47 protein-coding genes and 1 pseudogene (1 of these 48 only partly in view) are annotated in these 55535 nt (G+C 62.6%); 23 read left to right on the plus strand and 25 right to left on the minus strand.

Annotation, left to right across the window (positions count from 1 at the left end; all coding sequences use genetic code 11):
- The 4 genes in view from BN1121_RS01330 to BN1121_RS01345 are tightly spaced (at most 16 nt apart) and all read left to right on the plus strand, a layout consistent with a single transcriptional unit that may run on beyond the window.
- On the plus strand, positions 1–702 hold the 3' portion of the coding sequence (locus tag BN1121_RS01330) for a 2-hydroxycarboxylate transporter family protein (RefSeq protein ID WP_005346225.1). Its footprint begins 591 nt before the window's first position; only the last 702 of its 1293 coding nucleotides appear in the window; its start codon lies beyond the left edge, outside the window; its stop codon occupies positions 700–702.
- 10 nt (positions 703–712) lie between these two features.
- Complete coding sequence (gene maeA, locus BN1121_RS01335; RefSeq protein WP_005346219.1) at positions 713–2263, plus strand: oxaloacetate-decarboxylating malate dehydrogenase; 1551 nt, start codon at positions 713–715, stop codon at positions 2261–2263.
- Positions 2264–2279: 16 nt separating this feature from the next.
- On the plus strand, positions 2280–3845 hold the full coding sequence (locus tag BN1121_RS01340) for an ATP-binding protein (RefSeq protein ID WP_005346217.1): 1566 nt from the start codon (positions 2280–2282) through the stop codon (positions 3843–3845).
- Positions 3846–3848: 3 nt separating this feature from the next.
- On the plus strand, positions 3849–4535 hold the full coding sequence (locus BN1121_RS01345) for a response regulator (RefSeq protein WP_005346213.1): 687 nt from the start codon (positions 3849–3851) through the stop codon (positions 4533–4535).
- Between the two features lie 28 nt (positions 4536–4563).
- On the opposite strand, the gene BN1121_RS01350 is transcribed toward BN1121_RS01345, so the two are convergent.
- Positions 4564–5448, minus strand: a complete 885-nt coding sequence (locus tag BN1121_RS01350) for a DMT family transporter (RefSeq protein WP_005346211.1) — start codon at positions 5446–5448, stop codon at positions 4564–4566.
- A 95-nt stretch (positions 5449–5543) separates the two neighbouring features.
- On the opposite strand from BN1121_RS01350, the gene BN1121_RS01355 reads away from it, so the two are divergent.
- A complete protein-coding gene (locus tag BN1121_RS01355) occupies positions 5544–6335 on the plus strand; it encodes an AraC family transcriptional regulator (RefSeq protein WP_043597005.1) in 792 nt (263 codons plus the stop codon).
- Between the two features lie 51 nt (positions 6336–6386).
- On the opposite strand, the gene BN1121_RS01360 is transcribed toward BN1121_RS01355, so the two are convergent.
- Complete coding sequence (locus BN1121_RS01360; RefSeq protein WP_051067507.1) at positions 6387–7316, minus strand: LysR family transcriptional regulator; 930 nt, start codon at positions 7314–7316, stop codon at positions 6387–6389.
- A gap of 117 nt (positions 7317–7433) precedes the next feature.
- Between BN1121_RS01360 and BN1121_RS01365 the strand changes: the two genes are divergently transcribed.
- Complete coding sequence (locus BN1121_RS01365) at positions 7434–8507, plus strand: efflux RND transporter periplasmic adaptor subunit (protein WP_005346202.1); 1074 nt, start codon at positions 7434–7436, stop codon at positions 8505–8507.
- 3 nt (positions 8508–8510) lie between these two features.
- Positions 8511–11588, plus strand: coding sequence for an efflux RND transporter permease subunit (locus tag BN1121_RS01370; protein WP_043597008.1), 3078 nt, complete (start codon positions 8511–8513; stop codon positions 11586–11588).
- A 164-nt stretch (positions 11589–11752) separates the two neighbouring features.
- On the opposite strand, the gene exaC is transcribed toward BN1121_RS01370, so the two are convergent.
- Positions 11753–13270, minus strand: a complete 1518-nt coding sequence (exaC, locus tag BN1121_RS01375; protein WP_005346199.1) for an acetaldehyde dehydrogenase ExaC — start codon at positions 13268–13270, stop codon at positions 11753–11755.
- A 236-nt stretch (positions 13271–13506) separates the two neighbouring features.
- On the opposite strand from exaC, the pseudogene BN1121_RS01380 reads away from it, so the two are divergent.
- The 4 genes and pseudogenes from BN1121_RS01380 (at position 13507) to ruvC (ending at position 18130) form a co-directional block, all read left to right on the plus strand.
- A pseudogene (locus BN1121_RS01380) lies at positions 13507–15117 on the plus strand (sigma-54-dependent Fis family transcriptional regulator).
- Positions 15118–15215: 98 nt separating this feature from the next.
- Positions 15216–16391 carry an acyl-CoA dehydrogenase gene (locus tag BN1121_RS01385; RefSeq protein ID WP_005346195.1) on the plus strand — a complete coding sequence of 392 codons (1176 nt, stop codon included), beginning with the start codon at positions 15216–15218 and terminating at the stop codon, positions 16389–16391.
- Positions 16391–17545, plus strand: coding sequence for a CaiB/BaiF CoA transferase family protein (locus BN1121_RS01390; RefSeq protein WP_005346193.1), 1155 nt, complete (start codon positions 16391–16393; stop codon positions 17543–17545). Before BN1121_RS01385 ends, BN1121_RS01390 begins: the two co-directional genes overlap by 1 nt.
- A gap of 63 nt (positions 17546–17608) precedes the next feature.
- Complete coding sequence (gene ruvC / locus BN1121_RS01395; RefSeq protein WP_043156983.1) at positions 17609–18130, plus strand: crossover junction endodeoxyribonuclease RuvC; 522 nt, start codon at positions 17609–17611, stop codon at positions 18128–18130.
- Between the two features lie 62 nt (positions 18131–18192).
- Here ruvC and BN1121_RS01400 read toward each other — a convergent pair whose 3' ends face one another.
- Together BN1121_RS01400 and BN1121_RS01405 are read right to left on the minus strand one after the other, a co-directional pair.
- Positions 18193–18888 carry a lytic transglycosylase domain-containing protein gene (locus tag BN1121_RS01400; protein ID WP_005346189.1) on the minus strand — a complete coding sequence of 232 codons (696 nt, stop codon included), beginning with the start codon at positions 18886–18888 and terminating at the stop codon, positions 18193–18195.
- Positions 18889–18966: 78 nt separating this feature from the next.
- Positions 18967–20382: an SLC13 family permease gene (locus BN1121_RS01405; RefSeq protein WP_005346187.1), complete on the minus strand. Its 1416-nt coding sequence runs from the start codon at positions 20380–20382 to the stop codon at positions 18967–18969.
- 211 nt (positions 20383–20593) lie between these two features.
- Here BN1121_RS01405 and BN1121_RS01410 point away from each other — a divergent pair, with 211 nt between their 5' ends.
- The 3 genes from BN1121_RS01410 to BN1121_RS01420 all read left to right on the plus strand — a co-directional run bounded on the left by BN1121_RS01410 (position 20594) and on the right by BN1121_RS01420 (position 24904).
- Positions 20594–21970 carry an aspartate aminotransferase family protein gene (locus tag BN1121_RS01410; protein WP_005346185.1) on the plus strand — a complete coding sequence of 459 codons (1377 nt, stop codon included), beginning with the start codon at positions 20594–20596 and terminating at the stop codon, positions 21968–21970.
- On the plus strand, positions 21963–23327 hold the full coding sequence (locus tag BN1121_RS01415; RefSeq protein WP_005346176.1) for a glutamine synthetase family protein: 1365 nt from the start codon (positions 21963–21965) through the stop codon (positions 23325–23327). The genes BN1121_RS01410 and BN1121_RS01415 overlap by 8 nt, the downstream gene beginning before the upstream one ends.
- Before the next feature lie 119 nt (positions 23328–23446).
- Positions 23447–24904, plus strand: coding sequence for a methyl-accepting chemotaxis protein (locus BN1121_RS01420; RefSeq protein ID WP_005346174.1), 1458 nt, complete (start codon positions 23447–23449; stop codon positions 24902–24904).
- Positions 24905–24943: 39 nt separating this feature from the next.
- On the opposite strand, the gene BN1121_RS01425 is transcribed toward BN1121_RS01420, so the two are convergent.
- The 3 genes from BN1121_RS01425 to bamJ form a co-directional block, all read right to left on the minus strand.
- Positions 24944–26077 carry a M23 family metallopeptidase gene (locus tag BN1121_RS01425; protein WP_005346172.1) on the minus strand — a complete coding sequence of 378 codons (1134 nt, stop codon included), beginning with the start codon at positions 26075–26077 and terminating at the stop codon, positions 24944–24946.
- 124 nt (positions 26078–26201) lie between these two features.
- The gene (locus BN1121_RS01430; protein WP_005346169.1) at positions 26202–27599 is read right to left on the minus strand and encodes an alpha-amylase family protein; all 1398 of its coding nucleotides are present in this window, start codon (positions 27597–27599) and stop codon (positions 26202–26204) included.
- A 187-nt stretch (positions 27600–27786) separates the two neighbouring features.
- On the minus strand, positions 27787–28254 hold the full coding sequence (gene bamJ, locus BN1121_RS01435) for a BamJ family beta-barrel-assembly machinery protein (protein ID WP_005346168.1): 468 nt from the start codon (positions 28252–28254) through the stop codon (positions 27787–27789).
- A gap of 208 nt (positions 28255–28462) precedes the next feature.
- Here bamJ and BN1121_RS01440 point away from each other — a divergent pair, with 208 nt between their 5' ends.
- Entirely contained in the window at positions 28463–28888 is a 426-nt protein-coding gene (locus tag BN1121_RS01440) for an Hsp20/alpha crystallin family protein (protein WP_005346165.1), read from the plus strand.
- Positions 28889–29029: 141 nt separating this feature from the next.
- Here the strand turns inward: BN1121_RS01440 and BN1121_RS01445 are convergent, their stop codons facing one another.
- Positions 29030–29278: a DUF3297 family protein gene (locus BN1121_RS01445; protein ID WP_005346163.1), complete on the minus strand. Its 249-nt coding sequence runs from the start codon at positions 29276–29278 to the stop codon at positions 29030–29032.
- A gap of 683 nt (positions 29279–29961) precedes the next feature.
- Between BN1121_RS01445 and BN1121_RS01450 the strand changes: the two genes are divergently transcribed.
- Complete coding sequence (locus tag BN1121_RS01450) at positions 29962–31002, plus strand: IS481-like element ISAs19 family transposase (protein WP_005346161.1); 1041 nt, start codon at positions 29962–29964, stop codon at positions 31000–31002.
- An 85-nt stretch (positions 31003–31087) separates the two neighbouring features.
- On the opposite strand, the gene BN1121_RS19095 is transcribed toward BN1121_RS01450, so the two are convergent.
- Positions 31088–32080: a restriction endonuclease subunit S gene (locus BN1121_RS19095; RefSeq protein ID WP_005346159.1), complete on the minus strand. Its 993-nt coding sequence runs from the start codon at positions 32078–32080 to the stop codon at positions 31088–31090.
- Positions 32070–33968 (minus strand): HsdM family class I SAM-dependent methyltransferase, encoded by a 1899-nt coding sequence (locus BN1121_RS01455; RefSeq protein ID WP_005346157.1) that lies wholly within the window; start codon positions 33966–33968, stop codon positions 32070–32072. Before BN1121_RS01455 ends, BN1121_RS19095 begins: the two co-directional genes overlap by 11 nt.
- 1066 nt (positions 33969–35034) lie before the next feature.
- Here BN1121_RS01455 and BN1121_RS01465 point away from each other — a divergent pair.
- Positions 35035–35790: a substrate-binding periplasmic protein gene (locus tag BN1121_RS01465; RefSeq protein ID WP_005346153.1), complete on the plus strand. Its 756-nt coding sequence runs from the start codon at positions 35035–35037 to the stop codon at positions 35788–35790.
- Between the two features lie 144 nt (positions 35791–35934).
- Here BN1121_RS01465 and BN1121_RS01470 read toward each other — a convergent pair whose 3' ends face one another.
- The 10 genes from BN1121_RS01470 to aroF all read right to left on the minus strand — a co-directional run bounded on the left by BN1121_RS01470 (position 35935) and on the right by aroF (position 46380).
- Positions 35935–36354, minus strand: a complete 420-nt coding sequence (locus BN1121_RS01470) for an energy transducer TonB (RefSeq protein ID WP_005346150.1) — start codon at positions 36352–36354, stop codon at positions 35935–35937.
- A gap of 36 nt (positions 36355–36390) precedes the next feature.
- Positions 36391–36783 carry a cell envelope integrity protein TolA gene (tolA, locus tag BN1121_RS01475; RefSeq protein ID WP_005346148.1) on the minus strand — a complete coding sequence of 131 codons (393 nt, stop codon included), beginning with the start codon at positions 36781–36783 and terminating at the stop codon, positions 36391–36393.
- Between the two features lie 538 nt (positions 36784–37321).
- Positions 37322–38257: a DUF1266 domain-containing protein gene (locus BN1121_RS01480; RefSeq protein ID WP_043597012.1), complete on the minus strand. Its 936-nt coding sequence runs from the start codon at positions 38255–38257 to the stop codon at positions 37322–37324.
- A 427-nt stretch (positions 38258–38684) separates the two neighbouring features.
- Positions 38685–39491, minus strand: coding sequence for a tryptophan synthase subunit alpha (trpA, locus tag BN1121_RS01485; protein ID WP_005346143.1), 807 nt, complete (start codon positions 39489–39491; stop codon positions 38685–38687).
- Positions 39491–40681 carry a tryptophan synthase subunit beta gene (gene trpB / locus BN1121_RS01490; RefSeq protein WP_005346139.1) on the minus strand — a complete coding sequence of 397 codons (1191 nt, stop codon included), beginning with the start codon at positions 40679–40681 and terminating at the stop codon, positions 39491–39493. The genes trpA and trpB overlap by 1 nt, the downstream gene beginning before the upstream one ends.
- 14 nt (positions 40682–40695) lie before the next feature.
- Entirely contained in the window at positions 40696–42108 is a 1413-nt protein-coding gene (gene trpCF / locus BN1121_RS01495; RefSeq protein WP_005346136.1) for a bifunctional indole-3-glycerol-phosphate synthase TrpC/phosphoribosylanthranilate isomerase TrpF, read from the minus strand.
- 8 nt (positions 42109–42116) lie between these two features.
- Positions 42117–43127, minus strand: a complete 1011-nt coding sequence (trpD, locus tag BN1121_RS01500) for an anthranilate phosphoribosyltransferase (protein WP_005346131.1) — start codon at positions 43125–43127, stop codon at positions 42117–42119.
- Between the two features lie 14 nt (positions 43128–43141).
- Positions 43142–43738, minus strand: coding sequence for an aminodeoxychorismate/anthranilate synthase component II (locus BN1121_RS01505; RefSeq protein WP_005346128.1), 597 nt, complete (start codon positions 43736–43738; stop codon positions 43142–43144).
- Positions 43731–45350 (minus strand): anthranilate synthase component 1, encoded by a 1620-nt coding sequence (locus tag BN1121_RS01510; RefSeq protein WP_005346124.1) that lies wholly within the window; start codon positions 45348–45350, stop codon positions 43731–43733. The genes BN1121_RS01505 and BN1121_RS01510 overlap by 8 nt, the downstream gene beginning before the upstream one ends.
- Positions 45351–45366: 16 nt before the next feature.
- Positions 45367–46380, minus strand: a complete 1014-nt coding sequence (aroF, locus tag BN1121_RS01515) for a 3-deoxy-7-phosphoheptulonate synthase (RefSeq protein ID WP_005346121.1) — start codon at positions 46378–46380, stop codon at positions 45367–45369.
- 342 nt (positions 46381–46722) lie between these two features.
- Here aroF and rnm point away from each other — a divergent pair, with 342 nt between their 5' ends.
- The 5 genes from rnm to rluB all read left to right on the plus strand — a co-directional run bounded on the left by rnm (position 46723) and on the right by rluB (position 50647).
- The gene (rnm, locus tag BN1121_RS01520; RefSeq protein WP_005346114.1) at positions 46723–47622 is read left to right on the plus strand and encodes an RNase RNM; all 900 of its coding nucleotides are present in this window, start codon (positions 46723–46725) and stop codon (positions 47620–47622) included.
- A 108-nt stretch (positions 47623–47730) separates the two neighbouring features.
- On the plus strand, positions 47731–48351 hold the full coding sequence (locus tag BN1121_RS01525; RefSeq protein WP_005346112.1) for an L-threonylcarbamoyladenylate synthase: 621 nt from the start codon (positions 47731–47733) through the stop codon (positions 48349–48351).
- The gene (locus tag BN1121_RS01530) at positions 48351–49178 is read left to right on the plus strand and encodes a segregation and condensation protein A (RefSeq protein ID WP_005346110.1); all 828 of its coding nucleotides are present in this window, start codon (positions 48351–48353) and stop codon (positions 49176–49178) included. Before BN1121_RS01525 ends, BN1121_RS01530 begins: the two co-directional genes overlap by 1 nt.
- A complete protein-coding gene (gene scpB / locus BN1121_RS01535; protein WP_005346109.1) occupies positions 49153–49737 on the plus strand; it encodes an SMC-Scp complex subunit ScpB in 585 nt (194 codons plus the stop codon). The genes BN1121_RS01530 and scpB overlap by 26 nt, the downstream gene beginning before the upstream one ends.
- Positions 49730–50647: a 23S rRNA pseudouridine(2605) synthase RluB gene (gene rluB / locus BN1121_RS01540; RefSeq protein ID WP_005346107.1), complete on the plus strand. Its 918-nt coding sequence runs from the start codon at positions 49730–49732 to the stop codon at positions 50645–50647. Before scpB ends, rluB begins: the two co-directional genes overlap by 8 nt.
- Positions 50648–51340: 693 nt before the next feature.
- On the opposite strand, the gene BN1121_RS01545 is transcribed toward rluB, so the two are convergent.
- The 4 genes from BN1121_RS01545 to BN1121_RS20235 form a co-directional block, all read right to left on the minus strand.
- A complete protein-coding gene (locus BN1121_RS01545) occupies positions 51341–52621 on the minus strand; it encodes a hypothetical protein (protein ID WP_005346106.1) in 1281 nt (426 codons plus the stop codon).
- 110 nt (positions 52622–52731) lie between these two features.
- The gene (locus BN1121_RS01550) at positions 52732–53622 is read right to left on the minus strand and encodes a TIR domain-containing protein (RefSeq protein ID WP_005346104.1); all 891 of its coding nucleotides are present in this window, start codon (positions 53620–53622) and stop codon (positions 52732–52734) included.
- A gap of 94 nt (positions 53623–53716) precedes the next feature.
- A complete protein-coding gene (locus BN1121_RS01555) occupies positions 53717–54064 on the minus strand; it encodes a hypothetical protein (protein WP_005346102.1) in 348 nt (115 codons plus the stop codon).
- A 138-nt stretch (positions 54065–54202) separates the two neighbouring features.
- Positions 54203–54334, minus strand: coding sequence for a hypothetical protein (locus BN1121_RS20235; RefSeq protein ID WP_268744110.1), 132 nt, complete (start codon positions 54332–54334; stop codon positions 54203–54205).
- Positions 54335–54560: 226 nt separating this feature from the next.
- Here BN1121_RS20235 and BN1121_RS01560 point away from each other — a divergent pair, with 226 nt between their 5' ends.
- Complete coding sequence (locus BN1121_RS01560) at positions 54561–55478, plus strand: IS5 family transposase (RefSeq protein WP_043597016.1); 918 nt, start codon at positions 54561–54563, stop codon at positions 55476–55478.
- The last annotated feature ends 57 nt before the right edge of the window (positions 55479–55535 follow it).

Below are 55535 nucleotides of genomic sequence, written 5' to 3' on the forward strand. Positions count from 1 at the left end.
GCCGAGCTGCTCTCGCGCATGGTGCCTGCGGTGGTGATCGCCAACACCCTGGCGATCCTGGTCGGTAGCCTGCTGGCGCGTATCGGCCGCCGCTATCCCTCTCTCACCGGCAACGGTCGCCTGATGATCCGCGAAGAGACCGCCACCGCCGAGGAGGTGACCCGCACTCCGACCCTGGAGAGCCTCGGCATCGGCCTCTTCATCAGCTCGAGCATGTTTGTGCTCGGCTCCCTGCTCGGCAAGTTCATCCCCATGCACCCCTTCGCCCTGATGATTCTGGCGGTGGCGACCATCAAGGTGAGCGGCCTGCTGCCGCGTCGCTACGAGGAGGCCGCCGCCGACTGGTATCAGTTTGTTGTCACCAACCTGACTCCCTCCCTGCTGGTGGGGATTGGCGTCGCCTACACCAGCATCCCCGAGCTCATCGGTGCCTTCTCCGCCCAGTACTTCGTGCTGGTGCTGGTCACCGTGCTGGGGGGCGCCCTGGGGGCGGCTATCGTGGGCCGGATGATCGGCTTCTACCCCATAGAGGCCGCCATCACCGGCGGCCTGTGCATGGCCAACATGGGCGGTACCGGCGACGTGGCCGTGCTGTCGGCGGCCCAGCGCATGAACCTGATGCCGTTTGCCCAGATCTCCTCGCGGCTCGGCGGCGCCTTCATGCTGATCCTGGCCACCCTGCTCATCTCCCTGTTCGTGTAAGGAGTCCATCATGAACGACACCCTGATGGGCACCAGCCTGCCCTATGCCGAACGCCGCCGTCTCGGCCTGATGGGGCGCATGCCCCATAAAGAGGAGTCGCTGGCCCAGCAGCGCCGCCGTATTCATCGACTGGTACAGGCCATGCAAAGCCCGTTCGATCAGCATCTGCTGCTGCGTCAGCTGCAGGAGGACAACCCTGTGCTCTTCTACGATCTGGTGCGCCACCACCTGCCGGAGCTCTTGCCCATCATCTACACCCCGGTGGTGGGAGAGGCGTGCCAGCGCCACAGCGATCTCTACCTGCGTAGCCACGGCCTCTACCTCTCGTGGCACGACAGGGACGATCTCGACGCCATCTTCGACTCGGTGGAGCAGGAGGTGGATGTCATCGTCATCTCCGACGGAGAGCGGGTGCTTGGCCTCGGCGATCTCGGCATCGGCGGCATGGGGATCTGCATCGGCAAGCTGGCCCTCTACAGCGCCGCCGGCGGCATAGATCCGGCCCGTACCCTGCCCCTGTGTGTCGACGTGGGCACCAACAACCCCGAGCTGCTGGAGGATGACTCCTACCTCGGCTGGCAGGCGCCGCGCATCGACGGGGAAGCTTACTACCACTTCATGGACAAGGTGGTGGCCGCCATTCGCCGCCGCTGGCCCCAGGTGGTGTTGCAGTTCGAAGACTTTGCCGGCAAGCATGCCGCCAACCTGTTGGCGCGCTACCGCGATGAGCTGTGCATGTTCAACGACGACATCCAGGGCACGGCGGCCGTCACCTCGGCCTGTGTGCTGGCTGGCCTGCGTCAGGCGGGACGGGCCCTGGCCGATACGCCTGTGCTGATCGTCGGCGCCGGCGCCGCCGGCTGCGGCATCGCCGCCATGTTGGCGCAGCTGGCCGGTGGCAGTGACACCATCTGGCTGTTCGATCAGGAGGGGGTGGTGAGCCGCGATCGGGCGGATCTCACGCCGGGCCAGCGCCCCTTCGCCCGACCCGCAGAAGAGGCCAGTGGCGATCTGGCGGCGGTGATCCAGCGTCTGCGCCCCGGCGTGCTCATCGGGGTGAGCGGTCAGGGCGGACTCTTCACCCGTGCGGTGCTCGAGACGATGGGGGAGGTGAACGAGCGACCGGTGATCCTGCCTCTCTCCAACCCGACCCGCAGCGCCGAGGCGACCCCGCAGCAGGTGTGGGAGGCGAGCGGAGAGCGCGCCCTGATCGCCACCGGTAGCCCGTTTGCCCCGGTGCCGGTGGGAGAGAGCCTGCGCAGCGTCTCCCAGTGCAACAACGTCTACGTCTTCCCCGGCATTGGCCTCGGTGCCACCGCGGTGAAGGCGCGGCGCATCAGCGACGGCATGTTGCTGGCCGCGGTGGAGGCGGTCGGCGCCTATCCACTGGAGGCGGGTCGGCTGCTGCCTCCCATCGAGCAGGTGGGCGAGGTAGCTCGCGCCGTGGCGCGCGCCGTGGCCCTGGCGGCCCGTGCCGAGGGGCTGGCCGAGTTTGACGGGGATCCGGCTCCCGTCATTGACCGGGCCTGGTGGCGCCCCCATTATTGGGCACTTCGCTGACATGCAAGGGCATCCCATGAAACTGCGCCACCAGGTCCTGCTCCTCTCCCTGTCGGTCTCTCTGCTGCTGCTCCTGGTGCTGGGGACCCTGCTGGCCCTCTTCATCCGTCATCTGGTCGAGAATAACCTGGAGGAGAAGGGAAGCGAGCTGGCCCGCATTCTGGCCGGTGACGAGCGGGTGGTGGTGGCCCTGCAACGGGGGCACGACGCCACCCTGCGCGACTACATAGAGGGGCTCAGCGCCCGCACCGACGCGGCCTACATGGTGGTGACCGATCGCCACGCCATTCGCCTGAGCCATCCCAACCCGGCGCTGGTGGGGGGGCGTTTTCGCGGGGAGGATATCTGGTATGCCCTGCACGGTCGCCAGAGCTACTGCTCGCGGGACGTAGGCACCCTGGGGCCGGCCATTCGCTGCTTCTCCCCCGTGCTTGGTGCCGACGGTCGCCCTATCGGCACCGTGGTGGTCGGTTATCTGATGCAGCGGGTGGAGGCTGTCTATATGGAGCGCCTCTCCCTGGTGGTGGGGGCCATCCTCTCCCTGCTGGGGGCCGGCTTCTTGTTGGCGCTCGGGATCCAGCGACGCCTGAAGCGCACCCTGTTGGACCTGGAGCCCGAGACCATAGCGCGGCGCTTCGTGGAGCAGGAGTTGGTGCTCGAGAGCATTCAGGAGGGGATCATCGCCATCGACCGAGAGGGGCGGGTGAGCATGCTCAACAGTGCCGCCTTCTATCAGCTGCGCCTGCCTGGGCCGGGGCGCCAGTCTCTGGTGGGGCAGTCGCTGGCTCCCCTGGTGCCCTATCTGGCGACCAGCCTGACCCGGGCGGAAGGGGAGATCCAGTTCCAGGTGCACGGGGAGAGCTTCGTCGGCCGGCTGCAACAGATAGGCCACGGTGGTGCCCGCCTGCTTATCTTCAGCCGCCCCGAGGCGGCCGGCAGCCTTGCCTCCCAGGTGACCCACCTGCGCCAGTATGCGGAGCTGCTGCGCATGCAGACTCACGAGTTTGCCAACAAGCTGAGCAGCCTCTCCGGGCTCTTGCAACTGGGGCACGTGAGTCAGGCGGTGGAGCTTATCCAGCGTGAAAATGACGAGTGCCAGGTGCTGCTCGGAGATCTGCTGCGCGCCGTGCAGGACAAGCCGGTGGCAGGCCTTATCCTCGGCAAGTTCAGCCGGGCCCGGGAGCTGGGGGTGCGCCTCGAGCTCGATCCCGACTCCCATCTGGAGGAGTACCCGGTCTCGGTGTCGGCGGATCTCATCACCCTCATCGGCAATCTGCTCGACAACGGTATTCGCGCCGCTCGGGCCAACCGGGAGCGGGTCGCACCCAGAGTGCTGCTCTCGCTCGACGATCAGGGGCGGCGTCTGGTGATCGAGGTCGAAGACAGCGGCGCCGGAGTCGACGAGGCGCTCGCCGATCACCTGTTCGAATACGGGGTGAGCCGTCAGAGCGGCGATCACGGGGTGGGGCTGTTTCTGGTCAAGGAGACGGCCGAGCGTCATGGGGGTGTGATAGAATGGCGGCGCACCGCTGCCCGAACCACACTGTTCGGCATTTATCTCGACAAAGAACAACTAGTGTAAGACATGGAGTCAATAACCAGCCTCATCATCGAAGATGATCCGCGCATCGCCGCCATCCTGGCCGATCTCGTCGCCAATCGCCCCGGTTTTAGCCTGCTTGGCAGGGCCGAGACCCTGACCGAGGCAGAGCAGATGCTCAACGCCACGCCGATCCAACTGCTGCTGGTGGATGTCTCCCTGCCCGATGGCTCGGGTCTGGAGTGGGTCGCCAACCTGCGTGCCCGGGGCATCGACAGCCAGGTGATCATGGTTACCGCCGCCAGCGACGTGGCCAGCATCCAGCGAGCCCTCAACCTGGGGGTGCAGGATTACATCATCAAGCCCCTGCGCCTGTCGCGCATCCAGCAGAGCCTGGCCGAGGTGCAGGCGCTGTGCCGTCGGCTGGCCGAGCGCCGCCACCTGGATCAGGGGGATCTCGACCGTCTGCTCGGCAAGGGGCGCCCGCGGGAGAGCCGCGACACCCCCAAGGGGATCGACGCCATCACCTTGCGTCAGGTGCTCGACCTGTTGGCCGGTGAGCCGGAGAACACCTTCACCACGGATACCGTCTCCCTGCGCCTCTCCTTAAGTCGCACCACGGCGCGCCGCTACCTGGAGTATCTGGAGTCGGAAGATCGGCTGGAGGTGGAGCTCAACTATGGTCAGCGTGGCCGCCCCGAGCGACGTTATCGCTGGCGCAAGGATCTGTAAGCAAACGGGAGCCATCGGCTCCCGTTTTTCATGCGGCGGCGGCGAGCCTGGCCCGGCGCGGCCGGTACTGGCTCAAGGCCACGCCGCTCAAGATGAGTCCCCCGCCCAGCAGATGGAAGCCGTGTACCGGCTCACCCAGGCTCAGGGTGGCCATGAGGGCCGTGCACAGGGGCATCAGGTTCATGAAGATGGCGGTACGCTCCGGACCCAGGCTGGCGAGGCCGCGCATCCAGCAGTAGGCGGCAAACAGGGAGGAGGCGATGCCGGCAAACAGCACCAGGCCCATGGCGTCCGGTGTGATGGCCAGGGAGTCTGCGCTGGCCGCCACAGGGACCAGCAGCAGCACCGCCAGCAGCACCTGAAGGTAGAGGTTGAGCCAGGGGCCGAAGGGGGGCTGCCAGCGGCGCAGCAAGAGACCATAGAGGGCATAACTGGTGGTGCCGAGCAGCATGAGCCCGTCCCCCGGGTTGATGCCGGCGTGCAGCAGCGCCAGAGGTTGTCCCTGACCGAGCAGCCAGAGCACCCCGAACAGGGAGACGAGCACGCCCACCACGGCCTGGCGGCTGGGACGGGTGCCGAAGAAGAGGGCACCGAGCACCACGGTCAGCAGGGGGATGAGAGAGCCGATCACTCCCATGTTGGTCGCCGAGGTTTGATGCGCGGCATAGTAGGCGAGGCATTGATAGAGCACCATGCCGAGCGCTGCCAACACCAGCAGCTTGCCGAGCCAGGGGCGCAGCTCACCACGCCGGCGCCACAAGAGCGACAGACAGAAGGGGGAGAGCGCCAGGGCGGCGACCACCCAGCGATAAAACGAGATGGCGGCCGGGTCGATAAGGCCGGCCGCCGCCTTGGAGGCGACGGTATTGGCCGCCCAGATGAGGACGGCGAGCAGGGGGAAGAGTTGCGGCATGATGGCTCCTTGGTGGAATAGAAGCAGTCTAGCCTTGTCTTTTATGAGATAAGTAGCGTAAATGAGACATCTGATAACCGGTTTGGGACAATCTCATGGGTACCCTCACCCTGGCCGAGCAGGATCGCCTGCTGGCCGCCCCCCACCCCCTCTACTTTCGCTATAGCCAGATCCAGGGGGGCAACGCCTGCGCCGAGCATGCCCACCCCTGGGGCCAGCTCAGCCTCATCAGCCTCGGCATCATGGTGGTGGAGGTGGCTGGGGAGCGGCTGGTGGCCCCGCCCGATTACCTCATCTGGGTGCCGGCGGATGTGCCTCACTCCGCCTATAACGAGCAGACCCTGGACTACACCTCCATCTACGTGAGCCACGAGCTGGCCGCGCGCCTTCCGGGGGAGCCGGTGCTGCTTGCCCTCACCCCATTGCTGCGCGCCCTGCTCGACGACTTCACCCAGCGCCGAGTCGGCCACACCCGGGAGGAGTGGGACAGGTGTCAGGCCGAGCTCTTCATCGAGAAGCTGGCGCGCACCCGCTGTCAGCCGAGCTACTTGCCCCAGAGCCGCGATCGCCTGCTTGCGCCTCTGCTGGCGGCCCTGCAGGCGGCGCCGGAGGACAACCGCACCCTGGCCGAGTGGGCCACGTCGTTGCATACCACGGAGCGCACCCTGGCACGGCGCTGCCAGAAGGAGCTCGGCATGAGCCTCGGGCAGTGGCGCACCCGGCTGCGCATGGTCAAGGCCCTGGCCTGGCTGCGTGGCGACATGCCGGTGCAGGAGATCGCCTGGCGCCTCGGTTACACCTCCACCTCGGCCTTTATCGCCATGTTCCAGCGCGAGCAGGGCTGCGCCCCCCAGCGCTACCGCCAGCAGTTGGGCGGTGGCGCCTGAGCCTGCCCCGCCGCAGATAGCAGAGTCAGAACCGGTGGCAGAGTGCACCGATCACATGGGGAGATATTTTTGCAGGGTACGGCTGTACACCCCCTTGCCTTTGGCCATCTCGTCGACCAAAAAATCGATCAATTTGCGCCTGGCGAGCGGCATGTAATGGCGGGAGGGATAGATAAGCCAGCAGCGTCCCAGAGTGGGAGCGACCTGTGCCAGCAGTCTCACCAGCAATCCCTGCTCGACCAGAGGGTCACACATTTCGGCCGGCATACAGACGACGCCCTGACCCAGTAAGGCCGCTTCCATCATCAGTGAGGGGTGATTAAGGATAAGGTTGCCCTGCAGACGCAGATTGCCGGATATGGCCCGTGGCAGGGGATCAAACAGTTTCCCGTCCTGCATTCGCAGGCGGATCACGTTGTGCTGTTGCAACTCTTCCAGCTTGGTGAGGGGAGCCGAGTGCGCTAGGTAATCGGGACTGGCGTAGAAGCAGAGTCGGGTATCCAGCACGGGGCGGGCGATGAGAGTAGAGTCTTCGTGCATCTCGCCCAGGGCAAAGGCCAAATCCAAGTGGTGACGCGCCATATCCAAGCGCTCCGGATGGGTGAGGATCTCGATGCTGACACCCGGATGGCGTGCCATGAACTCGAAGATGAGCTCCCCCACGGCCAGCAGGTGCGGGATCGGCAGGAGGTGAATGCGCAGGTGCCCGGCTATCTCGGTGGCGGGCTGGCTCACCTCCTGAATCGTGCTCTCCAGTTCTTCTATGATGGGCAGCGTGCGTTCATAGAAGCGTTCACCTGCCTGGGTCAGGCTCATGAGGCGGCTCTGGCGGTGGAACAGTTTCACGTTGAGCTCATCTTCCAGGTTCTTCAGGCGCCGGCTCACGCTGGACTTGGGCTGGTTCAGCATGTCGGCCGTGGTCACCAGCCCCCCATTCTTGACGATGAGGTGAAAGAGTTTCAGGTCGTCTGTACGCATCATTTAGTTCTGAAAAATGGAACCCATGGTTTCATTTTATCCTGTTTATCGAGACTTTGGCCAAGGCTACATTACGCCCCCTCTGATTGATGTAGTGAGGGTGTGGTGTTGAGACTGACGATGAGAGCGCTCGGCGTGCTGCTGGCGATGGTGACCCTAAGCGGTTGTGGCGAGGCGCAAAGCTCGGTGGCGGCGCAGGCCGTGGTCAGGCCGGTTAAATTGATGGAAGTGCAGGATGAACGGAGTGGAGGCTGGCGGCGATTCCCGGCAACCGTCGTCGCCAGCGAACAGGCTGAACTGGCATTTCGTATCAATGGCCAGCTGGTAGAGCTGAATCTGGTGGAAGGGCAGCCGATTCGGCAGGGCCAGTTATTGGCGCGCCTCGATGACAGAGATGCTCGCAACACTCTTCTCAATCGCGAAGCGGACTATGAGCTGGCCGATGCCGATTTTCGCCGCAAGGCGGCGCTGCTCGAGCGCAAGTTGATCTCTCAGGCCGATTACGACCGTGCCAAGGCCACCCGCAAATCGGCCCTGGCGGCCCTCAACAGCGCCCGGGATTTGCTCTCCTATACCCGTCTCGAAGCCCCCTTCAGCGGTATCGTCGCCAAGATAGAGCTGGAGAACCACCAGATGGTGCGGGCCAACGAAACCGTGATGGGGGTGCAGCGCAACGATGCCATCGACATCCGCATCCAGGCCCCGGAATCCCTGGTGGTCTCCTTCTCTGGTGCCTCGGCGCCACTCAAGCAGAGCACGCCGCTGGTGCGTTTTGCCGCCGACCCCGATCGGACCTACCCGGTGCACTACAAGGAGCACGCGACCAAGGTGACCTCGGGTACCCAGTCCTATGAGGTGGTGTTTACCCTGCCACGTCCGGCCGCCCTCAACCTGCTGCCGGGGATGAGCGCCGAGCTGCAGCTGCAGCTGCCGGGAGCCGAGGCGATGGATGCGGTGGTGTTGCCCCCCGCGGCGATCGACAGAAGCGATAAGAACGGTCAGGTTCGGGTGTGGCGTTTCGATGAACAAAGTGGTCGCGTCTCTTCTGTACCTGTCACTCTGGGGCAGGTGCGTAGCGACGGGATTGAGGTGCTCGGTGCACTCAGCCGTGGCGAACGAGTGGTGGTGGCTGGCAGCCAGCAGCTGAAAGAGGGCATGGTGGTGAAGCCATTGCGTTGGGAGCGTGGGGTCTAAGCCATGAACATAGCGCACTTCTCTATTCGCCATCGGGTCATCAGCTGGATGTTTTCCCTGTTGTTGCTGGTCGGTGGCAGCCTCTCCTTCCTCGGGCTGGGTCAGCTGGAGTTTCCCGAATTCACCATCAAGTCGGCGCTGGTGATCACTCCCTATCCGGGCGCCTCTCCGCAGCAGGTGGAGGAGGAAGTCACCCTGCCGCTGGAGGAGGCCATCCAGCAACTGGCCTACGTCGACCACATCACTTCGATCAATGGGGCCGGGGTCTCGCAAATCGAGGTGGAGATCAAGGAGCAGTACGACAAGCACGATCTGCCCCAGATCTGGGACGAGCTGCGCCGCAAGGTCAATGACCATGCCGGATCTCTGCCGCCGGGCAGTGGCAAGCCGCTGGTGGTCGATGACTTTGGCGATGTCTTCGGGATCCTGCTCAACGTCACCGGCGCCGGCTATGAGTACCGCGAGCTGGAGAAGTACACCGATCTGCTGCGGCGCGAGCTGGTGCTGCTGCCGGGGGTGAAGAAAGTTTCCGTGGTGGGAGCCCCGCAGGAGCAGGTGGTAGTCGAGGTTTCCCAGGCCAAATTGGCTGCGCTGGGCCTGGATCAGGCCTACCTGCATAACCTTATTCGCAGCCAGAACGTGGTCTCTAACGCCGGCCGGGTCTGGGTCGACGGGCAGCGTATCCGCATTCATCCCACCGGGGAATTCGGCGATCTGCAGGAGATGGAGCACCTGCTAATCAGTCCGCCGGGCAGCGATCATCTGGTCTATCTGGGCGACATAGCGCGCATCTACAAGACCGATGAGGAGAGCCCGCGCCAGCTCTATCACAGCAATGGCATGCCGGCCCTCTCGCTCGGGATTGCCTTTTCCTCCGGGGTCAATGTAGTCGAGGTGAGTCAGGCCATTGAGGCCAAACTGGCGACCATGGAGGCCGCTCGCCCCATCGGCATGGAGATCAACACCGTCTACAACCAGGGCAAGGTGGTTGAGACCTCGGTGCAGGGTTTTCTCATCAACCTGGCCGAGTCGATCGCCATCGTGATCGGCGTCCTGCTGGTCTTCATGGGCCTGCGCTCCGGCCTGTTGATGGGCGCTATCCTGCTGCTGACCATACTCGGCACCTTCATCGTGATGAAGGTGCTGGATATCCAGTTGCAGCTCATCTCGCTCGGGGCCCTCATCATCGCCCTGGGGATGCTGGTGGACAATGCGATTGTGGTGACCGAGGGGATCCTCATTGGCATTCAGCGTGGCCAGACCCGGTTCGAAGCGGCTGGACAGGTGGTCAAGCAGACCCAGTGGCCGTTGCTCGGCGCCACCGTGATCGCCATCATCGCCTTCGCCCCCATCGGTCTTTCCGATAACGAGGTGGGGGAGTTTTGCGGCGATCTCTTCAAGGTGCTGCTCATCTCCCTGTTCTTCAGTTGGATAACGGCCCTGACCCTGACCCCCTTCTTCTGCTCCCTGCTGTTTAAAGATGGCCAGGGGGGCACCGAAGAGACGCAGCCCTATCAGGGAATCTTCTTCACCCTCTATAAGGGAACCCTGACGCTGGCCATGCATTTTCGCAAGATGACGTTGGCGTTGGTGGTATTCGCCCTGGCCCTCTCCATCCTGGGCTTTGGGCAGGTGAAGAATGTCTTCTTCCCTGCCTCCAGCACGCCGATCTTCTTCGTCGATGTCTGGCTACCGGAGGGGAGCGACATCCGCGCCACCGAGGCGCTGATGGGGCGCATCGAACAGGGCCTGCTAGATATGCAAGCCCGTGAAAAGATGGGGCTGGTCAACGTGACCACCGTCATGGGGCAGGGGATCCAGCGCTTCGTGCTGCCCTATACCCCGGAGAAGAGCTACCTCGCCTACGCGCAGCTGGTGCTTGAGATGAGCGACCGGGAGAGCCTGGATCGCGCCATAGGCAACATCGGCAGCTACCTCAGGGAGGCATACCCCGAGGCCGAGTTCAGGGTCAAGCACATGGAGAATGGCCCGGCACCGGCGGCCAAGCTGGAGGCCCGCCTCTATGGTGAGGATCCGGCCGAACTGCGCCGCCTGGCCGAAGAGGTCAAGCAGGCGATGCGCAGTGAGCCTGCGGTGGACAACATCCGCCACACCTGGCGCAACCCGTCGCCGATGATCCGCCCCCAGCTGGCCAGCGCCACGTTGCGCGAGACTGGCATCAGCAAGAGCGATATCGATGAGGCGTTGCTCATCAACTTCAACGGCAAGCAGGTCGGTACCTATCGCGAGGGCAGCTCGCTGCTCCCCATCGTGGCCAGAGCGCCGGACGAGGAGCGACTCGACGCCGACAGCCTGCTCAAGTTGCAGGTGTGGAGCCGTGAGCACGAGACCTTCGTTCCCATGGGGCAGTTGGTCTCCCGACTCGATACCGAGTGGGAAGATCCCCTGATCCTGCGCCGCGATCGCATGCGGATGCTGGCGGTGCTGGCAGATCCGGCGCTCGGTTCGGGGGAGACCGCCGATTCTGTGCTGCGCAAGGTGCGCCCCAAGGTAGAGGCGATCGCCCTGCCGGCGGGTTACCGGCTCGAGTGGGGGGGGGATTACGAGACTTCCCGCGATGCACAGCAGAGTATCTTCAGCTCGCTGCCCATGGGTTTCCTCACCATGTTCCTCATCACTCTGCTGCTGTTTGATTCGGTGAGAAAGCCGCTGGTCATCTGGTTGACCGTGCCGCTGGCACTGATCGGCGTGGTGAGTGGTCTGCTGTTGTTTGATGCGCCGCTCAGCTTTATGGCGATTCTGGGACTGCTCAGCCTGAGCGGCATGATCATCAAAAATGGCATAGTGCTGGTGGATCAGATCAACCTCGAACTGAGCGAAGGCAAAGCCCCCTATCAGGCGGTGTTTGACTCCGCAGTCAGTCGGGTGAGGCCAGTCGGCATGGCTGCGGTTACCACCATGCTGGGGATGATCCCCCTGCTGTTCGATGTCTTCTACAGCGCCATGGCGGTGACCATCATCTTTGGCCTGGGTTTTGCCACCCTGCTAACCCTGATAGTGTTGCCAGCGGCCTATGTGTGGATGTTTGCCATTCCGTCCGAGCGAGCCGCAACGGACTGAACACATGTAATTCAGAGTGGAGTCCTTAGTGATTCCGTAGCCTTTCCCCAGGCCTGGCCTGGGGTTTTTTATGGTGCAGGACGAACTTGTCAGGGGACGATCCCTGCCAGTACGGGGCATCAAGAAGGGCGCCGCGGGCGCCCTCTGTCTGGGTGTTGAGTGGCTTAGAAGAAGCCGAGCGGGTTGATGTCGTGGCTCACCAGCAGGTTCTTGGTGTTCTGGTAGTGGTCCAGCATCATCTTGTGGGTCTCGCGCCCGATCCCTGACTTCTTGTAGCCGCCGAAGGCCGCGTGGGCCGGGTAGGCGTGGTAGCAGTTGACCCAGACCCGGCCGGCCTGTATGCCACGCCCCATGCGCCAGGCCAGGTTGCTGTCGCGAGTCCACAGGCCCGCCCCCAGGCCGTACTGAGTGTCGTTGGCAATGGCCAGCGCATCCGCCTCGTCCTTGAAGGTGGTGACCCCGAGGGCCGGGCCGAAGATCTCCTCCTGGAACACCCGCATCCTGTTCTGACCAAAGAAGATGGTGGGCTGGATGTAGAAGCCCCCCTCCAGCCCGCTCACCCTGGCCGCACCGCCGCCCAGCAGCATCTTGGCCCCTTCGCCGCGGCCGATCTCCATGTAGCTCAGGATCTTGTCGAACTGCTCGCGCGACGCCTGGGCGCCCACCTGGGTATTGGTGTCGAGGGGGTTGCCCTGCACTATGGTGCGGGCGCGGGCCAGCACCCGGTCCATGAAGTCGTCGTAGATGCTGGCCTGCACCAGGGCGCGGGAGGGGCAGGTGCACACCTCGCCCTGGTTGAAGAAGGTCATCAGCATGCCTTCCACCGCCTTGTCGATGTAGCTGCTCTCGTGCTGCATCACGTCGGCGAAGTAGATGTTGGGGGACTTGCCACCCAGCTCGACTGTGGAGGGAATGAGCCTGTCGGCGGCGCAGCGCAGGATATGGGCCCCCACCTCGGTAGAGCCGGTGAAGGCGAGCTTCTGGATCCGGTCGCTGGTGGCGAGCGCCTGGCCCGCCTCGGCGCCGAAGCCGTTGACCACGTTGACTACGCCGGGGGGCAGTATGTCCTTGATGAGATCCATCATCAGCATGATGGTGACCGGGGTCTGCTCGGCGGGCTTGAGCACGCTGCAGCAGCCGGCCGCCAGCACGGGGGCCAGTTTCCAGGCCGCCATCAGCAGCGGGAAGTTCCACGGGATGATCTGGCCGACCACGCCGATGGGCTCCTTGAAGTGGTAGCTGACGGTGTTCTGATCCAGCTCGGCGGCCGAGCCCTCCTGGGCGCGGATGCAGCCGGCGAAGTAGCGGAAGTGATCCACCACCAGCGGCAGGTCGGCGGCCAGGGTCTCGCGCACCGCCTTGCCGTTCTCCCAGGTCTCGGCGATAGCGAGCACCTCGATGTTTTGCTCGATGCGATCGGCGATGCGCAGCAGCAGGTTGCTGCGCTCGGTGACGCTGGTCTTGCTCCAGGTCGGGAAGGCCTTGTGGGCGGCGTCCAGCGCCAGCTCGATGTCGGCGGCGTCGGAGCGGGCCACTTCGCAGAACACCTTGCCATCCACCGGCGAGACGTTTTCGAAATAGCGGCCGGCGCGCGGCGCCACCCACTCACCACCGATGAAGTTGTCGTAGCGGGACTTGAAGTTGACGACCGAGCCGGCCTGGCCGGGAGCGACGTAGATCATGGAGTCTGTCCTTGTGTTGGATGCTGTAGTGGCCCGTTCAATGGGCGAGGGGATAACGCAAGGGGTGTGCCAGGGGTTGCGACCTTAGTCTCAAACGTTAGAAAAACGTAACAAAATGCCGGGTGCCGGCGTATGGTGAGGCGGGCGTGCGGGCTATCTTAGCCCCGGCCCTGTCTCGGGATGCGACACCTGTCGCACGCCCCTGTCTCGTTTCGCTACAGTCGCAAGGAGGCCCCATGACCCACCCCGTGCTACCCGATCCCATTCGCCGCTCCTGGCTGCGCTGTCAGGAGATGGGCTTGTAGCCGGGGGGCGAGGCCGAGCTCGATCTGCTGGCGCGTGGCGAGCTCTCGGCCCGTCTCGAGGGGGGGCGCGATCTGATCGACTGTTTTCGCCGCTACGTCTTGCCCCTGTTCGAGCAGCTTCAGGCCGGGCGCCCCTGCCGGCTGCTCCTGTGCGACACCCAGGGGGCTATCCTCGACGCGGGCGGCAGCCCGCTGTTCGAGCGCCAGGCCGAGCGGGTCTTCTTGCAACCCGGCGCCTGCTGGGGGGAGGCGAGCAAGGGGACCAACGCCATCGGCACCGCCCTGTGCGAGGGGAGCGAGGTGCAGGTGCTGGGGGGCGAACACTTCTTCGAGCGCCACCGCTTCCTCGGTTGCAGCGCCATGCCTCTGCTCGGGCCGGACGGCAACACGGTCGGGGTGCTCGATCTCTCCTCCGAGGCGGGGGGCCATGGCCACGACATGCTCGGCACCGTGCGCCTGCTCGCCATGACACTGGAGAACGCCCTGCTGGCGGGACGCCCCGGGCGCCTGCTCGATCTCGAGCCCCAGAGCCCCTGGTCGGCGCGTCTGCTGCTGGGGGAGGATGGCGAGCTGCTCGGTGCCAATCGGGCGGGGCGGCGCTGGCTCGAGCGCCATCCACTGGCGTCGGCGCTGGCCCCTCGCGTCAGTCGGCGTGTGGCGCCGCCAGAGAGCCGCGCCGAGGGGGGGCCAGAGCCACTGCGGGTGGCCGGGCGCATGTTGGCGCGCGGCATCCCCTTGCTCATCGAGGGGGAGACCGGCAGCGGCAAGGAGCATCTGGTGCGCGAACTGCACCTGGCATCGGCGCGTGCCGCCGGCCCGCTGGTGTGCGTCAACTGCGGCGCCCTGCCGGCAGATCTGGTGGAGGCCGAGCTGTTTGGCTACGTGGGTGGGGCCTTCAGCGGTGCCCGCAGCCAGGGCAGCCAGGGCTACCTGCGCGCCGCCCACGGCGGCATCCTGATGCTCGACGAGATTGGCGAGCTGCCGCTCTCGGCCCAGACCCGGTTGCTGCGGGTGCTGCAGGAGCGCAGCGTCACCCCGGTCGGCAGCACCCGTCCCGAGCCGGTGGACTTCTGGCTGGTCTCGGCGAGTCACCGCGGCCTCAAGGAGATGGTGACGGGCGGCCAGTTTCGCGAGGATCTCTACTATCGCCTGTGTGGCTGGCACCACAGGCTGACCCCGCTGCGCGACTGGCCGGTGGCGGCGCGGCGCGCCCTGATGGGCCGCCTGCTGGCCGAGATGGAGCCTGGGATGGGGCTCTCGCCAGAGGCCGAGGCCCAACTGCTGGCTCATCCCCTGCCCGGCAACGTGCGCCAGCTCAAGCAGCTGCTCGAGGTGGCCTGCGTACTGGCCGACGGAGCGGCGCAGATTGCCCCCTGTCACCTCACTCTGCCGGCCGACCCCGAGCCCGCCCCGCGCACCCTGGCCGAGGGGCGGCGCAGTCAGGCCGAGGCGACGCTGGCCGCCTGTGGCGGTAACCTGAGCGAGGCGGCAAGGCGCCTTGCCATCAGCCGCTCCACCCTCTATCGCCTGCTCAAGTGTTAAGGGATTGTTTCATTGAGGGGGCTCGGTAGAATGGGGTGGCGGTTTTATCGCCACCCCTTATCTCTCTATCCCCTACTAACAAGAGCAAGGAGCGCTCCATGGCCCGTACCCCCTTCGACTGGCAAGACCCCTTCTTTCTGGATGACCAGCTGAGCGACGAGGAGCGGCTCATCCGCGACGCCGCCCGCGACTACTGCCAGGCCCGCCTGATGCCGCGGGTGCTGGAGGCGAACCGGCGCGAGCAGTTTGACCGCACCATCATGAACGAGCTGGGGGAGCTGGGGCTGCTCGGCGCCACCCTGCCGGAGCAGTACGGCTGCGCCGGGGTCAATCACGTGGCCTACGGCCTTATCGCCCGGGAGGTGGAGCGGGTCGACAGTGGCTACCGCTCGGCCATGAGCGTGCAATCCTCCTTGGTGATGCACCCGATCCACGCCTATGGCGACGAGGCCCAGCGCCAGCGCTGGCTGCCGGGGCTGGCCCGGGGTGAGCTGGTGGGCTGCTTCGGCCTCACCGAGCCGGACGCAGGCTCGGATCCGGGCTCTATGAAGAGTCGCGCCGAGCGGGTCGACGGCGGTTATCTGCTCACCGGCAACAAGATGTGGATCACCAACTCCCCCATCGCCGATCTGTTCGTGGTGTGGGCCAAGCTCGATGGCGAGATCACCGGCTTCGTGCTGGAGCAGGGGATGGCGGGGCTCTCGGCCCCCAAGATCGAGGGCAAGTTCTCCCTGCGCGCCTCCATCACCGGCGAGATCGTGATGGAGCGGGTTTTCGTGCCCGAGGCCAACCGGCTGGCCGGGGTGAGCGGCCTCAAGGGGCCGTTCGGCTGCCTCAACAAGGCGCGCTACGGCATCGCCTGGGGTGCGCTTGGCGCCGCCGAGTTCTGCTGGCACGCCGCTCGCCAGTACGGGCTGGATCGTCAGCAATTCGGCCGCCCGCTCGCCGCCACCCAGCTGTTTCAGCTCAAGCTGGCTAACATGCAGACCGAGATTGCCCTCGGCCTGCAAGGTTGCCTGCGCGCCGGGCGCCTGATGGACGAGGGGCGCTGCCCGGTGGAGCTGGTGTCCCTCATCAAGCGCAACAGCTGCGGCAAGGCGCTGGAGATAGCCCGCGTCGCCCGCGACATGCACGGCGGCAACGGCATCAGCGACGAGTTTCACGTCATTCGCCACCTGATGAACCTGGAGGCGGTCAACACCTACGAGGGGACCCACGACATCCACGCCCTGATCCTCGGGCGGGCCCAGACCGGCCTGCAGGCGTTCGAGTGATGGGGCCCCTTGCCGGTGTGCGCGTGCTGGATCTCAGCCGCGTGCTGGCCGGCCCCTGGGCCAGCCAGCTGCTTGCCGATCTCGGCGCCGACGTGGTCAAGGTGGAGGCCCCCGGGCGCGGTGACGACACCCGCCATTGGGGCCCGCCCGAGCTGGTGGCGGGGGAGGCGGCCTACTTTCATGCCGCCAACCGGGGCAAGCGCTCCATCGCCCTGGATCTGGCGCGCGACAGAGACACCCTGCTGGCATTGGTGGACCGTGCCGACGTGGTGATCGAGAACTTCAAGGTGGGTGGGCTGGCGCGCTTTGGCCTCGATTACCCTAGCCTCAAGGCCCGCCGGCCGGCGCTCATCTACTGCTCCATCACCGGCTTTGGTCAGGACGGGCCCTGGGCCCAGCGACCCGGTTACGATCTGCTTATTCAGGGGCTGGGCGGATTGATGAGCATCACGGGTCAACCCGACGGGGTGCCCGGCGGCGGGCCGGTCAAGGTGGGGGTGGCGCTCGTCGACATCCTCACCGGCCTCTACGCCACCATCGGTATCCAGGCGGCCCTGCGCCATCGGGAGCGAACCGGGGAGGGGCAGCAGATAGATCTCGCCCTGCTCGACGTGTCGGTGGCGGTGCTGGCCAACCAGGCGATGAATTATCTCGCCACCGGTCAGGCGCCCGGGCGCCTTGGCAACGGCCACCCCAATATCGTCCCCTACGACGTCTATCCCACCCGGGATGGCCACCTCATCCTGGCGGTGGGCAACGACGGCCAGTTTGCTGCCCTGGCGGCCCTGCTGGGGGAACCCGGGTGGGCGCAGGACCCTGACTTTGCCACCAACGCCGCCCGGGTGCGCCAGCGCCACCGGCTCAACGCCCTGATTGCCGAGCGGCTGCTGGCACGCAGCAGCGCCGAGTGGAGTGCCATGCTGGAGGCGGCCGGGGTGCCGGGCGGTCCCATCCTCACCCTGGATGCCCTGTTCGCCCTCGAGCAGGGGGCGGTGCGCGGCTGGGTGCAGCAGGTGCAGCGCGGCGAGCAATCCTTGCCCACCCTGGCCAACCCGCTGCATCTGTCGGCCACCCCGGTGCGCTACGCTCGCGCCTCGCCGGCGCTGGATGGAGACCGGAATAGCGTGCTGCGCGACTGGCTCGGGCAAGGCTGAGCGCGCCAAGGCGCGCCAACTCTGCTATGGTGGCGCCCATTGCAGTTCAATCTATGTGAGTCGATGAGCGTTATTTTGGGAATCGATCCGGGGTCGCGGATCACGGGGTACGGAGTGATCCGGGTGGTGGGCGGCAAGGCGGAGTACCTGGGGTCGGGCTGTATCCGCACCGATCTGGGTGAACTGCCGAGCCGTCTCAAGCAGGTCTACGACGGGGTGAGCGAGATCATCACCCAGTTCGCGCCGGCCGAGTTTGCCATCGAGCGGGTCTTCATGGCCCGCAACGCCGACTCGGCCCTCAAGCTCGGCCAGGCCCGCGGCAGCGCCATCGTGGCGGCGGTCAACGCCGGCCTGCCGGTGAGCGAGTATTCGCCGACCCAGATCAAGCAGGCGGTGGTGGGCACGGGGGGCGCCGACAAGAGCCAGGTGCAGCACATGGTCAAGCACCTGCTCAAGCTGCCGGGCACTCCCCAGGCGGACGCCGCCGACGCGCTGGCCATCGCCCTGTGCCACCTGCATACCCGCCAGAGCCTGATCCGCATGGCCGGCCGGGTCAGCGGCGCGGTCGGCGGACGTTTTCGCTGACCCTGGGATGACGCAGAAAAAAGAGCCGTAAGGCTCTTTTTTCTTTGCGTGTGTATCTGGGGCTATAGCCGGTTGCGGCTGCCGAGCGCATCCCGATAGCGCTGGTAGAGCAGGGCGATGCGCTCGACGTAGGCACGGGTCTCGGCGTAGGGGGGCACCCCCTTGTGCCGGTCGACGGCGCCCGGCCCCGCGTTGTAGGCGGCGGTGGCCAGGCGCACGTCGCCATTGTACTGACGCAGCAATCCGGCCAGGTATTTGACCCCACCGAAGATGTTCTGCTCGGCGAGGAAGGCATCCCCCACCCCAAGATCGCGCGCCGTGCCCGGCATCAGTTGGGTCAGCCCCATGGCCCCCTTGCGCGACACCGCCATGGGATTGAAGGCCGACTCGGCGTGGATCAGGGCGCGGATCAGGGCCGGCTCGACCCGATAGGCGCGCGCGGCGGCCTGTATGGTGGCGGCAAAGTCCTGCACATAGAGACCGGTGTGATGCCAGTCGATAGGGGAGGCGGGGTCGCAGGCGAAGCAGTGCTCAAACACCAGCACCTCGTACTTGCCCTGTAACGGGCTCTGATCCGAATAGCTCACCACCCCGTTGGGCTGCTCATATTTGTAGACCTGGATCAGCTCCTTGGCGCCGGGCTCGGGGGCCTGGGCCGTGATCGAGTCGGCCGTGGTGATAAAGGTCACCTCGGCCGGTTGCGGGCTCCCGGCCAGGGCCAGGGAGCACCAAAACAGGGGAAGCAGGCGAGTAATCAAGACGATGACTCCTTTCATCGTGTGACCCTCTACAGCATCGGGCAGAAGGGCGGTGAAATCCAGTCCACCGCCCCTTGGCTAGATCCAGCCCAGGGCGGCGATCTGATAGATCCAGACCATGGCCAGCAGGGTGCCGACCACCCCCATCACCACACCGATGACGGCCATCTGTTGGCTCTGCACCAGGCCGGTGGCGTGGGCCAGGGCGTTGGGCGGGGTACTGATGGGCAGGGACATGCCGAGCGACACCGACAGGGTCACCGCCAGGATCAGGGTATGGGCGCCGCCCCACTCGGCCAGCTCGGGCATGCCGGCGGCGAGCGCCGCCACCAGCGGCAGCAGCAGGTTGGCGGTCGCCGTGTTGGACATGAAGTTGGCCATCACCAGGGCCAGCAGGCAGGCCCCCACCAGCACCGCCAGGGTCGAGTACTCGTGGAACGGGATATGGGTGATGAGTCGCTCGGCCAGACCACTCTCCTCGAGTGCCAGGCCGAGGGCGATACCGCCCGAGACCAGCCAGAGCACGTCGAGGGAGATCTTGTGCAGGTCTTCCTTGGTGATGATGCCGGTACAGACGAACACCGCCACCGGGATCATGGCCACCACATAGGAGTTCATGCCGTGCATGCCGCCGAGCAGCCAGAGCAGTATGGTGACGATGAAGGTGATATAGACAATCCAGGGTTTCACCCCCTGCAAGAAGCGCCCCTCCAGCTTGAGCTCGACGCGTTGCAGACGGCTGGGGAAGAGGCGAGTCAACAGGAACCAGGCGAGCAGGAGCATGAGCACCACGAAGGGAACGGCGAAGCCCATCCACTGGCCGAAGCTGATGGCGTGTTCGCCGGTCAGGTACTTGAGGGCTACCGCGTTGGGTGGGGTGCCGATGGGGGTGCCCATGCCCCCCAGGTTGGCGGCCACCGGAATGGCCAGCACCATGCCGGTCTTGGCCGGATCCTGGTCGGGGAAGAGGGCCAGCACCGGGCCCAGGATGGAGAGCATCATGGCGGTGGTGGCCGTGTTGCTCATAAACATGGAGAAGATGGCGGTGATCAGCATCAGCCCCAGCATCACCACCTTGGGGTTGGCGCCAAACGGGCGCAGCAGCACCCGCGCCAGGTTGATGTCGAGGCGATACTTGGTGGCGGCGATGGCGAGGAAGAAACCGCCGAGAAACAGCATGATGACCGGTGAGGCGAAGGTCGCCATCACGTCCGTGTAGGGAAGCAGGTTGCCAAAGCCCTCGCTCCCCTTGCCGGCGGTGAAGAGCCAGATCCCCTTGTCCGAGAGCAAGAGCAGCTCGAGCACTATGATGAGCAGCGAGGTGGCATAGATGGGGATGGGCTCGAGGATCCAGCACAGGGCCGCCAACACGAACAGGGCGATCACCCGTTGCTCGATGAGGGTGAGTCCGGGCAGGGGGATCCAGTGCGTCGGGATCGCCATCAGGAAGAAAAAGAGCAGCAGGGGCAGCCACAGCGAGAGCGAGCGGGACATGTTGACTCCACTTAGCGGTAGTAATGGTGGAATCATTCCATAAAACAGCGGCTTGGGGGTCAATTGCTCCCCCGAAATGCGACGGGGGTAACGGCGTGTCCCGATTTTTGTGAAGTGGGCTGTGGGTTGAACAAATCTCGAGCGGTGCAATTGACGGCGCCGCGGGGAGAAAATCACACTCAATGGGACCCTCATGACCCAAGGAGTGAGCATGACCCCCATCTCTCCCACCGCCGTGGCCCGCCTGATGGCCCGTGAAGAGGCCCGTTTTCTCGCCGCCAATCCCAACTCGGTCGCCCTGGCCGGCCGGGCTCGGCACAGCCTGTTCGGCGGCGTCCCCATGCACTGGATGAGCGATTGGTCCACCCCGGTGCCGCTCTTCGTCAGTCAGGCCCAGGGGGCGCGGTTTACCGACGTGGACGACCACGACTACGTGGACTTTTGCCTCGGCGACACCGGCAGCATGTTCGGCCACTCCCCGCTGCCGGTGGCCGAGGCGATAGCCCGTCAGGCTTACCTGGGGCTCACGACTATGCTGCCGGGGGAGGACGCTGTGGTCTGCGGCGAGCTGCTGGCCGAGCGCTTCGGCCTGCCCCTCTGGCAGGTGGCGGCCACCGCCACCGACGCCAACCGCTACGCCCTGCGCTGGGCGCGCGCCATCACCGGGCGCTCCGTGGTGCTGGTATTTGACGGCTGCTACCACGGCACCGTGGAGGAGACTATGGTGCGGTTGCGGGAAGGTAAGACAGTCGCGCGTTCCGGTCTCATCGGCATGGGGTCGGATCCTGCCCTCGCCAGCCGCGTGGTCCCCTTCAACGATCCGGCGGCCCTCGAGGCCGCCCTGGCACCGGGGGACGTGGCTGCCGTCTTGTGCGAGCCGGCCATGACCAACATCGGCATGGTGCTGCCGGACCCCGGTTTTCACCACACCCTGCGCGAGCTCACCCGGCGCCACGGCACCCTGCTCATCATCGACGAGACCCATACCCTCTCGACGCATCCGGGGGGCTGCACCCGAGCCTGGAGTCTGGAGCCAGACCTGCTCACCCTGGGCAAGGCGATCGCCGGCGGCCTCCCCTGCGCCGTGTTCGGCTTCACCCAAGAGGTGGCCAGCGGGATGGCGGCGGCGCAGGACAGGGCGGCGAGCGGGCACGGCCACAGCGGCATGGGCACCACCTTGTCTGCCAACGCCATGGTGATGCATGCCCTGCGCGCCAACCTGACCCGGGTCATGACCCAGGCCGCCTATGCCCACATGTTGCACGAGGCGCGTCGCCTGGCCGAGGGGCTGCGCCGCCTAATCGAGCGCCACGCCCTGCCCTGGTCGGTGACCGAGCTGGGTGCCCGCTGCGAGTTCCAGTTCTGCCCGGCGCCGCCGCGCACGGGGGCCGAGGCGGAGGCCGCCTTCGACGATCCCTTGCAGCGGGCGCTGCACCTCTACCTCATCAACCGGGGCATTCTCATCACCCCGTTCCACAACATGATGCTCTGCTGCCCCGAGACCCGCAGCGAGCAGGTGGACCAACTGCTTACCACCTTGGACGAGGCCATCGCCGCCTTGTTGGCCGGAGATGGACTCGATGCGTGACAGAGGAACCCTGGAGGAGGCCGAGGCCTTCCTCGCCGCCCATCCCGAGGTGGAGGCGTTCGAGATCTACCTCATCGATCTGGCCGGGATCGGCCGCGGCAAGCTGCTGCGCCGGGAGGAGCTGCTGCCCCTCTATCGTCACGGTCGGCCGCTCCCCTCGAGCATACTGGCCCTCACGGTCAACGGGGAGGACGTGGACGAGACGGGCCTGGTGTGGGACGTGGCGGACATGGACTGCCTGGCCCGCCCGGTGGCGGGGTCGCTCACCCTGCTGCCGTGGCGGCGGGTGCCGACCGGGGCGCTGCAACTCACCCTGGATCCGGTGGCCGGGCTGCCGGCGGCGCTGGCCGATCCGCGCCACGCCCTGATCCGGGTCATCGACACCCTGGCAGCGCGCGACCTCAACCCCGTGATGGCGGTGGAGCTGGAGTTCTACCTGCTGGATCGTGAGGATGACCCCTTCGGCCGCCCCCAGCCGGCTCGCCTCGGGGACGGGCGGCGCCCGCGCGAACCCCAGGTCTACGGGGTGCGCGAGCTGGCCCTGCTCGAGCCGTTTCTGGCCGATCTCTACGCCGCCTGCCGGCTTCAGGGGTTGCCGGCGCGCACCGCCATCTCCGAGTATGCCCCCGGTCAGGTGGAGATCACCCTGGAGCACGGCCCGGCACTGCTCGCCCTCGATCAGGGGGTGCGCTACAAGCGGCTGGTGAAGGGGTTGGCCGAGACCTATGGCATGCAGGCCTGCTTCATGGCCAAGCCGTTTGGCCATCTGGCGGGCAGCGGCATGCACCTGCACGTGAGCCTGGCGGATGCCGAGGGCAACAACCGCTTCGCCGCCGAGGACCCTCACGGTACTCCCCTGCTGCGCGCCGGGATCGGCGGCCTGCTCGAGAGCCTGCCCGAGTCGCTGCTGTTCTTCTGCCCGCACGCCAACTCCTACCGGCGCTTCCAGGCCCACAGCTATGCGCCGCTGGCCCCCACCTGGGGGGTCAACAATCGCACCGTCTCCCTGCGCATCCCGGGCGGGCCGCCCGAGAGCCGGCACCTGGAGCACCGCCTCTGCGGCGCCGACGCCAACCCCTATCTGGCGGCGGCCTGTGTGCTGGCCGGCCTGCTGCGCGGCATAGAGGCGCAGAGCGATCCGGGTGCGCCCGTGGTGGGCAACGGCTATGCGATGGGGGGCGCCCCCGTGCCCAGCTGGCAGGAGGCGCTGGCGACGGCGCGCACCAGCCCCTGGCTCGAGAGGGTGTTTGGCGCCGACTTCATGGGGGTGTGGCTCGCCATCAAGGAGGCGGAGCAGCGCCGCTTTCTCGCCGAGGTGGGGGAGCAGGACTGGCGCTGGTATCGGGACACCGTCTAGCCAGCGGGCGCCGAAAGGCGCCCTTTTTCTTTGCATAACCTTTATGTAACATCGACTGGTCAGAGCACTCTCCATCGCCCGAGGCGGTGGATCCCACACCCAACACTCAGGAGAGAGACATGTTCAACCCATGGACGGGATGGCTGCGCCTGTTTGCGACGTCGGCCCGTTTGGACAGGGCCGCCCAGCGCCAGCAGGAGACGCGCCTCTTTTTCGGTTTTATCGCCTTTCTGGTTGGCCTCTACAGCCTCATCAAGTGGAGTCATCACGGCCACGACGAGCTGGCCTTCACCTCCCTGCTGCTGATGGGGGGCGCCCTGGCCTCGGGCCTGTGCGGTCGCCTCGGGCTCGGTGAGCGGCTGGCCGGCGGCCTCGCCATGGGGGCCATGGTGCAGCACGCCCTCAATATCATCTGGCAATCGGGTGGCGTGCCTCACTCCTCCCAGCTCTACTGGATCCCGCTGCTCATCCAGGTGAGCTTCTTGTTGCTGGGGCGCCTCGGCGCCGTGAGCTGGAGCGCCCTGCTGCTGGGGAGCACGGCCCTGATGGTGGCCCTCAATCGCAGCGGTTATCCGGTGCCGCACCTCGCCTTGCCCGAGCGGGAGCTGGCGGTGGAGATCTGGTCCGGCGCCCTCCTGCCCCTGCTATTGTGCGCCTGCGCCCAATACTTCACGGTGCGCCAGCGAGACAGGGCCCTGACCGAGGCTAGCCAGGCGCTCAGCGAGAGCGAACGGGTCGCCAACCTCGCCACCCGGGGGCAGGAGCAGCTGGGCGCCGTGGTGAGCCGCGCCGAGGAGGGGGCCGGCCGGTTGGTGAGCTCGGCGGCGGCCCTGGGCCACACCAGCCGTTCTCTGGCCGAGTCGGTTATCTGTCTGCATCAGGGGGCCGAGCAGCAGGTGGATGTGAGCGACGAGATCCGCAGCCAGCTCGAGCGCATGGGCGCGGATCTCGGCGCGGCCAACCGCTTCGTGGGCGAGGTGGCCGCGCGCACCCGCCAGGCCAGCACCCTGGCCGAGCAGGGGGCCGGTGCCCTGCACCGCAGCGAGCAGGCGATGAGCCGCATCCTGACCAGTCACGACGAGATCGCCGCCATGACCGGCATCATCACGGGGATCGCCGATCAGACTAACTTGCTGGCCCTCAACGCCGCCATCGAGGCGGCCCGGGCCGGGGATCACGGACGCGGCTTCGCGGTGGTGGCCCAGGAGGTGCGCGAGCTCTCGGCCCGCAGCCAGCAGGCGGCCAATGAGATCCGCGCCCTGCTCGGACGCAGCCATCAGGCGGTGAGCGAGGGTCAGGGGGTGATCGGGGAGTCGGGGGCCATCATAGGCCAGATCCTGGAGCGGATCGGCACTGTGGCCAAGGACGTGGGGCAGCTCGAATCCCTGATGGCGCGTCAGGACGCCAGCCTGGCCCAGGTGGCCGCCGCCGGGGTGCAGGTGGCCGAGGTGGCCCGCGAGACCGCCTCCACCTCGGGGCAGATGCGCGAGCGGGAGGCCGAGCTGGCCCAGCTCACCGCCGGACTCGAGCACCTCTCCCGTGAGCTGAGCCAGGTGGTGGCCGGCGCCGCCGCCTAAAAAACCAAGACCCGCCGCGGCGGGTCTTTTCGTTGCTCCCTAGAGACCGTGGTTGTTGAGCGGCTGCCAGGCGCAGCGGCGCTGACCCGACCCCAGCTCGTCGAGCCAGAAGCGGCTGCAGTGATTGTCATAGCTGTAGCTGCCGACGTTGACCTTGTAGCCCCCCAGCGTAGTCCCCTGCAAGGAGCGGAACACCCCGTTGTAGAGCAGGGAGAAGTGCAGGTGCGGGCCGGTCGAACTGCCCCCCTCGCAGAGGGCCTGGTTGCGGTCGCTGGCGTAGGTACCGAGGCGAGTGTTGGCCTCCACGTAGTCGCCGCTGCGCACCGCTATGTCGGCCATGTGGTAGTAGTTGGTGGCCCAGCCGCTGGAGTGGGTCACCCGCACCTGGCAGCGGGAGAAGACGGTGACGGTGCCGCTGTTGGCCGCCGCCACCGTGTAGGTGGGGCTGCCCCAGCCCGGCCAGTCATAGGAGGCGTCGATGGAGGAGAGCGGAAAGCCCGAGCCCGAGTGGGCGTGGGCGCCGTTCACCTTCCAGCTGTAGCCCTGACGCCAGGGCATCTGGAACAGGCCGGCGAGCAGGGGCGCCGGGGTCGCCTTGGGGGTCGCCGCACTATAGAAGCTGCCGCGCCCGAACAGCTGCTCGTACACCTCGGCCAGGGGCGGGTGGCCGCTGCCCGGCAGGGTCTGCAGGGCCAGGGCGGTGGGGGCGATTGAGCGGGTCACCCCCTTGGGCCGGCGCTCGGCCAGCTCCCGCGCCTGATAGAAGCGCTCCGAGAGGGTGCGCGCCATGGCGGCGAGCTGGGGGGTAAAGCCGCGCTCGCCGACCGCCATGCCGAAGGGCTGCTCGAAGGCGCGCACCCTGGGGCGGCTCAGCAGCTGGCTGCGCTGCTCCATCAGGGCCAGCAGCAGCTGGGGGTTGATGCTGGTGGCGCCGGCCCAGTGACGGATCGTCTCGAGCCGCGGCAGCAGGTGCGGCGCCTCGCGGCTCAGGTAGCCCTCGAGATCGAAGGCCAGGGCCGCCTCACCGTAGACGAACAGCTGCTCGTCCGGCGCTGTGACATCAGCCAGGGCGGCCACCTGTTCGGCGGCGGTGAAGTGGTGGCTGGGCAGGGGGGTGTGCAGGTCGGTCACGGCGAGTGGGGCGCCGAGCAGTAATACGAGGGATCCGGGCATGGTGCTCTCCTTGAGGGTTAACCGGATCGCCACAACAGGCACCAGGTGCCAGGCGACACCTCACCATAGCCTCAAAAGAGCGGCAGGCCACCCCGGGATGGGGTGGCCTGCCGGATCTGTCAGGTTACTCCTGCAGCCACATCCGCGCCGAGCGGGGCGGAATGGCGAGGCGTACCCACTGGCTCTGGACCTGGATCACGGCGTTGGCGTCCAGCACGTCCCGGTAGTTGCGATACCAGTTCATCTCGAACTTGCCGGTGTCGAGCCAGTACTCCTGCTCGCTGTCGCACTTGTTGATGCCGACCAGCCCCGTCTTGCCGCGCTTGAGCAGCACGAAGCAGTCGCCGCTGCCGACCAGCTGCTGGGGTTGCCCCTGCACCGCGTTGTGGAAGCGGATCATGCCCTTGAGGTCGCTGCGCTTCCAGTAGTCCTGCCAGCGCAGCCCGTCCTTGTCCTGGGTCTCGCCGTGGTCGGAATAGACCATGGGGGTGCCACCGTCGCGGCCGAGCAGGTAGGCGTAGGCCAGCTTCTCGTCCTGCGGGTTCAGGATCTGGTAGCGGAAGCCATCGTTGGTGGGGATGTCGTGGGTGATGGCGAAGGTGACGGCGCGGCTGCCCGGCAGGGCCTGGCCATAGGCCCCCGGATCGGCGAGCTGGTTCATGCTGCCGCCATAGGAGAAGGCCGAGCGGATCGAGGCAAACAGGGGGAAGTCATAGGCCCCGTGCTGGGTCGAGTCGAGATAGGGGCGCAGGAAGGTCTCGTAGTCGCCGGAGCCGGCGCCGCCCGTGGTGATCACCTCGCCAAACACGTGCATCCCCGAGGTGATCTCGCCGGTGAAGATGGCACCTATCTGGTAGGCGTCCATGTGCTTGACCGCATCGATGCGAAAGCCCTTGAACCCCATCTGCTTGAGAGCCTTGAGGTAGGCCTGCTGCTGGCTCACCACCCAGTTGTTGGGGTCGAGATCCGGCAGGCCCCGATCGCCGGCGCCGCCGCACAGGCGCCAGAACTGCACGTTGCCCGGATCGCTCCAGTTGCTGATGCACCCCTCGGGGTGGAAGTCTCCGCCCGAGAGGAAGTTCTGACCGAGATCGCCAAACAGCTTCTGGCGCTCGAAATAGGCGGGGTTGGCGGCGTATTGGCCGAGCAGCTCCTGGCCCGGGTAGTTGAGATCCTGCCGCTTCCAGGTCTCGTTAGCCATGTGGTTGAGCACCACGTCGGCGTAGACGGCGATGCCGCGCGCCGACATGGCGGCGATCAGCTGCTCGATCGCCTGCTTGTTGCCGAGGGGGTTGTCGATGAGGCGCAGATCCTGGGGTTGATAACGCGCCCACCACTCGTTGCCCGAAGACTTGAGGGGGGGTGAGACCAACACCATCTTGTAGCCTGCCGCCTTGATGGCGTCGGCCTGCGCCGTGATGTCGGCGTATTTCCAGTTGAAGGCGTGGAGGATGACATCCGCCTGCGCCAAGGGGGTGGTCAGCAAGGAGGCTGCCACCAGAAGGCCCGCTGTGTGTTTCATTATTTTTTTCTCCGTGTGCGCCCTGAGGGCAAGGAGAGAGTGGCGTGACGGGCGAGGGGGCAACAAGGGAGGGACGGCGGTTTTGTGACCAGCCTCATGACCCCCTTCGACGGGATGTGAAGGGGATCATGAAAACGAATTCAAAACGCTATTAATCAATCAGTTAGTTGAGCTTGGGCGGTCGGACTCACTCGATGGCGAGCAGCTCCACGTCGAAGATCAGGGTGGCACCGGGCGGGATCTTGCCGGCGGAGCGGTTGCCATAACCCAGGTGGGAGGGGATGAATAGACGCATCTTCTCACCGGGGTGCATCAGCTGCAGCCCCTCGGTCCAGCCGGCGATCACCTGGTTGAGACCAAATGTGATGGGCTCGCCGCGGGCGTAGGAGCTGTCAAAGACGGTGCCGTCGAGCAGGCTCCCCTCGTAGTGCACCTTGACCCGGCTGGTGGGGCCGGGGCGCTCGGCACCGCTCCCCTCGTTCAGGATCAGGTATTGCAGCCCGGAGGCGGTGCTCTGAACCCCCTCCTTGCCCTTGTTCTCGGCCAGAAAGGCCTCGCCCTGGCGGATATGCTCGGCCGCCTGCTTGCGAGCCTGCTGGCTGGTGAAGAAGTAGAAGGCCAGGCCGATGGCGGCAACCAGCAGCAAGAGTTTCATTAATCGGACTCCTTGAAGGGGGGAAACGGTCGTCATCTTAGCCTGATCCCGGGGGCGACTGCCACGCCGGGCGGTGGGTGAGGGCCAGCAGTGGGAGTGGGCTCACGCCCCGACCCTTGATCCAGGTCAGGGAAGCGGCAGATCTCCTTGCGGCCTCGGCAAGGCTTTTTAGACTCAAGAAGGGAGTCCATACACAAGGAGGAGTACCATGAGCCTGTTACCGTCCCGTGCCAGCCTGTTTGACGATCTCTTTCGGGACCTGGCCTCCGGGTTTACCGTCAAGCCCCTGCACGGGGACCCGCTGCCGGCTCAGGTGAAGCTGGACGTCAAGGAGTCCGACTCGCTCTACACCGTCCTGGCCGAACTGCCCGGCGTGCGCAAGGAGGATATCCACCTCGACATTCAGGGGCGCGTCGTCACCATTCGCGCCGAGGTGCGCCAGCACGACAGCCAGGAGCAGGACGAGCGCCCGCTACGCAGCGAACGCTACTACGGCAGCATTGCCCGCAGCTTCGAATTGCCGATGGATGTCACACTCGACGGCGTCAACGCCCGCTTTGATAACGGCCTGCTCACCCTGAGCCTGCCCAAGCAGAGTAACCCCCAGAGCGGCCAGCGCATCCCTATCGAGTAGGCGCCCGTTCGGGCGTGCGAGCGAGATAGTGAGGCCTGCCCTCCGTCACCAAGCCCCCGTCCGGGGGCTTGTTCTTGTGTGCGCCCAAAAGCAAGAGACCGGCGCAGGGCCGGTCTCTTGTCATCGCGGGGGGCGAGCGCCTTAGCGGTAGTAGGCTTCGACGGTGCCCTTGAGGGTGATCAGCATGGGGTTGCCATAGCGATCCTTGGCCTTGGGGGAGGGGATCTTCACCCAGCCTTCGCTGATGCAGTACTCCTCGACCGTGCTGTGCTCCTTGCCGTTGAGGCGAATGCCGATCTCGTGCTCGAAGCACTCGGCCACATAGTGGGGGCTGCGCGGATTGGCCGCCAGACGATCCGGCAGGGCCGGTTTGGTTTGGGTGTCGCTCATGGTAATCACCTGCTCTCGATAAAGGGCGCCATTGTAGACAATGGCTATCGCCTGCTCAAGGTAGCCCTACTCTCTGTGAGGAGCTCGGTCGAGCGCCTGGCCTACGACGCCTCATGATGCGGCGTTGCCGCAGGGGACGCGAGGGCGCTGCCCTCGACGGGGTTTCGCCCTGCCCTTTCGGGGGCGCTCGGCCAAGTTCCTTGCCTATGCCGCATAGGGTTTCGCCCGCCCTTCGGGCTGTGGCGAGTGACTTTTCTTTGCGTGGCCAAAGAAAAGTCACCAAAAGAAAGGCCACCCCCGGCAAGTCGTCCGCTACGCGGATTCCCTCGGCTCATTGATCGGGTCGGTCGTACCGCCGCACACGGCACGTTCATGTGCCGCCTGCGGCTGCGTCGTCCTCCCTGACGGCGCTACTGACCCGCTCAACTCACCTCGGCGTCTTGCAGGGGGCGGCAATACCGTGCCCGACAGTGACCAAGAGGCTTTAGCGAGTCGGTTGGCCGCTACGCGGCGCTCAAAATGGTGGGTGTCCCAATTTCAGGCCATGTTTCCCGCGAAGAAACCTAACGCCCGCTTGTATGGAGATGGTATTCACCTGACAGTTGCCCACAAAAGGGAGTGGTCATACGGCTTCAAACCGGATAACAAAACGGTACCCCTACCGTGTTATCTGGAGTCACCGTATGACCACCAACGAGAAAGTAGCACGTCGCAAACTCAGCCTGCTAGAGCTCGCCAAAGAGCTCAATAACGTCAGCAAAGCCTGCAAGCTCATCGGATACAGCCGCCAGCAGTTCTACGAAATCCGGCGCAACTACCAGACCTATGGCGCCGAGGGCTTGCTCGACAAACTGCCCGGCTGTAAAGGGGCTCATCCCAACCGGGTCGCTCCCGAGATTGAGCAGGCCATCCTCGATTACTCACTGACCCAACCTACCCATGGACCGTTGCGGGTCGCGCAAGAACTCGCTCTGCAAGGCATCAACGTCAGTGCGGGTGGCGTGCGTGGCGTGTGGCAACGTCACGATTTGCTCTCCAAACATGACCGCTTGTTGCGCCTCGAGAAAACCCATAGGGAGCAGACCATTGAGCTCAATGACGAGCAAATTCGCCTGTTAGAGCGCTTCAGTCCCGAGTTCCGCGAACGCCAGATAGAGGTCCACTACACCGGGGAACTGGTGGCGGTCGACACCTTCTTCGTCGGTGCACTCAAGGGGGTGGGCAAGGTGTATCTGCAAACCGTGCTGGACTGCTACAGCCGCCACGCCTGGGGACGGCTCTACACCAGCAAGCTGCCGGTGACGTCGGTCCATGTACTCAACGAAACGGTGCTGCCGTTCTTCGAAGCCCATGAGGCACGGGTCTATACCATCTTGTCGGACAATGGGCGCGAGTTCTGCGGGCGCCCTGACCATCATCCCTACGAGCTGTTCCTGCAACTGGAGGGGATTGAGCACCGGACCACCAAGGTACGCAGGCCACAGAGCAACGGCTTTATCGAACGGCTGCATCGAACCTTGTTGGATGAACACTTCCGTATCAAAGGGAGGACAACCTGGTATGAGTCGGTGGAGCAGATGCAGACAGACCTGGATAGCTATCTGGAGCACTACAACAACCAGCGACCACATCAGGGCAGGATGATGGAGGGTCAGACCCCCTACAGCATGTTCAAAAAGGGACTGAAATTGATACCGAAGGAAGTGCACTCTAAAGTAGCGTAAACAAGACACCGGTTTGAGGCCGGTGTCAGGTGATAACTAGATCTGTACAACGGGATGGGGAACGACTATCCAACGACGGATTTGATCAACAACGCCGGTTAGATTGCATAACTTTATCTGAAACACGGCTCAAACTGCCATGAACCCAACTAGGGATCGACTCCTTTGTGGGAATGAGTAAGCCCTTTAGGGTGCGATTGGCCTGCCGCCCATAACTGAATCGGAATCTGTTCTGCCAGATGCAAGAGCAGTAATACAAGAGCTCTTCAGTCGTCATTTCAAATTTTGGTACTAAGTAAGCTGAGTCACGCCCGGAATAGAAGGGAACTTCTTGCAGAAATGTTGATAAAACGCCATTTCCTCCTAGTGCACAGCTGAGCACGCCGCCAAGAATCGGAGGCAGGCCATCAATGGGCGCGACATACGCAGAAACGCCGTTATTCCCCATAACGCGAGACACAAAAGGAATACCGCCTTCGGCCTTGGAGAGCAGCTGAAGACGGTTTAGCTCAAGTGAATGCCCATATCTGACTTCAAAAAGGTCTTGCACTCGAACAAGCGCACTTTTTTCGCTGTGTTGCGCAGTCTCATAAGAATCAGCACTTAACGTCTTCATACGTGCAAGCTCAGCCCATAAATCGGTGGCTTCGGCGGAATGTACCCAGCTAGGAATATTTTCCGGTAGTTCAATCTGCTTTAGACGGTCCCCTTTGGGTTTTCGGCCGTAAGAGAACTTATATCTGTTCATCGTAATGCAACGAGCGTAATAGACTTTCTCGTTGAACGTCATTTCGCGTTTTGGCAACAAGGCGGAAACATCGCTATTGCAAGCAAACTTGAACCGAGATACGTAGGAGTAGCTATGACTACCCTCCCCGTTTGTCGAGACAAATAATGTGTTTTCGGGGTAAATGTTTTTGCTACCAACTTCTGACTCCGAAACCCATCCGGCAATTGTCCGCTGCTGTGTACTTGCGGGACGCAAATACGGCACATGATTTTCAGCCGGGGTTGGCGAGATAGACAATCCAGAACTTACGACGCCATTTCGGATATCAAACAAGTCTTTAAGCTTCATCAGCAGCCTCCTCGGAAGCGCCGCCCTGAATGTCTAGCATCAGGTTGAATAGCATGAATTTCTTCAGATCAGCCTCGAAGCTTTCCTTGGTTAGCGAGGAATAGTCCGTTTCAATGTACGCTTCCGCACACCATTCATCGTTGGCGGTTACTTTGAAGGTGGCACTCTCACCAGCGTGAACCTCCCTGTTTCGGTACATCTCCACCCAACGGTCACGGATAGCAGGCCACACGTCATTCTGGTCGATGCGCCCTTTGTGTTTCGTTTTCACAAAGCCGTCATCGCGCCAGTAACCAAACCAAGTCTTACGGTCAGACTTCGCATGTGGTTTGCCTGCAATCCACACCATGATGCAAGTAACCGTGCCGACAGGGTAAAACAACTCCTGCGGCATCGACATCACAGCGTCCAGAGTGTGGCGCTTCATCAATTCTTCACGCACCGGGTTAGGCGAAATTGCACATGACATAGGAACAATCGCAACGCCCATTGCACCGGGCTCAAGGCAGTCCAGCATCTGCTTCACAAAGTACAGCTCGTGCAGCTCCGCATCACTTTTTGACTGAGCGTAAGGAGGATTGAGCATCCCGATATTTGGCTTCAGCTGCTTGATGGAATTGATTACGGCGTCATCAAAGCAACTGGCCTGATGCAGGTTTGCCTTACCATCGCCTCGTAGAATCATGTTGCTGGCGGCCAGCGCGAACATTTTGGGGTTGTTCTCGATTCCAATCAGACGATTCTTCTTGATGTCAGCCCGCTCTTCCTCTGTGACCGCCTTCTTGAGCATATGCTGCATGGCGGAGATAAGGAAACCACCCGTTCCTGCGCAGATGTCGAGAACCTTGGATTCTGGGCCGACATTTGTAATCAGCGAGAAAAGTTCGGCAACATGCCGAGGGGTCAGAACGATGCCGAGAGCTTTTTTGTCGCCCGCAGTATATTTCAGGAACTCGCCGTAGAACTGCCCCACCACATCGAAGTCGTGATAGACGTTAATGTAGGGCCAGACGTTATCGCAGATGCGGTTGATGATTTCCTTGAACACACCATCCGGATACTCTTTAGCGGTCTTGCTGTCCGGCTTGCCAAGGTTGGGGTGAACTGCAATCGTGGAATACGGTTGCAGCATGGTGTCCTTCTTGGCCTGTGGAATGTCGGCCTTGTCCAGTTCCTTCTTAATTGCGCCTAGCCAGGCTTCCTGTACGTCTTCGGCAGGTAGTGCGCCAAAGGTCTTCATGAACGGCGCGTTCATCAGAGCAATCAGCGTGCCACTGACCAGAAGAGGTTTGTCTTCTTCAGAAATTTTGGCCTTCGTCCAAATTAACTCATGGAGTTCCTTGGAGAAGGCTAACAGGTCAGAGTGACGCTTCTTGGCGACATCGGGATCGAAAGACGCCAGTCGGTAGTAGTCGTCGTAGGATATGATATCAGTAACCCGAACTCCACTTTCGTTAACAAGCTCCTTGGCTTCTTTGCTGCCAGCAGGAACGAGGAAATTGGAGACCTTCATGGCACTTGCCGTAGCCCCGCTCACTGCAACAGCTAACACAGTGTAGTGTTTGGCAAGATGCTTGGCGTAGTGCAAAACACCATCCACTGCATATTCAACAGCCTTGTCGCGCGCCGGGCTCTCGTGTTTCCTCACATCCGGCTTGCACTCGAATACAATCAAAAACGCCGTATCCTTAAGATTTGAAATGATGAATTCAGGATATCCGGTGTTGCCTCTGGCGTTCTTGCTTGCCTTGGAAAGCAATGCTTTGACCTTGGCAATCTCGGATTTCTGCTCTTCCACAGTGATGCCGTTTTCAGGCTTGTAATATCCAAATTCACGCAATTTGTCACGGACAAGGTTTTCTGTTTTTCTTTCGCTTTTTGATGACATCTATCGTTCTCTGTGTGTCTTACAATCTAACAGTGATTAGATGGAAGGCGGTACTAATCCGTTAGCAGAGCATTCCATATAACTCCGTAAGATCTTCATTGCCGCCAAGTGAAAATCATCATTAAATCATAACATTATCCGCTCACCTTTGGTACCTGAGCGTATTCGCTTGAAGTCTTCTTTTTGCGCCACCATTACCGCGGTATAAAAAATGGTGAAATTAGAGTCACTGAAATTAGGACAGTCACCATGTGTCACCATGTTGAGTGGTTGTTTCACTCGCTTATCAATGCCCTCCGGCAAGGCTACCGCCCCTGAATTTCAGCCCCCAGTCTGCTGCTGTTAACCTGCGATCTTACCTTGGCCTGGCTCATGGGTGACTCCGACGAGACGGTTGCCAAACGGCTATGTTAGCGAGCGACACAGAAGAAGGAAGAGGGAGAAGATGATTTCCTGAGCAAGTTCAACAAATTAATTGGGATTGAGTGGGTGTTCTAATACGCCCACCACGTTGGGTGCCATGAAGCGTTCAGAAGGGCGGTAGCAGATACTCACCGCAAGCACGGGCGGGCACGGTATTGGCTTCCCCTCTGATTCGCCGAGGTGAAGCCATCAGGCCTGCTCGCGAGACAGGGATGTACACCTCATACATCAGCCGAGCTTGCGAAGGGGCAGGGTATTGGCTCCCCCTTCAATCCGCCGAGGGGAGGGCGCAAGGTCAGGAGCGGCATCAAGGATGATGGCGCAGCCGCAGGCGGCATAGGGATATGCCGTGTGCGGCGGTCCGTCCGACCTGGCGACCGAGTCGAGGGCAACCGCGCAGCGGTCGGATTGGCGGGGGAAGGCCTTCTTGGTGACTTCTTGGGCCAGCAAGAAGTCACTCGCCACAGCCCGCAGGGCGGGCGAAACCCCTATGCGGCGCAGCCGCATCAAAGGGCTTGCCATAGGCAAGGAGCTTGGCCGAGCTCCTGCTATGTAGCCTGTGTTCGCGTGGCCCCCCGGACTTTCCTATACCTATCTGTGTCGCACAGGGTGCGTTATGAACGTGAGAGCAAGGAGTGTTGGCATGAGAAGCAAGGTGTTATTGGCAGGGGTCATGGTGTTGTTGTCTTGGGCCGCAGTAGCCAAGCAGCAAGTGCTCCTGGTGGGGGATGATGACTACCCGCCCTACAGCTATAAAGATCCCTCCGGCAAGCCGGTGGGCCTCTATAGCGAGTTGCTATCGAAGGTATCGGCAGCAATGCCCAATTTTTCCATCGAGTTGAGAGTGGCGCCGTGGCAGCGGGCGCTCACCGAGGTGGAGCAGGGGCAGATCATGGGCCTCTACCCTCCCTACAAGCGGGAGGCGTTGCGCCCCTGGATGCACTACTCCGTTCCTCTGCTGGTTGAGACCGTCGTCGTGGTCTGCCGCAAGGAGGTGGCGTCCAAGTATCAGGGCGCGGCATGGCCAGAGGGATTCAGCGGGCTTAAATTTGGCAATAACACCGGCTTTCAAACCCCGGGCGACCGCTTCTTTGCCATGGTCAAGGAAGGAAAGATCACGCTGGATGAGGCGAAAACCACCGAGCAAAACTTGCAGAAGCTGATGGGCGGACGCATCGACTGCTATCCCAACGATCGGCGCGCCATCTCATCCGAAGTGGCTCGGCTAAAGCTCGATGCCAGTGACGTGGTCGAGGTGGCTTCGATTGGGCAGGAGCAGGGCTATATCGGCTTTACCTCGGTGCGGGATGGCTACCCTTATATGGACGCCTTCATCAAGGAGTTCAACGAGACGCTCGACTCGCTGCGGGCCTCGGGGGCGGTGCCGCCGCTCGAGTGAGGTCACACCGGGATGGTTTGCACCGTATGTGCAATCGAAGGGAGCCGCAGAGGCTCCCTTCGCCGTTTGGTTATTCGTTATTGCCCGAACGGCGAAGCCCTGCACGGGCGCCATCCCGCAGGGATAGGATGGATCCAGGTCCCCCTAATCGGGGATGGCGCTCTCGTAGCCGCCCATGGGGTTAATCGTCAGCGTCATACTCTCAATTATGGCCAACTCCTGACCGTTGAGGCTGGAGGTATCGAGAATAGGGGCCCGCGTGATGGCCTTGAGCGCCGCCTCTTCCAACGCCTTATTACCAGAAGACCAGATGATGCGGGGATGAGCCTGTCCCTTGCTATCTATGTTCATGCTGACCTTGACCGCATGACCGATATAGGACTCTTCAAGCAGCAGATAGCGTTCCAACAGGGGGACCAAGGTTGCCGACCATTGGGAGAGATGATCGCCCTTTGATGACGCGAGCTGGCGAGCGGCGCAATCGTCATTCCCGGTCTGATGGTTGATGGGCGTGCCGCAGCCGGAAAGGATTAATAGGCTGGCGAAAAGAGGAAGTAACTTCATGGTGTCCTTACCAATTCAAACATAAAGCGGTATTCATCACGGGGTGACGTTCAGTTCTATCTTTTTGACCATATCGAACTCTGCGGGAGTGAGTGACGACACGTCTATGACGGGTGATTTATCGATAGCAGCGAGCGCTGCCTCCTCCAGCCCCTTGTTACCGGAAGACCAGGTGATCTTTCGTTGGCTCACCCGGCCAAGCGGGTCCAGGGTGATGCTAAGCCTGACCGAGTGGCCAAAATACCCCTTTTTTACCCATAGGTTGGATTGCCATAGGCGCATTGTGTTGTTGCCCCACTCACAGAGTTTTTTCTCCATAGGGCAGCTTGGTGCCTCTTGGGCTGGCGTCACTTGCGGCGGGTCATGGGGGATGGGCGTGCCGCAGCCGGAAAGCATGGCGAGGATGGCGAAAAGAGGAGGTAACTTCATGGTGTCCTTACCATTATCGAAGAGTGTGAGTCGCGACTAACGGCATGATCCCTTCATACCTTAGAGCAAAGACTCAAGAGAGTAGCGCCAACGCCATGATGTGAAAAACATTATTAACGGGGTGCTGTCGTGCTCGTGCATGGGGAAGGCGATGGGCTCAATGAGACAGGTGTAACGTTGGCTCGCGAATGCTTTCAAGCAGCGACAAGGGCATTAAATGGGGGCAGTGTTGGATAGCCGCTGCGAGTAGAAGGGACTCGACGAAGGAGGCGGATCTGTGGGGTTGGCCGCTCGATGGGTGACTTCTCTTTGGCCAGCAAGCAAGAGTCACTCGCCACAGCCCGCAGGGCGGGCGAAACCCCTATGCGGCGCAGCCGCATCAAGGGGTCAGTCGTAGGCAAGAAGCTCGACCGAGCAAAACGGCGTGAATCCCAATGTCATTGGGCCGCATAGTCTTCAAGGCCGGTCACAGCTTATTGAAAAAAAAGACACCGGATTGAGGCCGGTGTCAGGCGATATAGCCGTTTTCTTACAAGATCTACAGTGAAGGGTGGTTCATTTCTGCAATATTCCACTCGAAGTAGTTACAGCGTTTAAGTTCGGCAATGCCATATAACCGCCCCATAACTCGCGATGGGCCTAGAATGGAATATTCAGATGTATAGAAAAGGTATACTGCCAACAGATAGTTGTTGATCAGCTCATCCAGCGAAGAAAATTGCTCATGTACTTGAGAATATAAGGTTTTCTTCAGTTCATCCCATTCTTGCATCGTTAAGAAACCGCAAGCAATGCCACTTCTCATCAACATGGCTGCGCGCTGTAGATTAAATGCAGCTGAGATATTAACCGATTTTTGAGAGGCTAATAGTTCTATGCCACAGCGCTTGGCCAGCACTGACAGATGGGCAAGTTGTGAGGCGTAGAGTGTTGCGTCTTCACGAGCAAAATTTCTTGGGTCAAGGAATTCAATTAATGTTTCATCAAGGTTTTTTTTGTTATCTATGTCATAACTGACACTCAAGGTGATTTTCTTCGACTCGATCATCTCTGAATTATGAGTGTCGCATTCTTCGATGCCGTTGATATAGTTTTTACCCGATTTACTCCCATTGCCGACATCCGAAATAGAATATAGGCTGCCCAGTTTAACCAGCAACATATCCATGTCATCTTTGCAGGGATGCACTATGCTGTGGTTGATGCCTGCTTTAATGTCATTGTTATCTGCCTTGGTTGTTGAGAGCGCACGCTGCTTTAAAAAGGTTCGCCCAAGGGGAAATATGCCAAGAAAAATAACAAAGCCAATAAATATGTTTCCAACCCATGCCATGCTCATCACGGCATCATAAATATCTCTGCTTGTATGGACTTCTAATAGACCAGGTAGAAAAGCCCAGGCAATCATTACAGCAGTGATCAGCGCAAAGGTGCGAAGAAGCACTTCAATATCTTTATAGAAAAACTTTAACATTATTGTATCCCATGACTTTTAGTGTGTTGCCTTAGCCATCAAGTATTGGTTTATTGATGTAAGACTCTGACAAAAGTTTTTATAATGTGTCATTACTCAATTTGGCCTCCTTTGAGGCTGCGCAAGGCATGGTACTCAATCGAGGTTAATAATGCCAATGGAGCTTGTGCGATACCTTGGGTGGCTTGAACACAGAGGGGCTTTTCCGTGGACGAGCCGACGATTGGCATCGGCTGTCCTTTTGAAAGGCCGAAGAGGATGCCACTGTCATTGCCGCTAGGTAGAGTGAGGAAAAAACGTCTCTTCAAAGGCTATGCTTGGCCGAGCTCCTCCAGGTGGGGACCACAGCAGAAAAAGAAAAGGGAGCCCATCAGGCTCCCTCGTTGCAAACCGCCACTCATGGCCAACGGCCGTTGAGCAACGCCAATCAGCGATTGGTCGCCGCCTTCATCCCTTCCACAAACTCCTTGAGGCGCACCAGCATACGGGCCGGATCCTGATGGTGGGTCTCGATGATCTTCACCACGGCTGAGCCTGAGATGGCGCCGGCAGCGCCGGCCTTGATGGCGTCACGCACCTGGGCCGGCTCGCTGATGCCAAAGCCGAGCAGGGCGGGCGGGGCATTAAACTCGCGCAGGGTGTTGATAAGCCCCTCAACCGGCATGCCGGCCTTGGTCTCGGCGCCGGTCACCCCGGCACGGCTCACCAGGTAGGTGTAACCGCGGCCGAGCTCGGCGACGGCTTTGAGGGTCTCGCCGTCCCCGTTGGGGGGGGCGATAAAGATGCTGTCGATGCCGAACCGGTCGGCGGCGGCCTTGTAGGGCGCGCACATCTGCACCGGCACGTCGGCCACCAGCACTGAGTCAACCCCCGCCTGCTGGCACTTCTCGTAGAAGCCGTCGATCTTGCGCACATAGACCAAGTTGGCGTAGACCAGCAGGCCAATGGGCAGACTCGGGTACTTGGTGCGGATGCGCCCCAGCAGCTCGAAGCAGCGATCCGGCGTGGTGCCGCCGGCGAAGGCGCGCAGGGTGGCACCCTGAATGGTCGGGCCGTCGGCCACCGGATCGGAGAAGGGGATACCGAGCTCGAGGGCGTCGGCGCCCCCCTCGACCAGGGCGTCGACGATGGCGAGCGACAGCTCGGGGGTGGGGTCGCCCAGGGTCACAAACGGCACGAAGGCGCCCTGCTTGGCGGCGTCGAGACGGTCAAACATATCCGCATAGCGATTCATTACAGGACTCCTTGTTTTTGAAAAATGTCGGCGACGGTGAAGATGTCCTTGTCGCCGCGACCGGAGAGATTGACGATGAGCACCTGCTCTTTTTCCGGCTCGCCGCGTGCCATCTTGAGGGCGTGGGCCAGGGCGTGGGAGGACTCCAGCGCCGGGATGATCCCCTCGGAGCGGGCCAGCTCCTGGAAGGCGTCGAGGGCCTCCTGGTCTGTGATGGAGACGTACTCGGCGCGGCCGATGGCGGCCAGGTGGGCGTGCTGCGGGCCGACCGAGGGGAAGTCGAGGCCGGCCGAGACCGAATAGGACTCCTGGATCTGCCCCTGCTCGTCTTGCATCAGATAGGAGTGCATGCCGAAGAAGACCCCCTTGCTGCCGTGGCCGAGCGGTGCGCCGTGCTCGCCGGTCTCGATGCCATGGCCGCCCGGCTCGACGCCAATCAGGCGCACGTCAGGGTTATCGATGAAGTCGGCAAACATGCCGATGGCGTTCGATCCGCCGCCGACGCAGGCGATGACGGCGTCGGGCAGGCGCTCCTCTTTCTCGAAGCACTGGGCCTTGGCCTCTTCACCGATCATCTTCTGGAACTCGCGCACTATGGTCGGGAAGGGGTGCGGGCCGGCGGCGGTGCCGAGCAGATAGTGGGCGCTCTCATAGTTGGCGGCCCAGTCGCGCAGCGCCTCGTTGCAGGCATCTTTGAGGGTGGCCGAGCCCGAGTGCACCGGAATCACCTCGGCGCCCATCAGCTTCATGCGAAATACGTTGGGCTTCTGCCGCTCGCAATCCTTGGCACCCATGTAGACCCGGCACTTGAGCCCGAGCAGGGCGCACGCCAGTGCAGTCGCAACACCGTGCTGGCCGGCGCCGGTCTCGGCGATGATCTCGCTCTTGCCCATGCGCTTGGCGAGCAGGGCCTGACCCAGCACCTGGTTGGTCTTGTGGGCGCCCCCGTGCAGCAGGTCTTCGCGCTTGAGATAGAGGCGGGTCCTGGTGCCCTTGGTGAGGTTGCGAGTCAGGGTGAGCGGGGTCGGGCGCCCGGCGTATTCGGTCAGCAGGACCTGGAACTCGGCCTGGAAGGCCGGGTCGTCCTTGGCATCGACAAAGGCCTTCTCCAGCTGGAGCAGGGCCGGCATCAGGATCTGCGGCACGTACATGCCGCCAAATTCACCGAAGAAGGGGTTGAGCAGGGTCATGGTCATCTTCCTTATCAAAGCTGGTGCAACTGGTCGAACGCGGCGGCAAGCTTGCCCGCGTCCTTCACGCCGGGGGCAGACTCGACCCCGGAGTTAAAATCAAGGCCCAGGCAGCCCACCCGGGCCGCCTCGAGGGCGTTAGCGGGGCCGAGCCCCCCGGCCAGCATCAGGCGCGACTTGTCGAGCCCGGCGAGCAGGCCCCAGTCGAAGGCGACGCCGGTGCCGCCGCTCTGGCCGGCCACCTTGCTGTCGAGCAGCAGGCGATCGCAGGGGTAATCGAGGGCGGGCAGCGGCTCACCGGCCGTCACCGGCACCGCCTTCCAGATCTGGCACCCTTCCGGCAGCAGGGGGCGCAGGCGGGCGATGAAGAAGGCATCTTCCTCCCCGTGCAGCTGCACCGCCGCGAGCCCCAGCGCCTCGACCGTCTTGGCGATGGTCTCGGGCTGGGCGCCGCGAAACACCCCGACGTAATCGAGGGGGGCGCCGGCCATCACGGTGCGGGCGGCCGGGATGTCCACGTAGCGCGGGCTCTTGGCCACGAAGATAAGGCCGCCAAACACCGCCCCCGCCTGATAGGCCGCGGCCGCGTCCTCGGGGCGGGTCAGGCCGCACACCTTGTTCTGGCCCAGCACCAGTTTGCGCACCGCGCGGGGCAGGTCGGCCTCGGCCATCAGGGAAGAGCCGACCAGGAAGGCCTTGGCGTGGGGGCGCAGGCTGGCCACCTGGGCGCGGTGGTGGATCCCGGACTCGCTCACGACCAGGCGATCGCCCGGAATGCGCGCCGACAGGTGACGGGTGCGTTCGAGATCGACGCTGAGATCGCGCAGGTCCCGGTTATTGATGCCGATGACGGGGGCGCCGAGGGCGATGGCCCGCTCGGCCTCTTCGTCGTTGCTCACCTCGGTGAGCACCCCCATGCCAAGCTCGCGGGCGATGGCGAACAGGGTGCGATACCCCTCGTCGCTGAGCACCGAGAGCATCAGCAAGATGGCGTCGGCCTGGTAGTGGCGCGCCAGATAGACCTGGTAGGGGTCAATCATGAAGTCTTTGCACAGCACCGGTTGGCTGACCCGGCCACGCACCCGCGGCAGGAAGGCGAAGTCCCCCTGGAAATAGGGCTCGTCGGTCAGCACCGAGATGGCGGCCGCATAGGGGGCGTAGGCGTCGGCGATCGCCTCCGGGTGGAAGTCGGCGCGGATCAACCCCTTGGAGGGGGAGGCGCGCTTGCACTCCATGATGAAGCGGGTGCCGCCCTGGCGCAGGGCCCCCTCGAAGTCCCGATCGCTTGGGGTCAGCTGATGGCGAAAGCTCTCCAGGGGCTCTGCCTGCTTGCGCTCCTCCAGCCACTGCTGCTTGGCCGCGACTATCTTGCCGAGAATGGTCTGACTGAGGGAGGGGTGATTGAGCATGATGTGGTCCTTGTGCATCGATTCCATTATTCGGCGTGGCTTAAGGTGGCCAGGGCGCGGGCCAGCTCGGCGGCCTTGCCGCTCGCCAGCACCGCCAGCACGCGCTCGGCCCCTTCCTTCAGGCTCTTCACCTGGCCTGCCATCAGCAGCAGGGGGGCCACGTTGGCGGCGATGGCGGCGTTGTGGGCCGGCGTGCCCTGCCCCGCCAGGATGGCGGTGGTGATGGCCCGATTTTCTTCCGGTTCACCACCGGCGATGGCGCTCACCGGGTGGGTCTCGAGCCCAAAATCGGCCGGGGTCAGCAGGTATTCGCGGATCTCGCCGTCACGGATCTCGGCCACCTGGGTCGGGCCGTGGATGGCCACCTCGTCGAGGCCGGCGCCGTGTACCACCATACCCGTTTTCAGCCCCAAGGCCAGCAGGGTTTCGGCGATGGGGCGCACCAGCTCGGGGGCATAGACCCCCATCAGCTGATAGCCGGGACGGGCCGGGTTGATGAGCGGCCCCAGCACGTTGAACAGGGTGCGGGTCTTGAGGGCCTGACGCACCGGCATGGCGTGGCGCACCCCGGCGTGGTACTGGGGCGCGAACAGGAAGCAGACCCCCAGCTCGTCGAGGCAATGGCGCGCCTGCTCCGGGCTCATGTCGAGCCGGATCCCCATCTTGTCGAGCAGATCGCTCGAGCCAGACTTGCTCGACACCGAGCGGTTGCCATGCTTGGCCACTTTCAGGCCGCAGGCGGCGGCCACCAGGGCCGAGGTGGTGGAGACGTTGATGGTGTTGAGACCGTCACCGCCGGTGCCGACGATGTCGCAGAAGGCGTAGTCCGGACGCGGGAAGGGGCGGGCCTCGGCCAGCAGCGCCTCGGCGGCGCCGGCGATCTCCTGCGGAGTCTCCCCCTTGATCTTGAGGGCGGTGAGCAGGCTGGCCAGCAGCACGGGCTCCACCTCGCCGCGGATCACCTGACCGAAGGCGTCGCGGGCCTGTTCACGGCTGAGGCTGTGGCCCTGATAGAGGGTAGTGAGAAACTGATGCATATGAGCCTCCTTGCTTACTGGGGATCGCCGGCGCGGGTGATATGGGCCAGGGCCTGGGTCAGCAGACGGGCCCCTTCGCTGGTCAAAATGGACTCCGGATGGAACTGAAAGCCGAGGGCGCGATCCTCGGGCTGCTCGATGGCCATGGGCATACCCTGATAGTGGGCGGTCACCGTCAGCTCGGGGGGCACATAGGTGGCGACCAGGGAGTGGTAGCGGGCCACCGGCAGGGGGTGAGAGAGGCCGGCGAAGGGGCCGTGGCCGTCGTGCTCAATCAGGGAGCGCTTGCCGTGGACTATCTCGCCGGCCGGGCCGACCGTGCCGCCGTAGGCTTCGCACAGGGCCTGATGGCCGAGGCAGATGCCGAGGAGCGGCACCTTGCCGCGGGCCAGGGTAATGAGTTCGATGAGGCAGCCCGCCTCATGGGGGGCGCCCGGTCCCGGCGAGAGCACCAGCACCGCCTCGCCATCACAGGCGGCGATCTCCTCCATGATACGGGCGGCGGGCAGGCTGTTGCGGTAGATCCGCACCGGATAGCCGAGGGAGCGGAACTGGTCGACGAGGTTGTAGGTAAACGAATCGAAGTTATCGAGCAGGAAGATGTTAGTCATGGGTCACGTCCTTATGATGCTGTTCCTGCGGGGCGCTCAGGGCTTGAAGGGTGGTGCCGTGGCTGGCGGCGATGGCCGAGAGCACGGCGGCGGCCTTGGCGCGGGTCTCGTCCGCCTCGGCCTGCGGTTTGGAGTCGTAGACCACGCCGGCGCCGGCCTGCACGTGGGCGATCCCATTTTTGACGAAGGCGGAGCGGATCACGATGCAGGTGTCCATCTCGCCGTCACCGCTTACATACCCCACGGCGCCGCCATAGCTGCCGCGTCGCTTCCCCTCCACCAGACGAATGAGCTCGCTGGCGCGTATCTTGGGGGCGCCGGTCAGGGTGCCCATGTTCATGCAGGCCTGATAGGCGTGCAGGGCGTCGAGATCGGAGCGCAAGGTGCCCACCACCCGGGAGACCAGATGCATCACGTGGCTGTAGCGATCCACCTTGAGCAGGTCCTTCACATAGCGGGTGCCGGGCTCACTGATGCGGGCGATGTCGTTGCGACCGAGATCGACCAGCATCAGGTGTTCGGCCACCTCTTTTTCGTCCTGGCGCAGCTCCAGCTCGATGCGGCCATCCAGATCGGCGTTGATGGTGCCATCCGGGTTGAAGCCACGACGGCGGGTGCCGGCGATGGGATACATCTCCACCTGGCGGCTGGTGGCGCTGAATTTCACCGCGCTCTCGGGGGAGGCGCCAAACAGGGTGAAGCCCTCGTCCTGCACGAAGAACATGTAGGGGCTGGGGTTGGTCTGCTTGAGGCGGCGATAGGCGGCGAGCGGCGCGGGGCAGGGCAGGGAGAAGCTGCGCGACGGCACCACCTGGAAGATGTCGCCCTTGCGGATGAAGCCCTTGAGGCGCTCCACCTCGGCGCAGAAGCGCTTGTCATCCTGATCGACCGCGAGATTGCCGGTGACGACCGGGGCGGCCTGCTCCGGGGTCGGGGCGGTGGCGCAGGCCTCCTTGAGCTCGGCCAGACGCGCCGAGAGACGGCGATAGCTGGGGCCGAAGGTGTCGCCCCCGAACACGCAGGCCTGCAACCGGGTGGTCAGCATCTGGTGGTCTATGGTGATCAGGCTCTCGGCCACATAGAAGCAGTAGTCGGGGCAGTCGTTGCTCCCCTCTGGCACCTCGGGCAGATACTCATAGGCGGCGATCAGGTCATAGGCGAAGCTGCCGCCGAGAAAGAGGCTGCCCGCCTCCTGCTCGGTCTGCAGTTCGTTGATAAGGGTGCGCAGGGCGTCGAGCACTCCCACCGCCTTGAGGCGGCTGTCCTCATCCTGCGCCTGATCGGCGCGCGGGAAGGTGAGCAATAACTCACCGCCTACCCCTTGGCTGCGCTCAACCCCTGCCGGCAGCCGCTCGGCCAGCAGCCGTTGCAGCGGCTCACCGTTGGGGGTGAGGGGGCGCACCTCGACCCGCTGCCCCCGGCACTCCAGGCGCAGGCAGGCATCGGCCAGCAGCAGGCTCTGAGTGCCCGCCTTGCTGTCAATCTCGGCCGACTCGAGCAGCAGGGTGTTGGGACGTTCGCCGCACAGGGTGCGATAGAGGGCGAGGGGGTCGGCCACATAGGGGGCCGACAGTCGCAGGGATTCGAAGGTGCCGAGGGGAAGCGGGGTCATGGTTGCATCCTTTCAATCAGAGGTGGCGGCCGGCGGCCTGCACGAAGGGGGTCAGCTCGGCCACCAGCTGGCGGAACAGGGGCTCGGTCAGGGCCTGATGGCCGTCCGAGAGCGCCTCGGCCGGATTGAGGTGAGCCTCGACGATGACGCCGTCGGCCCCCACCGCGGCGGCGGCGCGCGACAGCGGGATCACCAGCTCGCGGATGCCGGTGCCGTGGCTCGGGTCGACCAGCACCGGCAGGTGGCTCTTCTGCTTGAGCAGGGCGACCGCATTCAGGTCAAGGGTGTTGCGGGTGGCGGTCTCGAAGGTGCGGATGCCACGCTCGCAGAGGATGATGCGATGGTTGCCGGCGGCATAGATGTACTCGGCGGCCAGCAGGAACTCTTCGATGGTGGCCGACAGGCCGCGCTTGAGCAGCACCGGCTTGTCGGTCTGGCCGACCGCGGTGAGCAGGCGGAAGTTCTGCATGTTGCGTGCGCCTATCTGCAGGCAGTCGACGTATTGGCACATGAGATCCACGTCGCTGGCGTCCATCACCTCGGAGACGGTGGGCAGGCCGTGTTCGCGGTTGGCCTCGGCCAGCAGCTTGAGCCCCTCCTCCCCGAGTCCCTGGAAGCCATAGGGGCTGGAGCGCGGCTTGAAGGCTCCGCCGCGCAGGGCCTGGGCCCCGTGGCGCTTGACCATGGCGGCCACGCTGTGGAGCTGCTCGCTCGATTCCACCGAGCAGGGGCCGGCGATCAGGGCGAAGGTGTCGCCGCCGACCGTGAGATTGCCGATCCGCACCTGGCTGTCGTGGGGGTGCAGCTCGCGGCTCACCAGCTTGTACTTGGAGAGGATGGGCTTGACCGACTCGACCATGGGGTCGGCATCGAGGTTCAGGCTCTCGAGCACGCGCTCGTCGCCGAGGGCCCCCAACACGATGCGCTCGGCGCCCGGCAGGTAGAGGGGCTTGAGCCCGGTGCGCTCGATGCGAGCGAGCAGGGTCTTGGCGTCGGTTTCGCTGGCGGTGGGTTTGAGTACGATGATCATGGCCTGGTTTTCCTTGTCTTTAATGTCGTTAAATCAGTGAGTTGGAGTGGTTTGGGTCAAGCCGCGCCATCGCCAGGTCAGTTTCATCGGTTTCATCGCTCGTCCATTTGCCGGATAATAAAAAAGCCCGCTGGTGTCAGCGGGCTTTTCTTGGGTTCTTTATTTGCTGTCAGGTTTTCAGGTACAGCAACGACCACACGCCCGCTATGAGGGAGTGTGCCACCACCAGATCAGGTTGAGGGTGAAGGTCGCTTGCATGAGTGAGAATACCTGTTGCCTTGCAGTTGAAGTGCCTACAGTAAAACGATATTCCGGCGAGCAAGTCAAGCCGCTTTTTCAGCCATGGAGCACCTCATCCCCTTGTTACGATTCGATCTGCACTCCCACACCACCGCCTCGGACGGCCATCTCTCCCCCAGCGAACTGGTGCGCCGCGCCGCCGAAAAAGGGGTGGGTGTGTTAGCCATCACTGACCACGACACCCTTGCCGGGCTTGATGAGGCGGCCGCCACCATCACCGACGAGGCGCTGCCCCTTCGGCTGGTGAGCGGGGTCGAGATCTCGAGCGGTTGGGAGTCCCACGAGATCCACGTGGTCGGGATCGGCGTCGATGTGAAAAATGACGGTTTGCTCACCTTTTTGGCCGATCAGGGTCGCCGCCGTCGGGAGCGGGCCGAGGAGATGGGGCGCCGGCTCGAAAAATGCGGCATCCCCGGCGCTTTCGAGGGGGCCCTGGCCCTGGCCGGTGACGCCGAGGTGACCCGTGCCCACTTCGCCCGCTATCTGGTGAGCGTCGGGGTGGCCGACTCCATGCAGAAGGTGTTCAAGAAGTACCTAAGCCGCGGCAACAAGGGTTATGTGCCGGCCCAGTGGCCCGAGATGGCGGCCGCCATCGCCATCATCCAGCAGGCCGGCGGACGCGCCGTGCTGGCCCACCCCAGCCGCTACGATCTCTCGACCAAGTGGCTCAAGCGGCTGCTGGTGGCCTTCAAGGGCGCCGGCGGTGACGCCATGGAGGCCTGCCTGCCCCAGCAGAGCCCGGCCGAGCGCGCCAACCTGGGCCAGTGGGCCGAGGAGCACGGCCTGCTCATCTCGGTGGGGTCGGACTTTCACTTCCCCCAGCCCTGGCTGGAGCTTGGCCGAGGCCTGTGGCTGCCCAAGCATGGCCGCCCCCTGTGGCAGGCCCACCCCGAGCTGTTCGGGCTCACCGCCGCCGACGTCGCGGCAGATGCAACCCCTTGAAAAGGGGCGCACAATAGACGTTTGTGGGCCGGCTTGCCGGGCCCGTTCGATGGCGGCCGCAGCCGTCCCATTGCGTGAGCAATCGCCGGGATAACCCCGGGAGGTACCATGAGTCAGCATTTTTACGTTCACCCCGACAACCCGCAGGCGCGTCTCATCAGCCAGTCGGTGCAGATCCTGCAAAGCGGCGGCGTCATCGCCTATCCGACCGATTCGGGCTATGCCCTGGGGTGCATGATGGGGGACAAGGGGGCGCTCGAGCGCATCTGTCGCATTCGCCGCATCGATGCCAGCCACGACTTCACCCTGATGTGCCGCGATCTCTCCGAGCTCGCCACCTACGCCCGGGTCGAGAACAGCGCGTTTCGCCTCATCAAGAACAATACCCCCGGTGCCTATACCTTCATCTTCAAGGCCACCAAGGAGGTGCCGCGCCGCCTGATGAACGAGAAGAAGAAGAGCATCGGCATCCGGGTGCCTGACAACAAGATAGCCCTGGCCCTGCTCGAGGCGATCGGCGAGCCGCTGCTCTCCACCACCCTGATCCTGCCCGGCTCCGAGATGGCCGAGTATGATCCGGAAGAGATCGCCGACAAGCTCGGCAAGCAGCTCGATCTGGTGGTTAATGGCGGCTATCTGGGCGAGCAGCCCACCACGGTCGTGGACTTTTCCGACGACGAGCCGGTGATCCGCCGTCGCGGTGCCGGGGACCCGACTCCCTTCGAGTGATGAGTACCCCCATCGCCCTGGTCGAGGGCAAGCCCTATACCGAGCTGCCGCAGGATCTCTTCATCCCGCCGGACGCCCTCGAGGTCTTCCTGGAGACCTTCGAGGGCCCCCTCGATCTGCTGCTCTACCTCATTCGTCGTCAGCAGCTCGACATCCTCAACCTGCCCATCGTCGACGTCACTCATCAGTACATGACCTATGTGGATCTGATGCGTGGCCTCAACCTGGAGCTGGCGGCCGAGTACCTGCTGATGGCGGCCTGGCTGGCCGAGATCAAGTCGCGCATGCTGTTGCCGCGCCCCCCCGAGCTCGAGGAAGAGGAGGGGGAAGACCCCCGGGTGGCCCTGGTGCGCCGCCTGCAGGAGTACGAGCGCTACAAGGTGGCGGCCGAGGGGCTCGACGCCTTGCCACGCCTGGAGCGGGAGATTTTTGTGGCGAGCGCCCTGCCTCCCGACTTTGGCGACTTGAAGCCGCTCGCCCCCGACGTCGCCCTGATTGAACTCGCCTTGACCATGCAAAGTGTGGTAAAACGCGCGACTCACTTTGAGCACCACCAGATAAAACGTGAGCAGATCCCGACCCGGGTGCGGATGGCCGAGATCCTGGCCAGATTGGCGCCCGGTGTGACCCTGCGCTTCGAGCAGGTGTTGCACGCCGACGAGGGGCGCATGGGGGTCTTGGTCACCTTTCTCGCCCTGCTGGAGCTGTGCAAGGAGTCCCTGATCTGGATCCTGCAGGCCGAGCCACTGGGCCCCATCCACTTTGCCCTGGCGGACGGGGCGAGCGACCCGGAGCATGAACATGGCCCTGCCCACTCCCCGGCTTAAGTGCCTCATCGAGGCGGCCCTGCTGGTGGCCGGGCGGCCGCTCAGCGTCGCCGAGATCAAGGGGAGCGTGCTGGCCGACTACCCGGTCACCCCCCGCTACGTGCAGCTGCTGCTGGCGGAGCTGAAACAGGAGTACGAGTCCCGTGGGGTGGAGCTCAAAGAGGTCGCCTCGGGCTGGCGCTTTCAGGCCCGTCAGGAGTATGCCGAAGAGCTCGCGCGCCTGTGGAGCGAGCGGGCTCCGCGCTATTCGCGCGCCGTGATGGAGACACTGACGCTGATCGCCTATCGTCAACCCATCACCCGGGCCGAGATAGAGGCGATCCGTGGCGTGGCGGTCTCGACCCAGATAGTCACCACCCTCAAGGAGCGAGGCTGGATCCGCGGCATCGGCCATAAAGAGGTGCCGGGCCGCCCCGAGTTGCTTGCCACTACCCGCGAGTTTCTCGACTATTTCAATTTGAAAAGCCTGGATCAGCTCCCCGAGCTGGACGAGGCACAAACCCCGTTGTCGGCGTCATTGGCCGAGAGCGCACAACAATCAGGTAAACCCGATGAGTGAAAAACTGCAAAAAGTGCTGGCCCGTGCGGGTCACGGCTCCCGTCGTGAGATGGAGGCCCTGATCACCGAGGGTCGGGTCAGTGTGGATGGTAAAGTCGCCACCCTGGGAGATCGCGTCGAATCCAACGCCGTGATCCGGATTGACGGCCACACCGTCAAGACCAAGCCCGCCGAAGATCTGATCTGCCGCGTTCTCGCCTACCACAAGCCGGAAGGGGAGATGTGTACCCGTCACGATCCGGAAGGGCGTCCGACCGTGTTCGACCGCCTGCCGATCCTCTCCGAGGGGCGCTGGATTGCCGTCGGTCGTCTCGACGTCAACACCTCTGGCCTGCTGCTCTTCACCACCGACGGTGAGCTGGCCAACCGCCTGATGCACCCGAGCCACGAGGTGGAGCGCGAATACGCGGTGCGTGTGTTCGGCGACATCAACGAGGCCATGTTGCAGCGCCTGCGCAAGGGCGTGCAGCTCGAAGATGGCATGGCCAAGTTCAACAAGATCAAACCGGCCGGCGGTGAAGGCCTCAACCAGTGGTTCAACGTGACCCTGACCGAGGGCCGTAACCGCGAAGTGCGCCGCCTGTGGGAATCTCAGGAAGTACAGGTGAGCCGCCTGATGCGTGTGCGTTACGGCGACGTCAAGCTCGACCGCGCCGTGCCGCGCGGCGGCTGGCAGGAGCTCAAGCTCACCGAGGTGAACTACCTGCGCGCCCTGGTGGGCATGCAGCCGGAGACCGAGTCCAAGGTCGACGTGCACGCCGACAGCAAGGCCAACCGCCACAAGCAGGCCGCCCAGATCCGTCGCGCCGTCAAGCGCCACAAGGAGCTGCAGTCCACCGCCGGTGGCCGCGCCCGCACCCCGGCCTCTCGCCGTCGCCCCTCTACCCGCAACTCGGGGAGCGGTCAGTAAGCTGACCCAGGAGGTTGCCGGCTGACCGGTGAGCCCTGGATGATAAAAAACCCGTCGAATGACGGGTTTTTTTGTGGGACTAGCGGGGGAGCTCGGCCAAGCTCCTTGCCTATGGCTGGCATCTTGATGCGGCTATGCCGCATAGGGGAGGGGGCAATCAGCGCGGCGCATTGCCATCATCAGGTAAGGTATGCGGCTGCGCCGCATGGGACGCGAGGGCGTTGCCCTCGACGGGTTTCGCCAGCCCTGCGGGCTGTGGCGAGTGACTTTTCTTTGCGTGGCCAAAGAAAAGTCACCAAAAGAAAGGCCACCCCCCGGCAAGTCGTCCGCTACGCGGATTCCCTCGGCTCATTGATCGGGTCGGTCGTACCGCCGCACACGGCACGTTCATGTGCCGCCTGCGGCTGCGCCGTCCTCCCTGACGGCGCTACTGACCCGCTCAACTCACCTCGGCGTCTTGCAGGGGGCGGCAATACCGTGCCCGACAATGACCAAGGGGGCTTTTGCGAGTCAGTTGGCCGCTCGCTCAGAGCGGTGGGTGTCCCAATTTCCCCTAAAGCCGTCTTTATAAAACCGATTGGTGAGCTTAGCTAGCAGAATCACTTAATGTTCGCCATAACCGGCAGTGAAAAGCGGTGCGACGAACGATCGCCGCTTTTCACTGTCCGCGTTGGTGGCGTCGTTAGGTTACCTCTATGCAATGGCTGGTAGATCCGCCAGTTCCAACAAGTCCTTCGGCTCTTGATTGGCTAACCAAATGAGAAATCCACGATCAACTACATTGAGCTTCAGATTAGTCTGGTCATAGTCAAGCACGATGGGTTTGATGTCCTTCTTGACCTGAAGCGACGCAACAGATTGCAGAGCCTGAGTGAGATTGCCCAGATTGAGACTTTGACCTTCTGGATGATGCTGACGGAGCAAATCACGCATGTATCGATACGTGAGACCGTCCCCGAGTACATCGGTACTTGCGGTAAGCACGGGATACAAGAGCCACTTATACATCTGTAGTGCTGTTTCCTGAAATCCGCCCGCAAACAGAGTTATGAATGAGTTGTAGCGCCCAGTCTGCTGGTTTACGACTTGCTGGATCAACGCGTGAACATCAATATCCGCTCCAACGTCGGTCAGATGCTTGTCTTGCGTAAAGTTGATTTTTTCGGCGATGCACGCCTGATAGCACGCTTCTTGAACAATATAGACGCTGTCGAGACAGCCACTGAGCACTGCTGATTTGAAAGATTCAGCGAACGAGATGTTTAGAAGTGACTCGCCGACCGAAATGACCTCTCGCAGTTCATCCGCCGTCCATTGATCCGCATTGACACCAACGATACGGCCCGTTAAGTCACCGTTGTACACGGTGAGCCTTCCTTCCTCCAGCCACACTCCGACGATGATGAAGCAAAGTTTGGATTGCTCATGAAAGGCCTTTAGGGCGACCGCGAAATCCTTCTGTGTCTCGATAGGCAGATAGTGGAAATCCTCAAGAACGACGAAACGATTAAATTCCCCCAGCGCACCGATGATGTCGTTCACATCCTCCGGATCAAGCTCTAATGGAGCAGTCGTTTTCGATGAAGAACTTGTCGTTTCTTTGTCTCCGCCAGTCTCAACTCCGACACCTAGAACACCTGCCTTAAAACCCGCAATAATCTTATTCTTCCCCGATGTGGTCTTCGTGGTGGATTGCGTGACCTCATACCCTACGCGTTTCAAGATTGCGGAATGGAGCTCAGCAATACTCCACTTATTTGAGCAATGAACGACGATGTAATCATCGTCCTTTAGGCAGTGTTTTCGAAGAGAAGTTTTCCCCTGCTTCGAGCTGCCATAGATAATCAAATGTTTATCGCGGGTTAGATTGGTGACGAAAAATTCGTCCACCGCCTCCCGGCTTACATAGTTCAGCGGCAAGTCTCGGCCGATCCCGTAGACGTCGGCGGTGCGATGTTTGATCTCTGCGTTCATGTTTCCTCCCCTATGCGAAATGGTGGGTTAGCTTTGCAAGCAGACCTAACGTTTGACGTGAGGGACCGCCTGCAAGCGCAGCTTGCAGGCGGTCCCTCTCGACGGAGTGGTTAGGCAATTGCGTACCCAGACGCTTTTAGGTCTTTAATGACGCTGTATGCAACTTCTTCGATGCTGTTTGTGAATTTCTTGTAGATCATTCCACTTACATCACTTGGCAGCGATACATCACCCGTATAGAGGCAGCAGACTCTTGATCTTCCGAGCTTTCCGACGAAGTAGCCAAATTCAAATATTACGTTCGGCCTTGCTCGAAACTCTTTGACTCTGTCCTTTTCGTCTTTTGACTCCTCTGACTTTAGGTATGCAACTTCGTCAGGTGTAAGCAAAATGAATGCGTATCCAACATCGCTGTGCTTTTCAAATTTTTCGATGATAGTTAAACCTTCATCTGCTTGTCGATGCAGCACGACTGGATCAAGCCCAATCTCGTGTAGAAAAACTTCTAGGTTCGTTTTTGCGATGTCGTCGCGCCCATGTACAACAAAAACTTTCTTTGACTTTGATGGAGCGTTTTGTGAGGCCGCGTTTGTCGCAACTGATGACACATGAGAGTTGTTGAGTGGAATAAGCTCTAATCTCTCAATTATTGAATCTAGGCGATGTACTTTCCCGTCGATATCTTTGTACAAATCCGCAACTTTTTCACCGAGCGACGGATCTTGCATGCCAATAAATACACCCCCGAACCAACTTGAATACTCATCTGCTAGTTCTTCGGTGGTGAACATTCTTTTAAGAAGTTCTGTGTTAAAGGAATTCCACTTACTGTACTCATTTCTGGTAGTTTCGAGCGAGTCGTGTGAGGCTATCTGCGTCCGCTTTATCTCAAGACCTTTCTGTATTCTTTCTTGAAGCTTTGATTTTGCCTCATCTCTAGACATGAGGAGTTCTGCGGGTTGCTTTGGTTCCGCAGGGGTGCTCTTCTTTCTTGTTGCCAAAGTAATCTCCTTCAATGCCTAACGTTTGGTTAAGGGGCCGGCTTTAGCCGGTCCCGAGTGAGCGAAGCGAGCGACTTGAACAAGTAGTTAGAACTCATGGGCGCACCGTTAGCTGATAATTCTCCAAGTGTTTGGATAGCCACTGGCTGAATGCTTGCTCAAGGTTTGGGAAATGTTCTATTTCGGATTTCTGGCCGCGCTCATAGTAATAGACAGAAAAACCTTGTTCGGCTTCTGAAAGCCAGTAACCCTCGTTTCTTGGCTGAGTCACCACAAAGCACTCTAGGCTTCGCCTTTTTGCTTCCTCAATAATTTCTTCAAATGAAACACTCCATACCCCAGAAAGTAAGCCCCACTTACCATCAAGATAGCGGGCAACCACATTGTGGAAGTTCCCTGTTAGGGCAGCGTCAATTAATACTTTCTTCGGGGGCGACTCCATACCAACTCCTGGGTTCTAACAGTGATTAGATGGAAGGCGGTACTAATCCGTTAGCAGAGAATTCCATATAACTCCGTAACACCCGCATCGCCGCCAAGTAAAAATCATTATGAAATCATAATGTTATCCGCTTTCTTCTCATGCTGGGCGTATTCCCTTGACGTCTTCTTTTTTCACCATCACTGCCACTGTGTGAAAAAAACAGTGCATGGGTTGCTCATAGAAAGCGCCGCCAAACCACGCCGGCGTAAACAGCTCAGAAATCAGCATCAGGCCGTCACCATGCTGAGTGGGTCGTCGTGGACAACGTTCGCTTATCCATTTCATCCGGCAAGGCTACCGCCCCTGAATGACAGCCTCCAGTCTGCTGCTGTTAACCTGCGATGTTGCGTAGGCCTGGCTCATGGGTGACTCCAACGGGCCTTGTTGCTCAAATCGGGGAACTATCGGTCATCTCGGTGATCTGATCCTGTAGAGCAGTCTCCGAGAGCATCAGATGGGCAAGTCCAAGCACAAGATCAGCAACTGGCAACAGTACAACCAAGCCTTGGTGCAACGCGGTTCGTTGACCATCTGGATGGACGAGCAAGCCATTCAGCAGTGGCATTGCCAGCGCCACCATGGCCGCCGAGGGCGGGGGTTCCACTACAGTGACACCGCCATTGAGACGGCCCTGATGCTAAAAGGCTTGTTCAAGTTGCCGCTGCGCGCCCTGGAAGGCTTCATTAACTCGTTGTTCCAGCTGATGGCGGTGCCTTTGCGATCGCCGGACTACAGCTGTATCAGCAAGCGCGCTAAGACCGTCGACATCAAGTACCGCCTCCCCAGCCAAGGTCCGGTGGCTCACTTGGTCATTGATGCCACCGGCCTCAAGGTCTATGGCGAAGGCGAATGGAAAATTCGCAAACACGGCAAGGAGAAGCGACGAGTGTGGCGCAAGCTCCACCTGGCGGTGGATGCCACAACCCATGCGGTCATCGCTGCCGAAGTCAGTCTGGAGACGGTGGCGGATAACGAGGTGCTACCGACGTTGCTCAACCCCTTGCGACGCAAGATAAAACAGGTCAGCGCCGATGGCGCGTATGACACCAAAGCCTGTCATGCGCTACTGCAAAAGAAGGGGGCGAAAGCCACCATACCGCCAAGAAAGAACGCTGCGCCGTGGGAGGAGGGCCATCCCCGCAATGAGGCGGTGACGGCGCTCAAGTCTGGTGAACTGAAGCAATGGAAGAAAGACGCCGGCTATCACCAGCGCTCGATAGCCGAGACCGCCATGTACCGGTTCAAGCAACTCATCGGGCCGAAGCTGAGCCTACGGAGCTACAACGCCCAGGTGGGCGAAATCCTGGCTGGCGTGAAGGTGATGAACACGCTGATAGGGCTTGGTATGCCTGTTCGCCAGCCAGTGAATTGAGTGGCCATCGACGGGATGGGGAACGACTATCCAACGACGGATTTGATCAACAACGCC

It is taken from the genome of Aeromonas diversa CDC 2478-85, assembly GCF_000819805.1.
In the GTDB taxonomy this organism is placed as follows: Bacteria; Pseudomonadota; Gammaproteobacteria; order Enterobacterales; family Aeromonadaceae; genus Aeromonas; species Aeromonas diversa.

Coding starts and splice junctions, on each gene's coding strand:
- BN1121_RS01385 (WP_005346195.1), top strand. CDS start 15,216: ATGGCCCGTACCCCCTTCGACTGGCAAGACCCCTTCTTTCTGGATGAC.
- trpCF (WP_005346136.1), bottom strand. CDS start 42,108: ATGCACAAGGACCACATCATGCTCAATCACCCCTCCCTCAGTCAGACC.
- BN1121_RS01560 (WP_043597016.1), top strand. CDS start 54,561: ATGGGCAAGTCCAAGCACAAGATCAGCAACTGGCAACAGTACAACCAA.
- BN1121_RS01345 (WP_005346213.1), top strand. CDS start 3,849: ATGGAGTCAATAACCAGCCTCATCATCGAAGATGATCCGCGCATCGCC.
- BN1121_RS01480 (WP_043597012.1), bottom strand. CDS start 38,257: ATGTTAAAGTTTTTCTATAAAGATATTGAAGTGCTTCTTCGCACCTTT.
- BN1121_RS01505 (WP_005346128.1), bottom strand. CDS start 43,738: ATGACTAACATCTTCCTGCTCGATAACTTCGATTCGTTTACCTACAAC.
- scpB (WP_005346109.1), top strand. CDS start 49,153: ATGGCCCTGCCCACTCCCCGGCTTAAGTGCCTCATCGAGGCGGCCCTG.
- rnm (WP_005346114.1), top strand. CDS start 46,723: ATGGAGCACCTCATCCCCTTGTTACGATTCGATCTGCACTCCCACACC.
- BN1121_RS01410 (WP_005346185.1), top strand. CDS start 20,594: ATGACCCCCATCTCTCCCACCGCCGTGGCCCGCCTGATGGCCCGTGAA.
- BN1121_RS01405 (WP_005346187.1), bottom strand. CDS start 20,382: ATGTCCCGCTCGCTCTCGCTGTGGCTGCCCCTGCTGCTCTTTTTCTTC.
- maeA (WP_005346219.1), top strand. CDS start 713: ATGAACGACACCCTGATGGGCACCAGCCTGCCCTATGCCGAACGCCGC.
- aroF (WP_005346121.1), bottom strand. CDS start 46,380: ATGATCATCGTACTCAAACCCACCGCCAGCGAAACCGACGCCAAGACC.
- BN1121_RS01555 (WP_005346102.1), bottom strand. CDS start 54,064: ATGGAGTCGCCCCCGAAGAAAGTATTAATTGACGCTGCCCTAACAGGG.
- BN1121_RS01425 (WP_005346172.1), bottom strand. CDS start 26,077: ATGCCCGGATCCCTCGTATTACTGCTCGGCGCCCCACTCGCCGTGACC.
- BN1121_RS19095 (WP_005346159.1), bottom strand. CDS start 32,080: ATGAAGCTTAAAGACTTGTTTGATATCCGAAATGGCGTCGTAAGTTCT.
- BN1121_RS01440 (WP_005346165.1), top strand. CDS start 28,463: ATGAGCCTGTTACCGTCCCGTGCCAGCCTGTTTGACGATCTCTTTCGG.
- BN1121_RS01340 (WP_005346217.1), top strand. CDS start 2,280: ATGAAACTGCGCCACCAGGTCCTGCTCCTCTCCCTGTCGGTCTCTCTG.
- BN1121_RS01355 (WP_043597005.1), top strand. CDS start 5,544: ATGGGTACCCTCACCCTGGCCGAGCAGGATCGCCTGCTGGCCGCCCCC.
- BN1121_RS01350 (WP_005346211.1), bottom strand. CDS start 5,448: ATGCCGCAACTCTTCCCCCTGCTCGCCGTCCTCATCTGGGCGGCCAAT.
- rluB (WP_005346107.1), top strand. CDS start 49,730: ATGAGTGAAAAACTGCAAAAAGTGCTGGCCCGTGCGGGTCACGGCTCC.
- BN1121_RS01455 (WP_005346157.1), bottom strand. CDS start 33,968: ATGTCATCAAAAAGCGAAAGAAAAACAGAAAACCTTGTCCGTGACAAA.
- bamJ (WP_005346168.1), bottom strand. CDS start 28,254: ATGAAACTCTTGCTGCTGGTTGCCGCCATCGGCCTGGCCTTCTACTTC.
- BN1121_RS01390 (WP_005346193.1), top strand. CDS start 16,391: ATGGGGCCCCTTGCCGGTGTGCGCGTGCTGGATCTCAGCCGCGTGCTG.
- BN1121_RS01415 (WP_005346176.1), top strand. CDS start 21,963: ATGCGTGACAGAGGAACCCTGGAGGAGGCCGAGGCCTTCCTCGCCGCC.
- BN1121_RS01530 (WP_005346110.1), top strand. CDS start 48,351: ATGAGTACCCCCATCGCCCTGGTCGAGGGCAAGCCCTATACCGAGCTG.
- exaC (WP_005346199.1), bottom strand. CDS start 13,270: ATGATCTACGTCGCTCCCGGCCAGGCCGGCTCGGTCGTCAACTTCAAG.
- ruvC (WP_043156983.1), top strand. CDS start 17,609: ATGAGCGTTATTTTGGGAATCGATCCGGGGTCGCGGATCACGGGGTAC.
- BN1121_RS01365 (WP_005346202.1), top strand. CDS start 7,434: ATGAGAGCGCTCGGCGTGCTGCTGGCGATGGTGACCCTAAGCGGTTGT.
- BN1121_RS20235 (WP_268744110.1), bottom strand. CDS start 54,334: ATGCTGATTTCTGAGCTGTTTACGCCGGCGTGGTTTGGCGGCGCTTTC.
- BN1121_RS01465 (WP_005346153.1), top strand. CDS start 35,035: ATGAGAAGCAAGGTGTTATTGGCAGGGGTCATGGTGTTGTTGTCTTGG.
- BN1121_RS01450 (WP_005346161.1), top strand. CDS start 29,962: ATGACCACCAACGAGAAAGTAGCACGTCGCAAACTCAGCCTGCTAGAG.
- trpA (WP_005346143.1), bottom strand. CDS start 39,491: ATGAATCGCTATGCGGATATGTTTGACCGTCTCGACGCCGCCAAGCAG.
- BN1121_RS01545 (WP_005346106.1), bottom strand. CDS start 52,621: ATGAACGCAGAGATCAAACATCGCACCGCCGACGTCTACGGGATCGGC.
- BN1121_RS01470 (WP_005346150.1), bottom strand. CDS start 36,354: ATGAAGTTACTTCCTCTTTTCGCCAGCCTATTAATCCTTTCCGGCTGC.
- BN1121_RS01360 (WP_051067507.1), bottom strand. CDS start 7,316: ATGATGCGTACAGACGACCTGAAACTCTTTCACCTCATCGTCAAGAAT.
- trpD (WP_005346131.1), bottom strand. CDS start 43,127: ATGCATCAGTTTCTCACTACCCTCTATCAGGGCCACAGCCTCAGCCGT.
- BN1121_RS01525 (WP_005346112.1), top strand. CDS start 47,731: ATGAGTCAGCATTTTTACGTTCACCCCGACAACCCGCAGGCGCGTCTC.
- BN1121_RS01430 (WP_005346169.1), bottom strand. CDS start 27,599: ATGAAACACACAGCGGGCCTTCTGGTGGCAGCCTCCTTGCTGACCACC.
- tolA (WP_005346148.1), bottom strand. CDS start 36,783: ATGAAGTTACCTCCTCTTTTCGCCATCCTCGCCATGCTTTCCGGCTGC.
- BN1121_RS01420 (WP_005346174.1), top strand. CDS start 23,447: ATGTTCAACCCATGGACGGGATGGCTGCGCCTGTTTGCGACGTCGGCC.
- trpB (WP_005346139.1), bottom strand. CDS start 40,681: ATGACCCTGCTCAACCCCTTCTTCGGTGAATTTGGCGGCATGTACGTG.
- BN1121_RS01370 (WP_043597008.1), top strand. CDS start 8,511: ATGAACATAGCGCACTTCTCTATTCGCCATCGGGTCATCAGCTGGATG.
- BN1121_RS01445 (WP_005346163.1), bottom strand. CDS start 29,278: ATGAGCGACACCCAAACCAAACCGGCCCTGCCGGATCGTCTGGCGGCC.
- BN1121_RS01510 (WP_005346124.1), bottom strand. CDS start 45,350: ATGACCCCGCTTCCCCTCGGCACCTTCGAATCCCTGCGACTGTCGGCC.